Here is a 57,671-nt window from a genome sequence, read left to right as displayed (position 1 = left end):
GCGCCGATCAGCGGGCGCAGGGGCTTGCTGCCCGGCTGATTACTCGTTGCCATCGCCGCCTCCCGTCAGGGCCAGCTTGCGCAAATCGCTGGCCGCCTGCGCATACGTGTCGCGGAATGCCGGGACGTAGGCAGAGATCGTCGCGAACGCGCGCTGGTGTGCCGGCTGGTCGTCCTGCCACTGGCGCACCATCCGCCCCAGGCGCGCGCCGTCGGCCGCGTCGCGCACGGGGGCCGCCGCGCCACCGCGCGCATGGACGAACCGTTCCACGTCGCCGACCCAGGCGATTTCCGCCACGAGCACCCTGGCATCCGCATTGTGGGTGCTCAGGCGCCGCATGCGCGCCTCGGCCTGGACAGTGCGGTCGAAGCGGCGCGCCTTCAGGTCCGCCATCCACTGCGGCAGTTCCGCCTTCAGCAGGGCTTCCGTGCCCAGCGCCTTCACGTCCGCATTGTCCGGGTCGCCCGCGAGGCGGTCGTCGGCGAGGCGGGCGGCGGTTGCGAAATCGCCGCTGTCGACGAGGCCCTGCAACGCCCGCTCCGGCGCGCCGGCCAGCTGGAACAGCAGGATGAGCGCCACCACCAGCGCCCCCGCCACGGCCAGCCAGCGGCGCAGGCGCGCGGGGTCGGTGTCGCCGGCGCCGCCCAGCGCGTCCAGCAGCGCGGCCGTCATCAGCGCTGCCTTGCCGCGCGTGTCGGGGGCCGGTTCCGTGCTGGCTGCGGGGTTCACTTCGTCTTCCTGCGCGCCGGGCTGGTCGTCGGCACAAAAGATGTCGAGGAACGAGCCGGCGGACGCGACGAACGTGGTATGGTCCGCGTCCATCGCTGCCGGGGCCTGGGCCGCCGACGGCAACGATACCCGCGTGACGGTCGGCTCGGGCCCGGCCTGCTCCCATTGCAGGCGCACGCGGTAGACGAAATGGTGGCCGCCGAACGCGAGCACGTCGCCCTCCTCGAGCGCGTGCGCATGTTCGTCGAGCCGCACCGCGCCGATGAAGGTGCCGTTCGTGCTGCCCAGGTCTTCCACGTACGGCACGCCCGCCTTGAGGAAGATGTGCGCGTGACGGCGCGACAGATAGCCGACCTGGTGCGGTTCCTTCTCCTTGTAGCGCGCAAACGTGTCGTCGACCTTGCTGATCAGGAAGGGAAAGCTGGTGATGACGATGGCTTCCAGCCCGAGATCGGCACGTTCCGGTTCCAGCGTGAGGCTGGCGAGCCGCGCTACCGGCGCCGCTGCGGGTGCAGATGCCTGCAGCCGCACGCGGTACGCGAGCACGCGCGCGAGGCCGACCTCGTCGCCATCGTGCAGCCGCACGATGCCGTGGCGGAGGGCCACGCCGTTGACGGTGGTGCCGTTCTTGCTGCCCAGGTCGGCGATATACGCGTCGCCGCCCTCGACGAAGACGCGCGCATGGCGGCGTGACAGGTCGGCCACGATCTCGGGCGGATATGCGGCGAACGGCTGCTCGGTGCGGCCGATGGCGAACAGGCCGTCGTCGATGGCGACCGGCCCGAGCTCGGGATGGTTCAGCGGTTCGAGCACGATGCCGACGTGTTGCACGGGCGATGCCTGCATCTTGCTCACCAGGACTTCATAAGGCGCCATCGAAGCGTCTCTCAATGCTGCGCCGCATCGGCCACCTCCACCGGCGGCCAGCCGCCGCCCAATGCCTTGTACAGCGTCACGGTGTCGGACAGGATCTGCTGCTGGTTGGCGAGCAGCGCCAGCTGGGCACCCAGCAGGGAACGCTCGGTCTCGAACACTTCCAGCTGCGACGCCACCCCCTCCTTGCGCTGCGCATCCGTCGTGCTGGCCACGAGCCGCAACTGGTCGACCTGCTGCTGCAATTCTGTGCGCTGCTTCTTGTGCGCCTCCAGGTTGACGAGCGCGTTCTCCACGTCTTCGAACGCGGCCATGACGGTCTGGCGATACGCCTGCTCGGCCACCTTCGTCTGCGCCTCGCTCGTGCGCACGCGCGCCTTCACGCCGGGGTCGAGGATCGGGAAATTAATGCTGGGCAGCAGGCCGAAGGTGAACGATTTCAGCAGTGTCGACAGCGCGAAGCTGGACGTGCCGCCGCGCCCCGTCAGGCTGATCGACGGCAGTTGCGCCAGCTTGGCCTGCCCCGTCAGGTCGTACGCTTCCAGCACGCGGTATTCGGCCGCGACGACGTCGGGCCGGCGTTTCAGCAATTGCGACGGCAGGCCGCCCGGCACCTCGGGCACCCGCACCCGCTCCTGCAGGCGCCCGGCGGGCATCTGGAAGTCGCCGGCCGGCACCCCGATCAAGGTCGCCAGCGCATTGGCGGCCAGTGCGCGCAGGCGCTGCAATTCGATCAGCTCCGTGCTCAGGCGGTTGACCTCGGCCGATTGCTGCAGCACGCGCGTGTGCGGGATGAGGCCGTTCTGCGCCATCGCCTGGTACGTCGTCAGGATGTCGCGGTTGCGGGCCAGCGTCTGGTGCTGCTGGGCGATCTGCTCGTCGAACTGCAGGATCTGGAAATACGTCGTCGACACGTCCGACACGAGTTTCAGATAACCCGCGCGCCAGTCGGCCTCGGTGGCGGAAAACTCGGCCTTCTGCGCCTGCACGCCCTTCTCGACCTTGCCCCAGATATCGATGTCCCAGTTCGTCTGGGTGGCCAGGTTGAACTGCTTCGTGAACGGTTGACCCGTGACCTTCTGGAAGCTCGCACCCGCGCCCGCGTCGAGCGTGGGCAGCGCGCCGGCCCGCGCTTCTCCGATCTGCGCGTTGGCAACGCCGATGCGCGCGGCAAGCACGGCCAGGTCGAAGTTGCCGGCCAGCGCACGGCTGACGAGCTGGTCGAGGTAGGGATCGCGGAACTCATGCCACCAGTCCGGGGCGATCAGTTCCGTCTTGGACAGCGGCAGGCTGGCCGAGTTCGCCCATGCCGTCTTGGCCGGCACGGACGGCCGCGCGTACGGGCGCATGCTGACGTCGGCGCAGGCAGAGAGCATCAGGGCGGCAAGCAGGCACGCAAGACGGTAGATCATGGTGCCGCCCAAGATGTCGCCCAAGCATGCGAATCCACGAATACCTGGAACAGGCGCCCATCGATATGCCCCGCATCGCATTCCTCGTGCATCAGGTCCAGCGCCTGTTCCACGGGCACCGCCTTCTTGTACGGCCGGTCGCCGGCCGTGAGTGCATCGTAGATGTCGGAGATCGTCAGGATGCGCGTCTGGATGCTGATCTGCGGCCCGCGCAGGCCCGACGGATAGCCGGAACCGTCCAGCTTTTCGTGGTGGCCGTGCGCGATCGCGGGCACGCCGGCCAGGTCTTTCGTCCACGGGATCAGGACGAGGAACGAATACGAATCCACCACGTGTTCCTCGATCTGGCGCCGCTCGTCCGGCGTCAGGCAGCCTTTCGACAGGCTCAGCGCAGCCACCTCGTGATCTTCCAGCAGTGCGAACGGGTGGCCGTCCGGGTCGTGGCAGCCGTAGTGGACGATGTCGCGCAAATCGGGCAGGGTGCTGCTGCGCGAGATGGCGGGCTCGTTGGCGCTGCGGATCGTGGCGAGGAAGCCGTCGAGCCGCGCCGCTTCCTCGGCCAGGCGCGCATCGGCGGACTCTTTCTCCGCCCGGAACCTCGTCGCGCTCCAGCCCTCGTCGATATGGCGCTGCGCGAGCGTGTGATAGGCCTGGCGCTCCAGGCAGGCGCGCGCGTACAGGAAGCGCTGTTCCAGCAGGCGCATGTCGGCGTGGTGCAGCTTTTTCTCCTTGCGCAGCACGTGCTCGCGCACGCCGACCTTGCCGAAGTCGTGCAGCAGCGCGGCGTAGCGGATCTCGCGCAGCTGCTCCCGCGTAAAGGCAATCCGGCGCACGTCCGGATCCTGCGCGCGGTCGAGTGCCATGGCGAGGCGCTCGGCGTAGCCCGCCACGCGGAACGAGTGGCCGGCCGTGACGGGATCGCGCTCCTCGATCGCCTGCACGGACGCGCGCACGAAGCCGTCGAGCAGGCGTTCGATGTCGGAGTACAGCTGGAAATTCTTGAGCGCGACGGCCGTTTCCGCGCACACGCCCGTGAGCAGTTCGAGGTCGGGCTCCTGGAACGCGCGCGGGTCGGACGAGCTGTCGACCTGGATCAACCCCAGCACTTCCTCGCCCACGATCAGCGGTGCGCACATGACGCTGCGGATCGCCTGGGCGACGATCGAATCCTGCGCGGCGAAGTGACGGTCGGCCAGCGTATCGACGGACAGGATCGCGCGCTTTTTGCCCAGCACTTCGTCGACGATCGTGTGCGACAGCCGCGCCTGTCCCGGGTCCTCGACCATGCCGTTGCGCCGCCGCGCCGCCACCGGCACGGGCGGATCGCGTTCGTTCTGGCGCAGCAGGATGAACGCGCGCTCGGCCAGTGGGAACAGATCGAAGATGAAATTCATGATCTTTTCCGTCAAGGTCGCGCGGTCGGTGACGGCACCGAGCGCGATGCTGACCTGGGCCATCGCATGCAGTTTCAGCACCGACTTCTCGAGCTCGCCCCGGGGCGCGTCGCGCGGACCGGCCGCCGGCACGTACTGCGTGGCGTCGACGGACTTCCTGATCACCGTGGGCATGCTGGCCGTGCCCGGCGCGACCAGCGAGCGGAACACGAGTTGGGTAGACGCGAGCGCCAGCTCGTCGCCGTCGCCCAGCACGTGCCAGGACCCGGGCTGCAGCCGCTCGCCGTTGACGAAGGTGCCGTTCGACGAATGCAGGTCCTCGACCGACCAGGTTTCGCCGCGGCGCCGCACGCGCGCATGGCGGCGGCTGATCGTGTGCAGCGGGATGCAGATGAACTGGTCGGACGCGAGCGCGTCCTGGCGGTCGCGGCCGATCACGACCTCGTCGTGCAGCGGAAACAGACGCGGCCGGACGTCGCGTCCGCCCAGCAGCTCGAGGTACGCGCTGACGCCCCCTTCCACGGGCGGTGCTGCATAGGGTGCCGGTGCCGGTTCGATCGCCATGTCGTCCTCGCCTCAAGACCCGTAAGACAATGACCCCGCGCTACAGTTCGCGATCATTTGACTGTAATCGTGATTTTTTTGGACTGGATGGAAGGGTCGAACGTGACGTGCCGGTCGTCGCCCATGACGAGCTGCAGCGTATGCCTGCCGGGCGGCAGCTCGATCGTCGTCTCCGTTTCTCCGGCGCCGAAGTGCAGGTGGTTGCGGTCGTTCGGGATCTCGACGCCGGGCTCGGGCGCGTCCGTGTCGATCAGCAGATGGTGGTGTCCCGTATTTGGAAATTTCACGCCTTTCGGCGCCACGCCCATGTTGCGCAGGCCGAACCAGACGCGGATCGGCTTGCCTGATGACACCACCTGGCCGTCGTTGGGCCAGCCGATGTACAGGTAGGCGTTGGGCGGCGCGGGGGCCGGTTCGGCGCCATGACTTGGGAGGATGATGGCAAAGAGGAGGGCTGCCAGTCGCGTGCGCATCGAAGACTCCTGTCTCACTTGACCGTGACTGTGATCTTTTTCGAATAGATGGGCGGATCGTGCGGAATATGATCCTTGTCGGCCAGCAGCAGTTGCAGCGTATGCGAGCCCGGCGGCAGTTCTATTCTCGCCTCGGTTTCGCCGGCGCCGAAGTGCAGGTGGTTGCGGTCGCTCGGCACGGCCTGGGCCATGTTCTCGGGCAGGTCGGTGTCGATCAGCACATGGTGGTGGCCCGTCTTCGCGATGTCCGTGCCCTTGGGCGCGACGCCCATGTTGCGCAAGCCCATCCGGACCCAGAACGCGTGGTGGACGGTCATGCCGTCGCTGGGCCAGATGAAATACACCTGCGCGTTCTCGGGCGACGGCGTACGCGCGAGCACCGGCACGGCCCGCAGCACCACCGCGCCAAGCATCAAAACGATCAAAACAATTGTCTTGCGCATCCTTGTCTCCCTCCGCCGTGCGGACCGCCGTTCCGGCAGCATCCGTCAACCGGGATGCATGGCACCTGTGCCAGAACAAACGTGCGGCAGGCACAATCGCGACGGCCTGTGGTCTAAGCGATTTCCGGACACGTGTGGAGGCGGCCTGTGTGCATGAGGCTCTTGATCCTGTGCAGCCTGATGGCGCTGGCCGCCGTCACTCCAGCGCGCGCACGCGAGTTGCCCCCGACGTTCCAGGTGGCGGGCGTCCTGCCCAAGAACAGCGCCGAGCAGTTCGAGCTGGCGTTCTGGAATTCCGTCAAGGACAGCAAACAGGTCGGCGACTACGAGGCGTATTTGCAGGCCTATCCCAAGGGACGCTTCGCCAGCCTGGCGCGCACGCGCATCCAGCAGCTGAAGGCGGCCGCACCGCAGGCGCCCGCGTCCGCCCCTGCGAAGCCGGCCGAGAGCAAGCCCGCGGGCACGCAGCCGCAGACGAAAACCGCGCCGAAGCCGCAACCGGCCAAGCCGCCCGACAACAAGATCCGCCCGATACCGGCAACCGGCACACCACCCGCCGACGGCGGCCGGGAAGAAGCGCCCGTCGCGGGACCGGCCGGTTCCGTGGCCACGATGAAGGATTGCGACGTCTGCCCGGTGATGGCGGCACTGTCGCCGCGGCCGTTCACGATGGGCAACAACAGCAGCGATCCGTCCGAGCGCCCGGCACACCAGGTGGCGCTGCACACACCGTTCGCGATCGGCAAGTACGAGGTCACGGTGGGCCAGTGGAACCAGTGCGTCCGGGCCAGCGTGTGTCCGACCATGCCGTCGCTGGGCAACGTGCCCGACAACCTGCCGATGCGCGACGTCAGCTGGGACGAGGCGCAGCTGTACCTCAAATGGCTGGGCACGGTAAGCGGGAAGCCGTACCGCCTGCCGACCGAGGCCGAGTGGGAATACGCGGCGCGCGGCGGCACCGCGACGCGCTACTGGTGGGGCAACGAGATGAAGAAAGGGAATTCCAGTTGCGAAGGCTGCGGCGAGCCCTGGAGTGAGGAACGTCCACCACCGGTCGGCAGCTTCCCCGCCAACCCGTTCGGCCTGAACGACATGAACGGCAGCGTGTGGGAATGGGTGCAGGATTGCTGGCACAGCACGTACAAGGGCGCCCCCGCCGACGGCAGCCCATGGGTCGACGGGAATTGCCAGGCGCGTGTCATCCGCGGCGGCTCGTGGCGCGAAAACGGCAGCTACATGCTGTCCACCACGCGTTTCAAATACGACGCCAGCGTGCGCCAGTCGCAGAACGGGTTCCGGGTCGCGCGTTCGCTCGATTGACGCGCAGCGATCCGCTAGCGGCGCGCGTGCGTCGTGATCTGCAGGAAGTCCACGGCGATCGCACCATGCCCCCTGGCGATCGCAGCGAGGCGCTCGTCCAGGGCGCGCAGGTATGCCGGCCCCGGTTCCGCATCCGGACGCAGGCTGTCGAACAGCGGCACGGACGTGGTCACCAGCACGAGCGTCTCGGTACCGAACGGCGGACCGATCACCCAGTTGCCGAGACTGCCGATGGTGGCCGTGTAGCGCGGCGGCGCCAGGTTTTCGCGCGCGGCCGCAGTGGGCAGCAGGTGAACGACGTTGCCGTCCAGGACGAAATAATCGACCGACACGTACGACTGGTAGTCCGGCGTGAACACGTCGACCATCAGCGTATCGCCCGCCGCCAGGTTGCCGCCCCGGCCGCTGGCAGGGTTCAGGCGGAGCGACACACCGGCCGAGGGGGACGCGACCCGAGACGCGACCCAGTAGGGGCCGAGGACGCGCATCAACGGGCATGTCGCCTCGTCGACGTCATGCAAGGTCAGCTCGACCCGCGTCACGCCCGGCAGTGCCGCCAGCATCGTTTTGAGGCGCGCCGGCCCGACGCTGTGCGCGAGATAACCCTGCACATGCACGACACGTCCGTCGATGACGGGAACGAGCGCCGAGCACGGCACGCCGGCCAGCACGGTGGAGACGGCCGCCAGGGTCGGCGGCGGTGCAGGCGCGGACGGAGCGGCCTGTTTGGGCGGCGCGACGGCGGCGGGCGTGGGCGCCTGTGTACCGGGCGCGGTGCCATGACGCGGCAACAACAGGCGCAACGCAACGAACACCACCAGCGCGGCGGCCGCGGCAGCCAGTACGGTCCCGGCGCCGATCAGCAGCGGCTGCCGGCGCCGCATCTCGCGCGCGCCGATCTCCTTTAAAAAACCGTTGACGGTGGGCGTGCGGAGCTCGCGCCGCAACGCGAGCGCATTGCGCAGCGCGCGCCACTGCCGGTGGCCGAGGCCGGGCGGACGCTGCGGACGCAACCCGGCATCGCGCGCCTGCAGTGCGGACAGGCGGTTGAACGGGTGGCGGCCCGTCAGCAATTCATACGTGATGCAGCCGAGCGCGTAGATATCGTCGCGCGGATCGGGCTCGCGGTTTTCCAGCATCTCGGGGCTCGCATAGGCGGGCGTCAGGGCGCCCAGGCTGCCGGGATCGAACACGGTCACGTCCGCATCCTCTTCCGCCTTCTGGAATACGCGTGCGATGCCGAAGTCGATGACCTTGACGCCGCCGGTCTCCGTCAGGATCACGTTGGCCGGCTTGAAGTCGCAGTGGACGAAGCCGCGTTCGTGCGCATAGGCGAGCGCACGGCCCATGCCGCTCACGATCTTCATCGCTTCGTCGAACGGCAGCACGTGGAAGTCGGGCGCACGCAGCATCTGGCTCAGCGATTTGCCTTGCAGGTATTCCATCGTGATGTAGACCATCGAGCCGTCGCGGTCGAAGTCGTACACGGCCACGATGTTCGGGTGGGCCAGGGTCTGCGCCTTGCGCGCTTCCCGCTGCAGGGCGATCAGCGATTTCGGATGCCCCTGGAACTGCACGTTCAGCACCTTGATCGCGATATAGGGATGGCGATCCGACGCTTCCAGCTTGCGCAGGTCGAGCGCCTTGTAGACGGTGCCCATGCCGCCGAAGCCGACGCATTCCTCGAGCACGAAGCGGCCGTTGAGCGTGTCGCCCACGCCTTTCATGCGCTCGACGGCCGCGCCCGGCGGGCCGGCGATGCCTGCGGGCTGCGTCGGCGGTTGCAGGGGTTTCGTCTGGACATAGGTCTCTTCGTCGCCGACGCGCTGGCGCTGGCGCGACTCGATCGCCTGCGCGATGCGGCGCTCGACTTCGCCGTAGACCTCGGCCGGCAGCGGCGCGCGGCGGTGCGCGTCGTTGAGCGTCTTGAGCAGGTTCGAGACGCTCTCGGGCGTACTGGCCAGCAGGCGGTCGACGCGCGCCAGCATCTCGGCTTGCCCGAGGGTGCCGCTCTGGAACTGGCGAAGGGTATCGGCGAGGTTGTCCATTCTTCCTCTGACAGATGCGCCGTGTGCAAATTCACCGCACAGACGATGTGTTGTTCCCGGCCAAACGGCGTAACAGGCAGTGTTGGACCGAACCCACCGGATACCCGATAAAACGCCGCAAAACAGGCGCCAATCATGCACAGAGCGCGCTGGCACGGTTCTCGCAAAGAGTAGGGTGAGCACGACGAAAACGGCTCGCCAACCAACCTGACTTCATACACTCAAGGAGAAACACGATGAACACTCTGTCGATCAAAGACCTGGCACTGACCTGCGAACTGGACCGCGGCGCGATGGCATGCGTGCGTGGCGGCCACGGCAAGATGCAGCAATCGTCGCATGGGCTGTCCCCGATGCCGGTCTACTTCCCGAGCTATCACTCGACCGTCGACGTCGACCAGAACCTGCAGCAATTCCAGAACGTGACGAACGCGACCGCCAACGGCTCGGCCTTCATCGACGGCGTTACCGTACACAACAACACGAGCCAGTTCGGCCAGAACAACGCGGTGGTTTCCCACTGAGCGGAACCAAACCGTATTTGATCTGTCATTCATGCCGGCCCTGCCATCTTGCGATGGCCGGGCCGGCCTTCATCATTCAGGAGAACGACATGGCAACCATCACCATCAAGGATTTGTCCGGGAACACCGACCTGGACCGCAAGGCGATGCAGGCGATCTCGGGAGGTTCGCGCACGCGCTCCCAGGCGGGCGTGCTGCAACCGGCGCAACCGCAGCGGATCGTCGATTTCCGTACCAGGGCGAAACCAGTCCGTACGTCATCCAGACAAACCATATAAACCGTTTAGTTCCATTATATGCCGCCCGGCCCGCCAGCCGGGCGGCTTTTTTTTTGCTTGCGGGTCCGGTGTTCGGATGGATCCAACAGATGCGACACGATGTTGGTCCATGCCCGCCACATTCGCCTCCGAAACAGCAGGAACGCCTGGTTTTACGGGCTTTTTGGCCTGGCACGCATTCTGCTCATACCCTGGTGAGCGCAAATCAAACGCTCTTCCAACCAAATCACCGACTCAAGGAGAACCGACATGAAAACCCTGATCATCAAAGACCTCGCCGCCACCTGCGAACTGAGCCACAGCGACATGACCGCCATCCGCGGCGGCCATGGCACCACGTCCATGCCCTGGATGCCGGCGTACAGCCCGTCGTACGACACGTCCATCAAGGCGAACCAGAACCTGATGCAATTCCAGGACGTGAAGAACCTGACCGCCAACGGCTCGGCCTTCATTTCCGGCGTCAGCGCCACCAACAACACCGATCAATTCGGCCAGAACAACATCGCCGTCCTGTAACCCCCAATCGAAAACCGAGGAGAACATCATGAAAACCCTGATCATCAAAGACCTGGCCCAGAGCTGCGAACTGGATCACAAGCAAATGGCAAGCGTGCGCGGTGGCCACGGCGCGAGCAGCCCGTCGTACTCGCTGTACCCGATGCCGTCGTATGCGAAAACCGTCAACGCGACGCAGAACCTGGCCCAGATCCAGAACGTCCTCAACGAGACGGCCGACGGCTCGGCCTTCGTGAGCGGCGTGACGGCAAATAACAACACGTCGCAGTTCGGCCAGAACAACCTGCTGGTCATCTAAGGAGAACACCATGTCGTCGATCGTCATCCAGGATCTCACCCGTACGCGCGCACTGGACACGCATGCCATGTCCGCAATCCGCGGGGGCCAGGCCTTCGGGCCGAACGTGAACGTCAACCTGAACCTCGACCAGCGCATTGCCCAGGTCCAGGACATCAAGGTCAACGTCCTCAACAACAGTGTGATCGGCGACGGCTTTACGGCCCCCGCTGTGACCTTGAACCCGCTGCAATTTGCTACCAACAACGCCGTCATCCCGCTGTAACCTTTTAAGGAGAACATCATGAAAACCCTGATCATCAAAGACCTGTCCGTCACCGCCGAACTCGATCGCAACGCCATGGTGGCCGTGCGTGGCGGCTACAACATGACCCAGACGTCGTCCTGGTACCCGCTGCCGTCGCCTACGTACAGCTCGACGGTGGATGCGACGCAGAACCTGACCCAGTTCCAGAACGTCGTCAACGCGACCGCGAACGGATCGGCCTTCGTCAGCGGCGTGACCGCGAACAACAACACGAGCCAGTTCGGCCAGAACAACATCGCGGTCATTTGATGCCGAGATGGCGGGGATCCGGCGAGATCCCCGCCAATAAACTGAACCAAACAGACCAGCCGCTGTCTTTCAATCAGGAGGCACACATGGCACATATCAGGATCGATGACCTTCGCGTCGAGCACACCCTCGATGCACGTGCAATGAAACGTGTCCGCGGCGGCGACGGCGCGGCGTGGTGCTTCGGCTGGATCCAGGCCTATGTGCCCGAGCAATTACGTACAGCCCCTGTCATCAATTTTTACCAGGTCAACAATTTCGCGGACCAGATGATCAATCAGTTCCAGACGGTCAGCGTGAACAATACGGCGCCGAACTCGGTGGTCACCGTCGGCGTGGATGAACGGAGTATCAACAACGGACACGTCTGATGGGCGAGGCGCTGCAACTCCGCTGGACCTCGGCGGCGCGCACCGACACGGGACTGGTGCGCAGCAATAACGAGGATGCCGTGCTGGACCGGCCGGCGCGGCGAATGTGGGCCGTCGCCGACGGCATGGGCGGTCATGCGTTCGGCGAAATCGCGAGCCGGATGACGGTGGAGGCGCTGGACGCGCTGCCGCCGGAAGACGCCCTGCAGCAAGCCGTCGCCGCCGCGCGCGTATGCCTGCTCGAAGTGAACGGCCTGCTCATGGCGGAGGCTGCCGCGCGCAACGTGCCCGTCATCGGCACGACACTCGTCCTGCTGGTGGCATCCGGCCGCACCGCCGTCTGCGTCTGGGCCGGTGACAGCCGCATCTATCTATGCCGCGGCGGCAGCCTGCACCAGCTCACGCGCGATCACAACCAGTTCGAGGAACTGCAAACGCGGAACCATCTGTCGCCCGCCGACGCATCGGCTTACCCGGGCGCGACCATGATCACGCGCGCGCTCGGCGCGGCCGCGACGCTGGAACTGGACGAAGTGCAGGTGCAGGTGAGCGACGGCGACATCTTCCTGCTCTGCAGCGACGGCCTGAGCAATGCAGTCAGCCCGGAGGCCATGTTCGGCGCGCTGACCGGCGGCCACTGCGCGCAGGCGGCCGATACGCTCGTCCGGCTGGCGCTGGAAGCGGGCGGGCGCGACAACATCTCCGTCATCGTCGTGCGCGCGGACGACGTCGAGCCCGACCAGACCGTCCTCAATCCCTCCTTGTAAACCAGTTCTAATGCCGGCGAAAATCCTTCGAATGCAGGCCGTGCTTTTTCAACAGGATCTGTAAATGGGAACGGTTCATGTCCCAGCGCCGCGCCAGTTCGGCCACGGTGCCGCCGACGTCCTTCAGGCCGCGTTCCAGGCAGGCGCGCTCGGCTTCGTCGCTGGCCGCGCGCTTGGCTTCGGCCAGCGAAGCCGGCGGCTCGGATGATGCCGCCGGCACCCGCACAGGTGCCGCAGCGACAGGCCGGACGTCCTCGGGCAGGTGCGCGATGTCCGCCGTGTCTCCGGCCAGGCAGGCCAGCCGGTACATCAGGTTGCGCAATTCGCGGATGTTGCCGGGGTAGGTGTAATCGAGCAGGAAGGCGCGTAATGCCGGCGTCATCGCGACCGGCCGCCGCTTCAGCGCTTCGGCCGCCTCGTCGCCGTAATAGGCCAGCAGCAGGGGAATCTCGTCCTTTCTCTCGCGCAGGGGCGGCAAGGTCACGTGGATCACGCTGAGCCGGTAAAACAGGTCTTCGCGGAACTGGCCCAGTTCGATCAGCTTGCGCAAATTCTTGTTGGTGGCGGCGACGATGCGGGCGTCGACGGCGATCGTCTCGTCCGAGCCCACGCGCTGGATCTCGTGCGACTGCAATACGCGCAGCAATTTCACTTGCCCCTGCAGCGGCAGCTCTCCGATCTCATCCAGGAAGATCGTGCCCTTGTGCGCGCTTTCGAACTTGCCCTTGCGGTCCGTCGCCGCGCCGGTGAATGCGCCGCGCTTGTGGCCGAACAGCTCCGATTCGATCAGGCTCTCGGGAATCGCGCCGCAGTTGACGGAGATATACGCCTTGTCGGCACGCGCGCCGTTCGCGTGGATCACCTTGGCCATCAATTCCTTGCCCGTGCCGCTTTCGCCATCGACGAGGACGGGCAGGTCGGTCGGCGCCGCCTTTTCCGCGATCTCGAGCGCGTCCAGCAGGCGCGGGTTGTCGCCGAACGTGCCTTCGAACACGAAGCTGCGCGCGAGCAGGGCCTGGCGGCGCTCAGTTGGCGTCTGCTCAGGCGCCTGCTCCGGCGCCGCCTGGCTTCCGACCGCCTGCACGAAACGCTCCCTGTGCGACAGCTGCATCACTTCGTCGCGTACGGCGTTCGCCTGGCGCAGCAGCTTTTCGATGTCGGGGCGCTCCAGGCGGCTGGCCCAGCGCAAGGTCGAGCGCAGGATTTCCAGACGCTCCAGCAAACCCGCGTACGACATCGACGATGCGCCGCGCGGCAAGTCTTGATTGAACAGTTTCATGCTGCCGCTAACTGCTTCTGCACGAGCTCGTAATACATGCCGCGCCCGGCCAGCAGCTCGTCGTGCCGGCCCTGTTCGACGATGCCGCCCTCGTACAGCACGACGATTTTATCCGCCCGCATGATCGTGCTGAGCCGGTGCGCGATGATCACGGCCGTGCGTCCCGCAAGGATCTCGTGCATGTTCGCGATGATGTTGCTTTCGGACTGCGTATCGAGTGCCGACGTCGCTTCGTCGAACACGAGCAGGCGCGGGTCCTGGTACAGCGCGCGGGCGATACATAAACGCTGCACCTGGCCGCCGGACAGCCCGACGCCGCGCTCGCCCACCACCTGCTCGTACCCGAGCGGCATCTTGCTGATGAAGGCGTGTGCATCGGCCATCTTTGCGACCTGCTCGATGCGGCGCCGGTCCGGGCTCTCGTCACCGCTCGCAATGTTTTCCGCGATGGTGCCGGAGAACAGTAGATTGCTCTGCATGACGTAGCCGACCTGGGCGCGGTAATAATCCTTGTCGATCGCGCTCATGTCGTAGCCGTCGACAAGGATCTTGCCGTCCGTGGGCGCATAAAAGCCGACCAGCAGTTTCGCCAGCGTCGTCTTGCCCGAGCCGCTGCGGCCGACGATGGCGACGAGCTCGCCACGCCGGATATCGATGCTGATGTTTTCCAGCACGTACGCAGTGTCGTTGCCGCCATAGCGGAAGTACACGTTCTCGAGTTTCAGGTCGCCGCGCAAATCGGGCAGCACGACGCGGCTGGCCGCCTCGCTGGGTTTTTGTTCCGGCTCGATGTCGAGCACGTCGCCGAGGCGTTCCATCGCGACGCCGGCGTCCGCCAGCCGGCTCCATAGCGCCACCAGCCCCATCAACGGTGCCAGCACACTGCCCATCAGGGCATTGAAGGCGATCAGCTGGCCAATCGTCAATTCATGGTCGAGGACGAGGCTCGCGCCGGCCCACAGGATCGCGATCGTCGTGCCCGCATTCAGTAGCTGGCTCGCGAGGCCGACGAGAATGTTGAATTGCTGCGCGCGGTATTGCGTGTCGAGCGCCTTGACGTATTTCTTTTCCCATTTCAGGCGCACGGGACGCTCGCTGCCCATGCCCTTGATCGTCTCCACGCCGCCCAGCGCTTCCATCAGGAAGGCGTGCGCGTCGGTGGAGGCATTGAAGACGTCGCGCGCGTACTGCTTGATGTGCGGTGTCGTCAGGATCGTCAGCGCCATGATCGGGATGACGAACGCGATCAACAATAAGGTCAGCTTGACGTTGTAGACGAACAGGATGGAAAAATAGATGAACACCATCAAGAGGTTCAGCATCGTCGTGACGGTGGACTCGGTCAAAAAGGCGCGGATCGTCTGGTTTTCCTGGAAGCGCGCGACGATGTCGCCCGTCTTGCGCTTGGCAAAGAACGAGAACGGCAGCGACATCGTGTGCTTGAAGAACCCCGCCATCATCGAGAAGTCGAGGTTGCGCACCATGTAGTTGGCGAGGTAGGCGCGCACGGTCGCCATCAGCTGCGAGAACACGTTCGAAATGACGAGCCCGGCGATCAGCAAATGCAGCAGGCTGACGTTCTGGTGCACGATCACGCCGTCCAGGATGTTCTGGATGATCAGGGGCGGCACGATGCCCAGCATCTGGATCACGAACGTGGCCAGGAACAGGTGCAGCAAGATCTTGCGATACGGCCGCAGGTAGCCCACGAAGCGCAGCCACGGCGAGCGTTCGACGGCCTGCGCCGCCATGTCCTGGCCGGGCGTGAAGACGAGGCAGGTGCCGCTCCAGCCCCGCTCGAATTCCTCGACGGACATCTTGCGGAAGCCCACCGCCGGATCGGCCACCCAGATGGTGCGCGGCGAGATGCCATACACGATCACGTAGTGGTAGCCCTCCCAGTGCACGATGAAGGGCAGCTCGAACCCCTGCAGCGCGTCGAACGTGCACTGTACGCCGCGCGCGGAGAAGCCGAGGGTCTCGCCCGCGCGCGCGAGGCTGTCCAGGGTGGCGCCCTGCGTGGTGACGTTGGCCAGTTCGCGCAGCTTGCCGAGCGTGATCTGCACGCCGTATTGGCGGCACAGCATGGCCAGGCAGGCCGCGCCGCAATCCATCTCCTCGGCCTGCTCCACCAGGGCGAAGCGGCGGATCACGCGCTCGCCGGACCCGGGCTCGGCGAGGTCCAGCCGCAGCGGCCGCTTGCGGCGTTCGGCCAGCTTCTTTTGCCGCTCCAGCTCCCGTTCGACGAAGCGGATGCGGTCTTCCAGCACCTCGCGCAGGCCCGCGTTGCGCTCGAGGATCATGTGTGCCGTCTTTTCGGGGATGACGAGCAGGGTGGCGGGAGATACCGCCACGGCCGATGCCATCTGCTCCTGCCGCATCAGGCACGCCTTCTCGCCGAACATGTCGCCCGCCTGCAGCGTGGCCAACGTCAATTCGTCGGCGCCGTCGTGGTAGACCAGTTTGACTTGTCCCTGGCGCAGCACGTACAGGCGGCGGTCGTCGCGCCCATCCTGCCTGAGGATTTCCTTGCCGGCCGGGACGCGCTTGACGCCCACGCTGCGCACCATCTCTTCCAGTTCCTCCTTGCCGACCTTGCCGCGCAAATCGAACAGGCGCGCCACGAGGCCGCCGGCGGAACCGATCGCGACATAGCTCGTGACGAAATCGAGGGCTTGCGGATTGCGCGCCAGCACGGGCTCGATCGCCGCGCGCGGGATCAGCCACAGCTCCGTCTTGAGCGATGCACGCGCCGACAACTCGTGGTGGGCGTCGCGCAGCATGGCGATGTCGCCGAACGTTTCGCCGGTTTTACGTACGCCGATGCTGAGCTCCTTGCCGTGCTCTTCGGAGAACACGCGCACGGAACCGGATTTCACCACATACAGTCCCTCGGCCGGGTCGCCCGCCTTGCAGATCGTCTCGCCGAACGCGTAATGGCGCACCTGCACCGCTTCCGCCAGCTGCTCCAGTGCCTCGCGCCCGAGCGGCGACAGGATCTCCACGGATGCCAGAAAATCCGTGGACGGCGGGGCTCTGGACGGTGTTTCCATGATGAAGCAGGGCTCAGCGCGTCGGGCACGCTTCGATCACGTGTTCCTGCGCGCGTGCCATCAGCCATTCTTCGCGCAGCAGGCGCCGCACTTCGGCGGCCGTGTCGGCATCGAGCGTGGCCGGGTGTTTCGCGTTGACGCAAAAGATTTCATGGCACGCGCCGTCGGGCGATGGAAACGGCCCGAGCAGTTCACCCTCGCGCGCATTGAACACGCGCGCCTCGATGTCGCCCTTGAGCGAGCCGCGCAACACCTTGCCGATGACGCCGCCCTGCTGGCGGGTGCCCTCGTCGATGGAGTGTTCGCGCGCCATCTCGGCGAACGCCTCCGGTTCCTCCTGCAGCACGGACAGCATCTCCCTGGCCGCGCCCTCGGAATCGAGCACGACGTGGCTGACCTCCACGCTGTCGAAGCGCGGCGAATTGAGCTTGAAATACTGCGCGACGGCCGCCTCGCTGCACACCTGCTCCAGCATCTTTTCCTGGTACAGGCCGTCGGTGATGTACGCCTCGAACTCGTCCAGCGAGACGCCGAGCGCGTCGAGATAGTGGTTGGTGTCGGCCGCGCGGTGCAGGCCGAGCGCGCGGCGGAAGGCGTCGGCGCGCTCCTGGATCTGTTCGGGCGCGAGCACCAGGCCGGCCTGCCGCGCGGCGCGCGCCGCAAGACGGTCGCGCACCATCTGCTCGACCAATCCTTCGAACTGTCCGTTCAGCTTCAGCGTACGGATGAAGTCATCCGTCGTGATCACTTCGTCGTCGATGCGCACGATGCCTGCCATGGTCACGCTCCTGCGGCCGGTTGATGTCCGGGGCAGGTGTTAGAGCGCGCGGCAAAGCTTAGGTTCGCATTCGTTCTGCGTTGCAAATCAACAACATACCTGGTGCGTGTCCCCCCGTGCATAACCGGCGGAAAAGCGACGTCTGGTGAATTTCATGTCCTAACTTAAAGGTTATTGTAATTGTGGCCATGCCGCCGCCAATGGCATCATAAATCATGAGAATGTCTGTTATATATAAAGAACAATATCTACGGGCATCACGGACATCCCGTCCCATCACTCGCCCAGTGCATCCCTTCGGAAGCATCCACCCGACGCGTGGCACGGTGCCATGGGCCCATGAATAACGCATTAACACAACAAAGGAGAGGAACACCATGAGGAGAGAAGCGATGACGTTCAAGGTTTCTGCGATTGCGCTTGGCTGCGTCGCACTGCTGAGCGGTTGCGGCGGCGGCGGTGGCGGCAGCGGCGATGGCACGCTGGAACAAACGATTTCGTTCAACTTCCCGGGCGGACAGGCCGTGGCCATTCCGCCCAACACCGCGACCGTCAAGCTGGTGGCGACGGCGTCGTCCGGCGGCCCCCTCACCTACGCGTCGAATACCCCGGATACCTGCACCCTCAGCGGCGAGACCCTGACATTGGTGAAAGCCGGCGAGTGCTCGGTGACCGCCACCCAGGCGGGCGGCAACGGCTACGCACCGGCCTCGAACCGCCAGCTGTTCGTGATTCCCAAACAGCCGCAGATGGTCATCTTCCGCAATCCCGGCGCGCAGCCGCTGGATGCGAAGCCGGTCACGCTGGCGGCAACCAGCACCGTCGCGGGCCGGACCATCGCCTATTCGACCACCACGCCCTCGGTGTGCTCGGTCAGCGGCACCTCGCTGCAGAAACTCGCCGACGGCATCTGCACCGTCACCGCCACGCAGGAGGGAGACGACATCTTTGCGAAGGCATCGACGGTCAAGAACATCCCGATCGGTAACGCCCAGGGGCCCACCTTGACGTTCCTGAGCGGCTTCAAGGACACCTCGAACACCAAGGAATCCGGCCCCATCGGCACCTTCTCCGGCAGCAGCGCCGACGGCTGGTGGTGCGGCACGAACTGGTGCGGCAGTTCCGTGTCCAGCGACGGCAACAGCTTCACGTATCACTACGACATCCAGCCGCCGTCCGCCGACGGGCTCGGTGCGTATTGGGGCTTCAACTTCCTCGCCCCCAACCTGGCGAAGGTTCCCGACAACGGCAACTCGCCCGGCATGCAGATCGATTCCCAGTCGACGGTGAAATTTACTGCCTCGCCGAACGCCGAGTGGTTCAGCACGAGCAACAACGCGATCGCGATCGAGCTGAAGCTCGGCCACTTCGCCGTCAAGGACGGCAAGGCCTGCAACGTGACGCTGCGTGCGGAAGTGAAGCCGACCGCCACGGCCGCCACGACGTACACCGTCAGTCTCAAGGACCAGTTCAAGGTTTCCGAGTCCTGCGGCCTCGCCGGACTCGACGTGTGGAACGAGTTGCAGGACTACCCGATCTCCCAGATCCAGTTCGGTGCAGCGAGCGTGAACACCTCGGTGGCGACCCCGGGCGCAGCCAAGCTGACCTTCTCGACCAGGCTCACGGTGACCGGCCCCATCACCTTCCAGTGATCCGGACAGCAACCAAGGCATTTACAAAAGGACATAGAGAATGACAAGAATTGAGACGAAGATCGCACGGAAAACGATCAAGATGACCGCGCTGGCGTTTGCTGCCGCGCAGGTCGCGATGTTGTGCGGCAACGCTTACGCGCAGACGGAAGCGTCGGCATCGGAGCAGGGTGCCAAGGACGGCACGACCACGACCGTCGTGGTGACCGGCCAGCGCAAGCAGTTGGAGACCGCGGCGGCGATCAAGCGGAATTCCGACCTGATCGTGGATTCGGTGGTGGCCGACGAGGCCGGCAAGTTGCCCGACAAGTCGATCACCGAAGTGCTGCAGCGGGTGGTCGGGGTCACCATGGACCGTAACCGCTCGCGCCAGGGCGCCAGCCTGGCCGCGACCGGCCTGGAATTCAACGTCGAAGGTTCGGGCATCCAGGTGCGCGGCCTGTCCTGGGGTTCGTCCACGCTGAACGGACGTGAAACCTTCTCGGCCGGCTGGCCCGGACGTGAATTGAGCTGGGGTGACGTGCCGCCGGAACTGATGGCGGGCGTGGACGTGTACAAGAACCCCTCCGCCGAACTGATCGAAGGCGGCGTCAGCGGCCAGGTCGACCTGCGCACGCGGCTGCCGTTCGACGCCAAGGGCCAGTATGGCGCGCTGAGCGCCTCGGGCAGTTATGCCGAGCTGGGCAAGACCAAATCGCCGGGCTTCTCCGGCCTGTATTCCAACCGCTGGAAAACGTCCATGGGCGAATTCGGCGTGCTGGTGGATTTGTCTGTTAACAAAAACAGGACCCGCTTCGATTCGATCGGCCAATCCGTCTATTACCCGAGGAGCGATCTCATCGCGGGCAAGACGGCGTGGGTGCCGGTCGGCGTCAACTACGGTACCAACACCGGTGACAACCAGCGTACGGGCTTCTATGGGGCGTTGCAGTGGAAGAACAACGGGATGGAATCAGCGCTGACGTACTTCGATTCCGCTTTCCATCAAACGGACTCTCAAAGCAGTATCGGCATCACTGCCGGCTCGAATTACGGCGACTCCGAAGATCCCTATACGCTCAAGTTTAGCAACGCCAAGTTCGACAACAACGGCGTCTTCCAGTCGAGCACACTCAGCCACCCGATCGGCGGCCAGGGCGCGAACCAGTTCCTGGATGGCGGCATCGGCACGAACATCACGCGGAATTACAGCGAAGTGCGTGGACGCACGCGCGAGCTGGCCTGGAACTTCAAGTGGCGGGTCAACGAAAGCTGGTCGTTCCAGAACGATCTGCAATGGGTTCATGCCACCAACTCCGGCAATTACGGCATGATCAACCTCGGCACCTTCGTGCCGAGCATGGGCGTCGACGAGACCGGCTCGCGGCCCTCGTTCTTCTTCGACGACAAGGCCCGCGCTTTCCTGGCCGATCCTCGCAACTACTACTGGGGTATTTCTCAGCCTGATGTCAACAAGGCAAAGGCAGACCTGTATGCCTGGAAAGTGGACGGCAAATACACCTTCGATCATCCGGTACTGCGCGATTTCCGCTTTGGCGTGCGCATCACGGAACGCTCGTCGCGCAAGGACAAGAATGCCGGGACGGGCTGGAAATCCTATTCCGAGAGCTGGGGCGTGCGTCCGACCGACGTGGCGGGGCAGTTGCCGAAGGTCTCCGATCTGGGCTGGCAGCGCAGTAACTTCGGCTATTTGAGCGATCCACGGTATGCGGCCCTGGGCAACGTCGAACAGTACACGTTCCCCAACTTCTTCAACGGCAGGATGTCTGCGCCGCCGACGATCATCGCGCCCACCGAGGCGTTGATCCATGATCATCCGGACGCGTACCGGAAGCTGTTGACCGCGCTGCAATATAACTGCCAGGACAACAACAAGATCAAGGGAGAAAATACCGACTGTTCGACGATGGGCAATGACTGGAAGCCGGCCGGCTACGATAACGATCCGGCCCACGTCAGCAAGCACAGCGAAGGGAGCCAGGCCCTGCACGGCACCTTGCGCTTCGGCTTCGACGACTGGAAGTATCCGGTGGACGGCAATGTGGGCGTACGCGTGGTCAGGACCAGCACGACGGCCAATGGCTACACGGTGTTCAAGCCAAATTACAGCGCGACCACCAACCCGGCTGTTCCCCGGTTTGGCGAGGTCAACGACCCGCTCGATCTGAAGGCCAGTCATGTCGACGTGATCCCCAGCCTGAACCTGAAGATGAGCCTGACGGACAAGCTGCAGTCGCGGTTGGCGCTGTCCAAAGGCATTTCCCGTCCCGGCTTCGATCAGATGCAGGAGTACATCACCCTGCATCAGAACGTGACGAACGACCCCAAGGATCCGAAGCAGATCAGCATGATCACCTACACCGGCGATAACGACGGCAACGTGAATCTGAAGCCGCTCAAGTCGAACAACTTCGACGTGTCGCTGGAATGGTATCCGCATCCTGGACAATCGCTGACCGCCACGGTGTTCTACAAGCAGGTCAAGGACATCATCCTGAAGGAAACCTATACGAGGACGTATAAGGATCTGGCCGGCAACGACATGGAGTTCACGATCACCGGGCCGGCCAACGCAGCCAAGGCCCGGGTGCGCGGCGTCGAACTGGCTGGTATGACCTACCTCGACAACCTTCCTGGCTTGAATGGCCTGCCCGACTGGGCAAAGGGTTTCGGCGTGTCCTCGAACTTCACCTATATCGACAGCAAGCAGCAACTGTATCACCCGTTCAAGGGGGATTATTGCCCGGCCGGCAAGCTGTCGGGTACCGTATTGCTGTTCGGTTGCGACACCAACGGTTTGCCGTACAAGGATTTGCCGTTACCGTACATGTCGAAGCGCGCGTTAAACCTGGCATTCATGTATGACCACGGTCCGGTGTCGGCGCGCCTGGCTTACAGCTGGCGTGACCGCACGCTGCTGGCGACGGGTATCTATGCCGCCAACAGCACCAACGGCACCAGCGCCGATCCGGCGCGTAAGGACGCCAATGGCGTCGAGCCGCGTGACGTGGGTTTTGCGACGCCGATCTGGCAAGAGGCGGTGGGCCAGTGGGATGCGGGTATCAGCTACCGCTTCACCGACCACTTCTCGGCCAGCTTCAATGCCAGCAACCTGACCCGTACCGTGACGAGGCAGACGACCCAGCAGACGCCTGGCAACATGGGCAGCGCCTGGTTCGATCCGGGCCGCAGCTTCCGCATGCTGGCGACCTACATGTTCTAACCTGACGTGCCGCGCCGGTTTAAGCCGGCGCGGCATTACTTGAAGAAGGCATGCAATGAAATCGATGCTCATCATCACGGCCGCCGCATTGACGGCCGTTTTCGTCGTACCCGCCAAGGCCGCCGACCAATCCTACTGTTTTTACCAGGACCAGAAATTTTCCGAAGGCGCCGCCTTGAATGGTCGCGTGTGCACGCGCGGCAACGCAAACGGCAAGACCGGAGAATGGACCTGGGTACCGCAAGAGAAAGTCGAATTCTCCGGCATGCAGCAAGAGGTGGAGCGCATCCGCATGCAGACCCAGCTCATCCAAGTCCGCATAGGCCTGGCCGAGATGGAAGCCCGGTATCGCGAAGTGGCGGCCAAATCGTCCGGCAAGAACTGACCTGCCGTCACGAATCCAACAGTCGTGACAATTTGTTGGCCCTGAACCAACACAAATCGCCGCACATGCCGGCCTGCCCGCGATGGTGCAGGTGGCATGCTCCCTGCATAGCCTGAAATGGGCGCGTGACATGCGCGCCGTCCACTTTCAACCATGCGAGGAGAACCATCATGAACACATTGATTATCGAAGACCTGGCCTTCGGCGACACGACGTCGGCCGGCTTGCGAGTGCGCTCGCTGTCGAGCGAAGAGATGAAGCGGGTGTGTGGGGGCCGGGCGATCAGCGTGCTGGTCGACGGCCGGACCGCCGGCACCGTGGACGATTTCTCGCTGAACATGGAAATATTCAAAGGGAACATCGGGGGGCCGATGGTGTTGTGACCACGGCACCCGATGCGGCCGTGCGGCCTGGGCCGTACGGCTCACCTCGGAACAAACATTGTGAACCGCCCGGCTTTCGTAGAGGCCGGTTTATGTGAATTAGGCCGGGATGGCTTGGCCGCTCAACTGGTCGTAATAATTTGCCTCAACCTCAACCTCAACCTCAACCTCAACCTCAACCTCAACCTCAACCTCAGCCGGCAGTATATAGCCGAGCGGTTTCAGCAAACGATGATGGTTGAATCAGGACACCCATTCGAGCGTGGCTAGCTCAATGGCCTCACGCGTTTTCTAGGAGCGCGGCGGTGGATCAACTCGGTCCCCCTCACGCCGCAGCTGGCGCTAGACTTTGTCGGCCTCGTAGACCTGCATGTTCGCCTGCCAGACCCGTTCGATCTCAACGCTAAGCACGTCTTCGCGCTGGACTCGTGCACAACGCAAGGCCGGGTTACGCTGCTGCACCGCACAACGTAAGTAGCCCGACGGCGCGACCTGCACCACCCTGCAGATCGGTTCGACACCGTAGGCATGACGGTACTAGTCAATGAACGCCCTCACGGCTTGAAGCAGCGGTCGGGCTCCACCTGGGCGAAGAATTCACTCACCAGACGCAGGATCTCGTTTGCCTTGCGCAACTCACGCACTTCTCGCTTAAACACCTTGCTACGTTCGTCTTCGGCGGTGGTGGGACCTGGGGCTGGCCGGTATCGCGCTCCTGCTGACGTACCCAGCGTCTTAGTGTTTTAGGTGTACAGTCGATCTTGGCGGCGATCGATTCGATGGCTGCCCATTGAGAGCTGTACTCGCTGGCAGCCTCGCTGACTATGCGCACGGCGTGCTCAATGACCTCAGGAAAATACTTGGGTTGCTTCTTCATAACTCCATTCTTTCAAACAGTGGAGCCTCTACAAAACTCGGGGCGGTTCACCGAGTAGTGATGACACGCGCTAGTACTACAGTTGCAATTCATGATTTTGCTCTTTGATGCTGCCGGTAATGACAAGTACGGACGACGGATTGAGGATGGCGTCACCATCCCTTACGTCAGATCTGCGATAACTTCATCCAATATATCGTCGCGCATACATTTCAGTACAGCAATCTCACGTATGCAGCGCTCCTCCTTGCCCAATCTTCCCCGCTTCCAAGCAATGTCATCTTCGATCAGCTCTCGAACAGATTCAGGAGTCGGCTGCTGCCCGAGCCCCCGGTCTCTAATGGATTTTGAGACAAATACGGAAACTGATGGATCCAATTTCTTGTTTACCCAGTTCGTCCACCTACTTTCCAAATCCAGAGTGGCCACAAGGGTTTCGGCTCGCCGGGGAAGGGAAGGGTCGGTGATTTTAATTTCTACCTGCCTCGCACTCGCGGCTGATACGGTTGCTTTGACCACAACCACTGACGCTCCTGGCCTTAACATGGGGTGATAGGTGTTGTTCAAGCCTTGAGCGTCTGCATCACCCATGGGTACTTTGTCGAGTTTCCACCTCGAATTGCAACCTTGGCAAGCGGAGAATAAATTTGCCGGGTGGATGGCGAGATGAGGCCATTGAGACTTTGGAAAAAAGTGGTCGCAATCATTAGCTTCAGATGCGCTACCTAATTCACCCAAGGGCCCATCGCAGTAGCCGCACACATCATGAGAATGACGGCGAAATGCTTTCATCACGGTCGCTCGGTCAATCCTGTCGCCCGTAAGGGAAAACGGTCCGGGTTCGAATCCCATACCACCCAACCAGTCATAAAACGGCACCGCGACGTCCTTGACGGACTCCAACCAATTCGGATGCAAGCGAGGGAACAGAAGTTCATTTCCTGCAATATTCCAGCGTTGGTGAAATTGTGCATCTTGAGTAATCGCGTCAGCGACCAAAACGGCTTGCGCTGGATCTCCTCGCGCCTTAGTAGCAAGTGCCATAACAGCCGTGCCAAAGGCAGTGCGGGTTTTGGGCTTACGAATCCTCGCCCAGAGCCACTTGCCGAGCGCCTTCCCGAACTGCTGGACCAGTTGAGTATTGTCGTCTAATGCCTGCGGAGGGCTGCGTAGCAGCCAATTCAGTAGGCGCATTTTGGCGGAATACACTCTGCCCAAGTCTTGCGCCAAGTCTTCAGGTAAGCGTCGCTCATGGAGCATGGACAGTTCCTTCCATCAAGCGACGCCATGCCCGCTTCAATTCGACCTGAAAGTAACCTGGGCCGGTCTGACGAATAAACGTTTCCAGAATGCTCTTTACGGTCAGCGGTTGTTCGGCGCCAAAGTGAACAGCGAAATGCTCAAAGCTAACAAGGCATTCTTGCACTTGGCTGCGGGTCAGGTCTTTTTCCGTCAACAGCGCTACATCAAGGACGCAGTCGATCAACTGATCACTCAGGGGTGATCGGTCACGCCAGTGAGCGTCCATCTCCGACGGAAATTGTGACATTGCAATTAGTACTTCAAGCAATCGACTAGCCCGTTTGCCGACGGTGTCTGGGGCGCCAAAAACATCTCGCAAAGGATGATCTCCGGTTGCGCCAAAAGTATATGTTTGAGCATCTAATGTACGAATACCGGATTCTTCAGGACCAGCATCGCCTTTAGGTGATTTACGTTCCAGTACAACCAATTCGTCCTTCAATGCATCGGTCAGCATCAAGGCCGCATGCGTGGCAATCAGTACGTCTGCCGTTGTATGCGCCAATGCATCATCAACCACTGAAACCACATCTCGCTTCCAAAGGTCATTGAAATGAGTCTCTGGCTCATCCAACAGCAACAAAGAGTCCTGACGTCCACTAAGCAAATGTAATAAGGCCATTCGCCCCATAAACATCTGTTCTCCATCCGATAGCTCTTCGTAGCGCAGCACGCCGATATCGCGCTGAGCGGCACCGGTTGAGGCCTCAGGTTTGGCATGCCGACGTAAGCGCAGCAGCACGTCGTCGAACAATCCCATTTGATGCAGTTCCAACAGGCGGATAAATAGGTCAAATGCACTGGCATCCTTCGCGCCGCCCAGCAAGGCCCATAAAGCTTCGCCATGGCTGCCGCAGGTTTGCAGTTCATCACGGACGGACGATACAAAAGATATATTTTGCGCGTCGAAAGTACCGTTCAGGTCAAACAGCAAGGTGCGACGCCGTTCTACTGGGTGGGGTTCTGTAATCACCTCGCTGGCGCACAGCCACCAGTCGTGCGCGGTTTCACAGAGCTTTTGGTCCCACTGCGCCGTTTGCAAGCGCGATCGGAAGGCTATCGACACCAGGTGATGCCAACCGCCACGCTCTAGCAGTTCTTGTAGGGTATTCTTGTTGTTGTCGCGGCAGCGTAAATTCGTCATCGTGGAATCGACTTCGGTGCGTTCTCGATAATCGGTTGCTTCAACAAAGGACTGCGGTAGGGTTACGACTAGCAGCGCACACTTGAGCAGCGTGGCGTCCAGCAGCAAGGGGCGTCGGAAAGTATTGATCTCAAGGCTTGTGCCGTTCTTGGTGGGGCGGGCCAATTCAAGACCTGCCTGCCGGGCCGCTTGCAACGCATATTCCTGGGCTACTGTCCAACCGGCAGGACGTTCATCTCCTTGAGTGTCGTCGCCGGCTTCCAACAAGCCATCGGCCTGCTGATTTCGGCTCCATACCGAGCGCCAGGGGCGTGGATCGCCTGTGGTGTATGCCAGTACGGCAGAGGGTAGCGCAATGACCTGAGGTGTTACAGAAGCGGACGGCCACTGCCCTTTACGAATCAACGGACGAAACTCTGTGGGAATCTCGCTGGAATCAGTTGAAATGCAGAACAATGCCTGCTCAAAATGCTCTGCCGTCGCGTCGTCCGGAAATACATACCTTTCTGCGATCCACAGGCTCGCAGATTGACGGCCTTCCAAACCATCCAGCACCAACGTTCGAGAACTGGGTGAGTCTCGATGACCAAGCTCGTAGACAAGCTGAACAGGAAAAGGGATAGGGCGCCCATCGGCCAGAGCCAGAAACACCTCGGACAAAGCACGTAGCAGATTGGACTTGCCACTGCCGTTCACGCCCACCACAAAACGAATGGCGCATTCACGCGCCAGCGGCGAGCCGCTGGCGAAGCACAGCTTGATGTCCGAAATCGGCGGGTAATTTCGCAGGTGCAGATAGCGAAGGCGCATTATCCGGCCTCCCCATCAGCGCCAAAGGACAAAGCCTTGCGCAGGGCCCGCACATCGGTGAGGCGCGTGAACTCGTCGGGCCGCAGCGGCCGGAAGGCCTTGAGATAGTCACGTTTGCCACTTTCAGGATCTTGCTTGGGCAAGGTTACCTTGGTGATCAAGCCAAGCGCCGCCAACTGACTGAGCGAGCGGCGGATGCGGTTGCCATGCGACGAGCCGAAAGTTTGCAGGCGCTCAGTCACGGCCGGATCGTCGCAGAAGCTGGCGAAAACTTCCGGGACTTCGACCAGTAATGGCTGGCCGCTTTGCTGGCAATACTCGGTGAAGGCTACCAACACTTGGCGCTGGAATTCACTAAGCTCGTTCAGCAACCAGTGCCGAGCAGGGAGATCGGCTTGTGTCGTGGCAGTCGCTGCCGGATTTGTGCCTAGCGCTATCTTTGCGCCCCGTTCGCGCAGCAGTGCATCTCGGGTATGAACTGCTTTGGCGATCTCGGCGGAATGCATTTCGCGCCAAGAGGCAGTGACATAGCCCGTCAGCGCTTCTATTTGCAGCACCTCCTGGAGTGCGGAAAATCTTTCAGCAGCTTTTCGAGATAGTTTGAATAACTCCTGCAGACTGTCGAGACGTCTAGCGAACTCTTGCTGGAGTGGAATTGGCGGCTTCGGAAGCGCTATGCTGCGAATGATGTCTAGATTAAGGTTCTCTTGCTGGCCGCCGCGCCCAAGTGCCCTTACAGCATCGTATGAGAGCTGCAGCCAAATCCAAAGATAGTCCGGAAGCAGTTCATCACTTGGTAGAAGTGCGGCACACGCCTGATTACATGCGGCATCGACCAACAGCTTCCCTGTGCGCCCCCGCGTTTGTCCCTGCCCATACATTGCCAACATGACTGTCTGCTTCGGGTAGAGCTTGGCGTTGCTGCGCTGAATGCCAAGGTCTGAAACCCGTTCTTCGGTAGCGGCGATCAAGTTATCTTTAAGGTCCGTGGATTTTACCCAAGCATGGGCAGGCCCGTAATTATCTGCTTGCTCGCGGGATGGTGTTCCACCCGTCGCGATAGTAACAAACTTTCCAAGCTTTGCTATTGGCCAGCGCGTATTGATTTTAGGGCTTGGATCGCCAAACATTTCAACGAACAATTGTTGTTTCGTTCTGATGAGAAGTTCGTCGAAGGTGCTCCGTAGTTTCGCTATTGCCTCCGTCTGCTGTAGCACATCGACGATGCGCTGCTGCTCGGGAAGTGTGGGAAGTGGAATCGGAAACCTATCAAACGCCTCGGCTGAAAGGCGAGGCAGATTGGCGCCAGCGGCCAGTTGGGTCGCTCGCACATAGATTACGGGCGACCGCAGGTAGCGCAGAGCAAAATCTGGCAAGACCGCTTCTGAAGTTCTCAGCGCCCAGATATCAGTACTGCAGATGCCATCCTGAGTTGCCATGTGTACCTTGTTCAGATTCGGACGCAATTTTCCATACAAGATGTCGCCAGCCTCGAAAGCTGTTTTTATGCTGAGAATGCTGCTGCCTTCTGTGACCTCTTCTACTTCACGAAGAAGTCTTCCGGTATGAGATTCAATATGCTCGAGCCCTACATAGAAGTGACTTTCAAGTTGAGAGGTCTGTGGATCAACTTTCGTATCGAGGCGCGTGAGTATGTCACCGAGCCGAGCTTCAACCCAGGTTTCAGGCAATCTCATTCCCGCCCCTCCACCATCGCCAGAAGTTTGTCCAACCCCTTGATGATGTCCTGCTCGGTGGACTTGAGCACGCCAATCAGTTCGGCCACGTTTTTGTCACTCTTGAGCGGAGAGAAGTCGAAGGGTTTGTACTGACCGGCGGACAGGTTCCACTCGCGAGCCTCGATACAATCGGGATCGAGCAGCCCGTCTTTGAGCGTGCCTTTGTTATCGTAGAGGCCAGCGTTCAGCACGGCTTGCACGTAGGCAGGGCGCACCAAGCCATCGGCATCGTGCGAGCCGGCAAGTTGACCATCCTCGCTTTGCCACTCGTCGTTGCGCGCCCAGGCACGAACAGGAACTACCCAGTGCTTTGCCGCTTTGAGTTCAGTCGGCTGGTCAACGGCAAGGCTGCGCAGCGTGACATCGAAGCCATCAAGCTTAGCGACTTTGCGGGCAATTTCGGTCAGCCTCTGTCCGATGTCGTGGGCCGTCATGGCTTTGGGCGGCTGGCTGTCTCGAAGGGCACCTAGCACATAAGCATCGGCTTGTGCTTCGGCGAGCGCCGTTTTTAACAGATCCTTCCACACCGGTAGGGCCGGGGAATCCTCTTTTTCGAAAAAAGATTCCCTTTCGCGGGCCAACTTTCTAAACTCCGATTCTGCGGGTTTCGCAGCCTTTTTCCAGGCTTCTAACAGTTCAGTATCCGTGATCTTGCCAGCGATCCGCGCGTTGAGCGTTGCATCCCACGCCTTTTGTATGGCAGGAGTCAATGCCTGTATCGATATTTCAAGCAAACCGACCGCTGCGTCTGCACGTACCTTTTCCTCGGCTGCCTCCGGGTCGGAGGGTAAATCCGGGAACAGTTCATGGATACTCCAGATTTGTCCATCCCACATGCTTGTGTCGGGTAACCCAGCAAAGGCTTGGCCTGCTGGCGTGAGCTTGTCAGCGGTATCGCGCAGCAATGCTTGCCGCCAGCGCTCAGGCCAATAGGTCGGTTGCAACAAGGTCTTTTCGTTAAGTTGTGCTCCCTCTCGACCATGCTTGTACCAAGCTTTGAATTTCTCCAACGCATCCCAAAGATCGTTTTGCTGGCCGGGGAGTGAATTGCGTTTGGCATTGTCCGAGTAGCCATCTTTTTCTATCTCATAGAACCAGATATATTCAGTACACGGGGCGACGGTACTGGTAAAGGTTTGCCGCTCGTCGCGCCGGGTTTCCTTGCGGAAGACGAGGATGGAGGTTTTGACGCCGGTGTAAGGTTGAAACACGCCGCCGGGCAAGGAAATGACGCCTTCCACCACATGCTCGGTGAGAAGTTCACGGCGCAGGCGAATATGCGCTTCGGTATTGCCGAACAGTACCCCTTCGGGAATGATTACAGCGCAGCGTCCGCCAACGCGCAGCAAATCGAGCATCAGCCATAGAAATAACAGCTCACTCTTGTTAGTAATAGCTTCGTTTTTCTTTTTTCCGCTACCGCCCACGCGTGGGAATAGCAATGAATCGGGTTCGAGGTCGTCGCTATCAACGGTGCCGGTAAAGGGCGGATTAGCTAGCACGAAATCGTAGGTTTCCGATGCGAGCACTTGCTCGAGTTGCTCTTTGTCTTTTCGCTTACTAAGGGAGTCGCCCTGCAATAGGTGCGGATTGGACATGTCGTGCAGCACCAAGTTCATCCAGCCAATTCGCGCCATGGTGCGGTCATTGTCGAGTCCGACGAAGTTAGCACCGTTATGAATGGCGGCGTATTGCTCGGACGTGGTGTTGACGCCATCTGTTTTGTGCGGGGTGCCATCCCATTCTAGCTTTAGATTGGCTTGCGTGGAGTACTTGCGCATCAAGTATTGCTGGGTGCTGAACAGGAAGCCACCAGTGCCGGCAGCCGGGTCGATGACGCGCTGGCCTGGCTCAGGATCGAGCAGTTCGACCATGAAGCGAATCAGGTGGCGAGGAGTGCGAAACTGCCCATTTTTACCGGCCGTGGCCACTTCGCTGAGTAGGTATTCGAAGGTGTCGCCCATAACGTCCTGGGCAGCGGAGCCTTCACCTGCTCGCGCGAATAGTGCCTCGATGTCATCAATAGTCTGCTGAAGAATCTGCCCTTTGTTCAGATCAAGTTGAAAGTAGGCGTCGGTCATCCGGTTGTTAAGGCTCGCTAGCTCGGATCCATCCTCTTTCGTACTCAAGCGTGAATCGATCGTTCTAAGCCAAGGGAAAACAACCTCGGCAAGATGCTTGGGGTTCGTGCTTTCAAGATGCCGAATATGACTCCATCGGCATGTCTCGGGATCGAATTCAGGAGCATCTCCATCACGTCGTACATAAATTGAGGTTAGACCTCGTGCAACGCGCCTTTGGTCGATTTCTTCAAGACGTTTTAGAAATAGAAGATAGGTAATCTGTTCGACGGCCACCAAGGGGTTGGTGAGCCCGGCCGCCCAAAAGCGGTTCCAGAGTTTGTCGACTTTTTTCTTGATATGTGGTGCAAGCATTCAGTAGTCCTAAATGGGTCAGGCAGCCTCGTCCAACAACTGGTTGGCGAGGTCAATCAGTTCGTCGATATCCGATGAAGGAAAAAGCGCTTCTACTCGCCCGACTCGCGACAGCGGCAGTTCGCTAAGTGCTGCGCGGCTGATGCGGCCATGGCGCAGCACGGCGGCTTTTACCGCGCGCAAGAAGTTGAGTTGATTGGCGCGTAAATTGCCGTGTGTGGTAATGAATGCGTCGAATGCAGCGTTGATGCGCTCTTCACGGTTGGGCAGGTGCGCTTCCTCGCAAAGAATGTGACGTAGCAGGTCGGCAAGCGATGCAGCTGGCGCTTCGAAGGCCTTACGCAACGTGTCTTCGGTGACGAATAAATCAGCCTGGTTTAGCGTGGCGCTAATGCGCTCGAGTGCGTCGTCAGCGAGGTTTTCACCATTCTTGAGCCTTACCAATTCCGGGAGTTGGTCTGCTAATCGGCGCACCAAGGCTTCAACTTGTTCGCGATAGCTTTGGGCAAAGGCACCTTCGCCCGTGGGTCCGTAGATGATCCAGCTGCGCTGCGTAATGCTATCGGGCAGGTTGATTTTTACTGTGTGTCCAAGCGTACTGGTGCGGTAGCGCATCAGGGGAGCGAATACGCTTTGCAGGGTGCCCAGTCGGGTCATGTCAAGGTGTTGCCAGAAGCCATCAGACTGCACCCAGGCGCGATGTTCTGCCACGCGCTGCACTTCGGGAATTTTGTTGGCCAGGCTGCCTACTGCCTTCTCGATAAGCTCGCGCGCCGTTCTCTGTTCGGCTGAATCACTTTTGAGCCAAGCCACGGCGAACCGCTCACACCAGATGCAGAATTGGAGTTCGTCAAGACCCGCCAATGGAGTCAGGCGAATCAGCGGCGCAATGGTTTGGGATAGACGTTCAAGTGTGCTTTGATGCGGCTGTGGCCATTGCTGCGTCAGCGTATCGAGTTCATCCCAATGCTTGCGCACATTGATGTTGTGACGAGGCAGGGCTTGCAGCATGGCGCGCAGATTGGCAATGGTGGTTTGTGTGTCCTGTTGCTGGGCGTGCAGGAGCTGCCATTTTTCCAGCCGCAGGCGAAATAATCGCACCGGCAGCGGTTCGCTGGGGTGGTCGCTCTCGCCCTCGGGCTTGAGCTTGAAGTAAGCAAAATTTTTCCAGTGATCGATGATCAAAAAATCTTTTTTGATCTCACCGGAGGCTTTGTCAATATGCAGGCGTGTGCCGCGCCCGATCATCTGCCAGAACTTTACCTTGCTGAAGATGGGTTTGGCGAATACCAGATTCTGGATGGCAGGAACGTCGACGCCAGTGTCTAGCATGTCAACGGAGATGGCCACACGCGGCATGGTGCGGAATTTGAAGTCATCCAGCGTGGCGTCGGCGCGCTCCATGTGGCTGTCGATGATTTCAGCCATGCCTTGACGTTGTAGCTCAGGGTACAGACGGTTGAAGCTTTCGTACAGCCGCTTTGCGTGAGCATGGCTAACGGCAAAAATTATGGATTTGTGTGGCAGGCCGCGCGCATCTTTGCGGCTTTTGTCCATGAATTCGCGCACCATAGCATCGTTTGTTCCCCGGATGATGATCCCTTTTTCGATATCGCTACCATCGAAGTTGAGCTCATCCGGCTCAACCCCTTGATCACGAGCCATCTGCTTAAGCGGTTCGGGTAGTGCATCACCCTGAATGCCTTGGAGCTGAAAGTTAGTTTGCGCGTCCAACACGCGGTAGCTCACCAAATTCCGATCTGCAATTGCCTGTTCGTAGCTGTAGTAGTAGCTGGGCACGCCGTCACCGCAATCGAACAGTTCAAATGTATTGTGATCAATGTAATCGGTCGGGGTTGCAGTCAACCCGAGCTGGATGGCATCGAAGTGATCAAAGATGGCCTTGTAACGCTGGTAAATGGATCGGTGGCTTTCGTCAGCAACGATCAGGTCGTAGTAGCCCACTGACAGACCGAGATACACCTGCATCATGCTGGGGTAGGTAGAGAACTGGATACGTGCCCCGGTGGTTTCGCCAGATTCAATTCGTGACAGACTTTCATTGGGCAGATGCGTTTTGAATTCCGACATGGCCTGTCGCACCAACTCCCGGCGGTCTGCAAGGAACAGTACGCGTTGCACCCGCTTTGAGCGCAACAGATTATCAACGAGCGCAATGGCCGTTCGCGTCTTGCCTGTGCCGGTGGCCATCACTAGCAGGAACTTGCGGTTGGCAGCGGCTAGGCCTTCTGTAATACGGCGGATAGCTTCGTTTTGATAGTCGCGGCCGGCGATGTCCGAGTTGATCGCGACTCCATCGAGCGGCTGGGCGAATTGCCGTTGGTAGCGCAAACGCTCCAGATCATCCCGCGTGTAGAAGCCTGATATCTTGCGGGGCGCATAGCGTTCTCGATCCCAGAACTGGATCTCTTTGCCGTTGGTAAGGAAGATGAATGGATCGCTGCCGAACTTGGCTTTTATTGCATCCGCGTAATCGGCAGCTTGGCGTTTCCCGGCGAGTTCATCGCGAGATGATCGCTTGGCCTCGACGACGGCAATCGGTTTAGCATCCGAACCAAGCAGGACATAGTCAGCAAACTGCTCGTCGCCATAGGTGCTCTCAGATTCGGTAATTTGAAGCAAGAACTCTTCGACAAGGGTTCGCCGATTTCGGGACCAACCTGCGTAGGCAAGTTGCAAATCGATGATCTCGGTTCTTGTCTGTGCTTCACTGCGGTTTGAGTAGGTCATCGCTTGCTCCGAGCAATTAACCATGTCTTTGACGTCATGCAGCATTCCCACCGTCTTCTTGCTCGTCAGCTTCACCCGCACGTACCTATTCGTCGACTTCAGACAACTGAAATTTCTACAGTCGTCCGATTTTGTGCGCAGGTAGCCCCTTGCGCTTTCGTCAGCGGTAGAGAGTGTCTTTTACGACGCCCAAATGCTGGGCAACTTGCTCAGCCGTAACCCACGGTTCTGCACGCATGGTATGGTATGGTTAAGCTAGTGGCTAAAAATCGTCTTAAATTGTCGCCAGTCTAACAGAGACGGCTTTAAAGGTCGTTGAGAAAGACGCCAAGACTCTCGAAAAGCGCTTCGGACTAAGAAGGGACGGGTTCGACTTGTTTGCAAACGTCCAGAATGGCACGGTGATCAACCGCTAAACGAGCGCGGAAGCGTTGAAAAAACGGTGAACAACAAGCTATTTAGCTCATACGGAGCTAAATAGCTTGTGGCCGACAGTTTTATTTTGAGGTCGGCTTTATCATTCTGTGGCTAACATTATTATTCGGCCACAACTTACTCTCCACAGCCGTAAGTCTTACTCGACCGTCACCGACTTCGCCAGATTCCGCGGCTTGTCGACGTCGGTACCACGCGCCAGCGCCGTGTGATACGCCAGCAGCTGCAACGCCGCCACGTGCAGGATCGGCGACAGCAGGCCGTAGTGCTCCGGCAGACGGATCACGTGCAGGCCTTCGCCCGACGTGATGTGCGTGTCGACGTCGGCGAACACGTACAGCTGGCCGCCGCGGGCGCGGACTTCCTGCATGTTCGACTTCAGCTTTTCCAGCAGGGCGTCGTTCGGGGCGATCGTCACCACCGGCATCTCTTCCGTCACCAGCGCCAGCGGACCGTGCTTCAGTTCACCGGCCGGGTAGGCTTCGGCGTGGATGTACGAGATTTCCTTCAGCTTCAGCGCGCCTTCCAGGGCGATCGGGTAGTGGATACCGCGGCCCAGGAACAGGGCGTTTTCCTTGCGGGCGAATTCTTCGGCCCACGCGATCACCTGCGGCTCCAGCGCCAGCACGGACGACAGCGCGACCGGCAGGTGGCGCATCTGCTTCAGGTAGTTCGCTTCCTGCTCGTCGGTCAGGCGGCCGTTCACCTGGGCCAGGGTCAGCGTCAGCAGGAACAGCGCGGCCAGCTGGGTGGTAAAGGCCTTCGTCGAGGCCACGCCCACTTCGACGCCGGCGCGGGTGATGTACGCCAGCTTGCATTCGCGCACCATCGCGCTCGTGGAGACGTTGCAGATCGTCAGCGTGTTCGTCATGCCGAGGCTGCGCGCATGCTTCAGCGCGGCCAGCGTGTCGGCCGTTTCGCCGGACTGCGAGATCGTCACGACGAGGGTATTCGGGTGCGGGACGCTGTCGCGGTAGCGGTATTCGCTGGCGATCTCGACGTTCACCGGGAGCTTGGCCACCGACTCGATCCAGTACTTGGCCGTCAGGCCGGCGTAGTAGCTGGTGCCGCAGGCCAGGATCAGCACGCGGTCGATTTCCTTGAACACGCGGAAGGCCTGGTCGCCGAACAGTTCCGGCATGATGCCCGTCACGCCTTCCAGCGTGTCGCCGACGACGCGCGGCTGTTCGAAGATTTCCTTCTGCATGTAGTGGCGGTACGGGCCCAGCTCGGCAGCGCCGGTGTGGGCGTGCACGGTCTTGACTTCGCGCTCGGCCGGACGGCCTTCGACGTCGACAATCCAGTAGCGGGCCAGTTGCAGGTCGACCACGTCGCCTTCTTCCAGGTAGATGATCTGGTCGGTGGTGCCGGCCAGCGCCATCGCATCGGAGGCGACGAAGTTTTCGCCTTTGCCCAGGCCGACGATCAGCGGCGAGCCCTGGCGGGCGGCCACGACGCGGTGCGGCTCTTCGCGGCAGAACACGGCGATCGCGTACGCGCCGTGCAGGCGTTTGACGGCCTGCTGCACGGTGTCGAACAGGTCGCCGTTGTACATGTGGTCGACCAGGTGGGCGATTACCTCGGTGTCGGTCTGGCTCTGGAACACGTAGCCCAGGCCGGTCAGCTCGGCGCGCAGCTCGTCGTGGTTCTCGATGATGCCGTTGTGGACGAGGGCGATGCGCGCGTCGTCGCTGCTCGGCGAAAAGTGCGGGTGCGCGTTCTTGGTGGCCGGTGCGCCGTGCGTCGCCCAGCGGGTGTGGGCGATGCCCGTAAAACCTTGCAGGTGGGTTTCCTGGATTTGCGTTTCCAGATCGGCCACACGCGACGTGCTGCGCGAGCGCGCCAGGCGGCCGTCCACGTGCAGCGCCACGCCGCAGGAATCATAGCCGCGGTATTCGAGACGCTTCAGGCCTTCGATGAGCACTGGGGTGATGTTGCGCTGGGCGACTGCGCCGACGATGCCACACATGGGAAACCTCCGAAATCGATTGATGCATGCACTGTAGAGTAGAGGAAACGAAATATGCTTTCTAAGTGCGCCTGATTTTGATAGATAATTTCACGACACATTCGACATGAAATATCCTTTCATTTTTATCGAAAGATTTTACTTATATGCCGCAAGAGGACCCAATCCTGGACGATCTGGATCGTCGCATCCTGAACATCCTGCAGATTGATGCTTCGCAGACCAATGCGGAATTGGCGGAATTGGTACACATCTCGCCGCCCACTTGCCTGCGTCGTGTCAAACAGCTCAGGGCAAACGGTGTTATCGAGCGGCAAGTTGCGATCGTCGCGCCGGACAAGGTCGGCGCACGGTTATCCGCCATCGTCGAGATCACGCTGGACGTGCAGGCCGCCGACCGCATGGCGGAGTTCGAACGGGTCGTGGCCGACGAGGCGGCCGTGCTGCAGTGCTACCGCGTGTCGCCCGGGCCGGATTTCGTGCTCGTCGTGCAGGTGGCCGACATGCCGGCGTATCATGCCTTGGCGCACCGCCTGTTCACGACGCACAGCAATGTGCGCAACGTCAAAGCATACTTTTCCACGTTCCGCAGCAAGTTCGAAACACGTATCGCCATCTGACAAGCTGTGGATAACTCTGTGCGCTTATCCGCGGCGCATCGGCACGCCAGAGGCGCCATCTCCCGCCACATGCGCATTTCACCGGGTTTCTGAAACGATCAGGCCCGCCGGGAGAACGCGGCGGGCCTGTGGATGACTCTGTGGATGATGTTGTGGACGGTCAGTTGACATCCCTGTGCACAGGCAGTGGACCAGGCTGTGATTACCTTGTGATCAGCCTGTGTTTTTACTGTGGATTGCCTGTGCACATGCGGTGGACAGATTACTTCTTGACCTTGACCGGACGCTTCCAGTTCTCGATCGTCAGCTGCTTCGGACGCGAGATCGTCAGCTTGCCGGCCGGCGCATCCTTGGTCAGCGTGGTGCCGGCACCGATCGTCGCGCCCTTGCCGACCGTGACCGGGGCCACCAGCTGGCTGTCGCTGCCGATGAAGGCGTCGTCTTCGATGATCGTGCGGAATTTGTTGGCGCCATCGTAATTGCACGTGATCGCGCCCGCGCCGATGTTGACGCGCGAACCGACGTCGGCATCGCCCACGTAGGCCAGGTGATTCGCCTTGCTGTGGGCGGCGACCTTGCTGTTCTTGATCTCGACGAAATTGCCCACGTGGACGTCTTCGCCCAGCTCGGTGCCCGGACGCAGGCGTGCAAACGGGCCGATGACCGATTTCTCGCCCACGACGGCGCCTTCCAGGTGGCAGAACGGCTTGATCTGGGCGCCGGCGGCGACCGTCGCGTTCACGAACACGCTGTTGGCGCCGATCGTCACGCTGTCGCCGATGACCACGCGGCCTTCGAACACGCAGCCGACGTCGATCGTGACGTCGCGTCCGCAGACGAGTTCGCCGCGGACGTCGATGCGCGCCGGATCCAGCAACGTCACACCCTTTTCGAGGAGGGCGATGGCGATGTTGAGCTGGTGACGGCGCTCGAGCTCGGCCAGTTGCACCTTGCTGTTCACGCCGGCCACTTCCCATTCGGCCGACGGCTGGGCCGACACGACCGGCACGCCGGCCGCCACGGCCTGGGCGACGATGTCGGTCAGGTAGTATTCGCCCTGGGCGTTGTTGTTCTTCAGCGAGCCGAGCCAGGTCGTCAGGTGACGGGTCGGAATCACCATGATGCCGCTGTTGATTTCCTTGATGGCACGCTCGGCTTCATTCGCATCCTTCTCTTCGACGATGCGCACGATGTTGCCGTTCTCGCGGACAATGCGGCCGAGGCCGAACGGGTTCGCCTGTTCGACCGTGAGGATCGCCAGCTTGTCGTCGCCGGCGGCTTCGACCAGGCGGTGCAGCGAGGCGGCCGTCGTCAGCGGCACGTCGCCGTACAGGACGAGCGTCGGCGCGTTCTCGTCGATTTGCGGCAGAGCCTGCATCACGGCGTGGCCGGTGCCCAGCTGCGGTTCCTGCAGGGCCGTGTCGATCGCGACGCCGCCCTGGGCGGACCAGGCTTCAACCGCACTCGGCACCGCTGCGCCGCCGTGCCCGTAAATCACGCATAATTTACTCGGGTTCAGGCTGCGCGCCGTATCGATAACATGCTGCAACAGCGGCTTGCCGGCCAGTGGATGCAAGACTTTCGGCAGTGCGGATTGCATGCGCTTTCCCATGCCGGCGGCGAGGATGACTACGTTCATAGGCCGTTCTCAAAACGAGTTAAAAAAGATGAAAAAGTTTAACACGCCCCCTACCGTGTTCCTGCGGGCACGCATGCTGTTCCTGATCGCCTTCGTGGCGCTGCTGAGTGCGTGCAGCACGATCCGTTTTACGTACAACCACGGTGACACACTGCTGTACTGGTGGTTGAACGCTTATCTCGACCTCGACAGCGACCAGTCCGACTGGGTCAAGAAAGATATCGACAAGCTGTTCCAGTGGCACCGCACGACGCAGCTGCGCGATTACGCCGGCCTGCTGACCAAGATGCAGCGCCAGCTCGGCGACGGCAATGTCACGCAGGACGAACTGCTGTCCGACTACCGCGACGTCAAGGCGAGAACGGAATTGCTGGCCTTTAAAGCGCTGCCGGACCTGGCCGACCTGGCGATGTCGATCAAGCCGGACCAGATCGCGCAAATGGAAAAGAAATTCGCGAAGAATAACGAAGACTTCCGCAAGAAATTCATGAGCGGCAGCGTCGAGGACCAGCACAAGGCCCGTTATAAAAAGGCGATGGAACAGCTCGAACTGTGGTTCGGCAGTTTCAGCCGCGATCAGGAAGCGGCGCTGCGCAAAGCGTCCGACGCACGCCCGCTCGACAACGAGATCTGGCTGCAGGAACGCGTATTGCGCCAGAAAAAAATCATCGCGCTGCTGCAGCGTATTCAGCGGGACAAGCTGAACAAGGAACAGACGATGTCGGCGATCCACGACCTGCTGAACGACTTCTTCAACCGCATGGACGCGCCGGAACGCAAGGCCTTCTTCGACGCCTATGTCGACAACACGTCGAAATTCATCCTGACGGCGATCCGCCTGACGACGCCGGACCAGAAAGCCCATGCGCAGAAACGCATGCAGGGATGGATCAACGATTTCAACGCGCTGGCATCGGGGAAATAAGGTGATATATTCCGCGCCATGCAAAAAAAGAAGTCCGCCCCTACCTACGCCCGCCGCCCGGGCCCGCCGCAGCAAGTCCGCATCATCGGCGGTGCCTGGAAGCGCACCCCGCTACCCGTCCTCGACGCGCTAGGCCTGCGTCCCACGCCCGACCGCGTCCGCGAAACCGTCTTCAACTGGATCAACCACCAGATGACGGGCGACTGGGACCGCGCCGACTGCCTCGACCTGTTCGCCGGCAGCGGCGCCCTCGGCTTCGAGGCGGCCAGCCGCGGCGCGCGGTCCGTCACGATGATCGATACCGTCGGCCCCGTCGTGCGCCAGCTCGAACTGATCAAGGACAAGCTCAAGGCGGACAATGTGCGCGTGCTGCGCGCCGATGCCCTGGCCGTGGCGCGCGACTGCATCCAGCGCGGCCAGCGCTTCGACGTCATCTTCCTCGACCCGCCGTACCAGCAGGATTTCCTGGTCCAGGCCCTGCCGCTATGCGCGCAACTGCTGAACGAAGGCGGTCTCGTGTATGCCGAATCGGGCGAGCGCCTGCCGTTCGCGGAGGCGGATGAGGCCACCGACGACGTCCCCGACTGGCTGCAGCCCTGGCAGCTGGTCCGCGCCGACAAGGCCGGCATGGTGCACTACCACCTGTTAAAGTTGCGTTAAAACACCGCTTTTCTGGGTAAAACTGCCTAATCAATAAGCAAAGGGTGCCCCACCCTGGGGCGGCTGCCGAAATTTCAGGCATAATGCGCGTCTATTCAGGTGCATTCTCCAGGGAGCCGCAATGGTTGTAGCCGTTTATCCAGGAACTTTCGATCCGCTCACCCGCGGCCACGAGGATTTGGTGCGTCGTGCATCGGGTCTGTTCGACACCCTGGTGGTCGGGGTCGCCGACAGCAAGAACAAGCGCCCCTTCTTTTCGCTCGCCGAGCGCCTGGAAATCGCCAACGAAGTACTGGGCCATTATCCGAACGTGAAGGTCGAAAGTTTTTCCGGCCTGCTCAAGGATTTCGTCCGCCAGCACGATGCACGGGTGATCGTGCGCGGCCTGCGCGCCGTGTCCGATTTCGAATACGAGTTCCAGATGGCGGGCATGAACCGCTACCTGCTGCCCGACGTCGAAACCCTGTTCCTGACGCCGTCCGACCAGTACCAGTTCATCTCCGGCACCATCGTGCGCGAGATCGCGATGCTGGGCGGCGACGTATCCAAATTCGTGTTCCCCTCGGTCGACCGCTGGCTGCAAAAGAAAATCGCCGACATGGCGGCCGCACCGAAAGCCTGAGGTCATATTTAGTCATGGCATTACTGATTACCGACGACTGCATCAATTGCGACGTGTGCGAGCCCGAGTGCCCGAACGACGCGATCTCGATGGGCGCGGAGTTCTACCAGATCGATCCGCACAAATGCACGGAATGCGTCGGCCATTTCGATGAGCCGCAATGCCAGCAGGTGTGTCCGGTCGCCTGCATTCCGTTCAATCCCGAATGGCGCGAAACGCGCGAACAGCTCCAGGCGAAATATGAACGCCTGACCGCGGACAAGGCCGCAGCGGCCTGAATCGCAAAGCCGGCTTCGAGCCGGCTTTTTTTTCGCGTCCGCGGCGATCCGGATGCCCGTGCTATGCTCGATTCATGAGCGACGATTCGGATCCCCGTGACCGCTTGCCCTCCTCGGTGAGCGACAACATCGACACCGTCGCCGAGTTCTATGCACGGCACGAGCAGCAGGCATCGACCACCCAGCGCTTTGTGGAAAAGGTGGCACTGTTCCTCGGCAGCCCCGGTTATGTGGCGGCGAACATCCTGTTCATCGTCGGCTGGATCGCGGCTAACCTGCTGGCGGAAGATATCGGCTGGACCCAGGTCGACGAACCGCCGTTCTTCTGGCTGCAGGGCATCATCGGCCTGAACGCCTTCGTCATCTCGACCACCGTGCTGATCCGCCAGAACCGCATGTCGAAACTGGCCGACCACCACGCCCACCTCGACCTCCAGGTCAATCTGCTGACGGAAGAAAAATCCAGCAAGATCATCCAGATGCTGGAAGAGTTGAGACGCGACATGCCGAACGTGCGCAAGACGGACGATCATGAAGCGGCCGAGCTGGCCAAGCCGGCGGATCCCAGGGCCGTGCTGACGGAGATCGAACGCACCCACGACGAACCGTACGGCGAAGCGGGCGTCCGCAAGCCGTGAGAATGCGCCGGGATTGTTCCAAAACACAACACTCGCAATGCCCCGCTTTGGTGCGCAGCAAATCGCTCTTGTCATTCGCGGGTCTGCAATATGCAGGCCGGGATTGTGCAATTGCAGCATTGAAATAGTTTTGAGTCTCTAATTCTGCCAACACACATCGGTGCTATATTTATCTTGCAAAATTAGCACGCCCATTCTTTTTTCGGACGGGGAGACTCACAATAATGATTAGAAATATGAGTATCGGCCAGCGCCTGGCCGTCGGGTTCGGGGTCGTGATTGTCTTGCTGGTGCTGCTGGCGGGGCTGTCGTATGTCAGGATTGCCAGCCTGAACAAGGAAATGGAGACCCTGGTGAAAGTGCGCTACGCGAATACCGTCGCAGCGAACCACATCAAGGAAGACGTGAGCGAAGCCACGCGCAGCATGCTCAACGTCCTCATCATGACCGATCCGGAGCAGATCAAGAAGGAACTGGCGAACACGGAAGCGAGAAGCGCCAGCGCCACCGCTCAGGTCGCCGAACTGGCCAAAAGCGCGGGCAATGCCGAGGCCGCCGACATCCTGAAGGCGCTGGCCGCCATCCAGAACAAATTCCTGCCGGCGCAAACGGCGTTCATCAAACTCGTCAACGAAGACCGGAAGGACGAGGCGATGATGAAATTCATGTTCTCGCTGCGTCCCCAGCAGACGCGCTACTTCGAACAACTGGACAAATTCGTCGCCTGGCAGAACGCCGCGATGCGCCAGGCCGGCGACGACACGGCTGCCGTCACCCAGCGCACGCAGATGCTGATCCTGGCGCTGACGACGATCGCGGCCGCGCTGTCGCTCGGTGTCGCCTGGCTCGCCACGCGCAGCATCACGCGTCCGCTGGGCCAGGTGGTGGAGATCGCACGCCGCGTCGCCGACGGCGATCTCACGAGCGACATCGCCGTCGACAGCCGCGACGAGGCCGGCCAGATGATGGAAGCGCTGCGCCACATGAACGCCAGCCTGATCCGCATCGTCGGCGAAGTGCGCACGAGTACCGAATCGATGTCCTGCGCCTCCGGTGAAATTGCCACCGGCAACCAGGACCTGTCGACGCGCACGGAGTCCCAGGCCCTGTCGCTGGCGCAAACGTCGAGCTCGATGCGGGCCCTGACCGGTACGGTGCAACAGAACGCAGACAATGCGCGCCAGGCAAATCAACTGGCGGCCCAGGCGTCGGAAGTGGCGGCGCGCGGCGGTTCCGTCGTCGCGCATGTCATCGAGACGATGGGATCGATCACGGCGTCCTCGAAAAAGATCGTCGACATCATCGGCGTGATCGACGGCATCGCCTTCCAGACGAACATCCTCGCATTGAACGCAGCGGTCGAGGCCGCGCGCGCGGGCGAGCAGGGGCGCGGCTTTGCCGTCGTGGCGTCCGAAGTGCGCAGCCTGGCGCAGCGCTCGGCCGCGGCAGCCAAGGAAATCAAGCTGCTGATCGGCGATTCCGTGGACAAGGTCCAGGAAGGCAGCACGCTCGTCGAGCAGGCCGGCGTGACAATGGAAGAGGTCGTCGAAAGCGTGCGCCGCGTCACCGACATCATGGGTGAAATTACGGCTGCCAGCCTCGAGCAGAGCGCCGGCATCGCCCAGGTCAGCCAGACGATCGTCGCGATGGACGAGACGACCCAGCAGAATGCCGCCCTCGTCGAGCAGGCTGCCGCCGCGGCCGCATCGATGCAGGAACAGGCGCAGCGCCTGGCGCGTGCGGTCAGCGTGTTCAAGCTGCAGCATGCGCATGCCACCCTGGCGCTGGCCGCCGCCTGAACCGCGGCGAACGATTTTCACAACGATAGCCTTCCCACCAAGGAGACAACCATGACTACCCCGAAATTTGCCATCAAGGGCCTGCTTGCAGGCGCCATCCTGACCCTGGCCTCCAGCCTGCCGGCCGCCGCCGCGGTCGACGTCAGCGGCTACAAGTTCGACGACACGGCCAAGGTCGCCGGCAAGGACCTGAAACTGAACGGTGCCGGCATGCGCACCAAGTTCGTCGTCAAGGTCTACGCGGCCGGCCTGTATCTGCCGGAGAAGAAGAACAACACGGCCGAGATCCTGAAGGAAGAGGGCCCGCGCCGCGTGACCCTGCAGATGGCGCGCGACATCTCGTCCGAGGATTTCGGCAAGGCCTTCATGGATGGCCTGAACGAGAACATCGACAAGGCGGAAAAACAGCGCATCGTGGCCCAGATCAGCAAGATCGGAGAGATTTTCGCCTCCGTCGACGGCCTCAAGAAGGGCGATGTGTTGCACCTGGACTGGATCCCGGGTACCGGCACCCAGGCCGAGCTGAATGGCCAGAAGCTGGGCGGAGCTATCCCGGACATCAACTTCTACAACGCGATCCTGCGCATCTGGCTGGGCGACAAGCCTGTCGACCGCTCGCTCAAGCCGGCGCTGCTGGGCGACACCAAGTAATCCTTCGTTTTTCTCCGAAACGCGGCCCCGGGCAACCGGCGGCCGCGTTTTTTTTCGCCCCTCGTTTTTTGACTGCGCACCACCCGGATTTTTGGATGAGGTGGGGTCCCGGCCGGCCCGTCGACGCCTCTGGCGGCCCATCCATTCGATCAAGTCGATGATTACCTTAACTCATCCATATCATACGACCAATCATGAACTTCTCACAGTTTGCACCGATATTGTCACGAATAGCGACGATATTATAGCTATCTCATCGTTATGATGCTTCTTTATATCGTCGTACGGCCAACTTTCTGAATTTCTCCATATCCCGTCAATATTACATCATCATCGCTCAAACTATCACCAACTCATCAATTCATGCATCATCGATTTTTTGATACACCATCTGAACATCGACTAATTGTTAAATGAAATCGGCGAAAAATGGCCTGACAACTCGAGCGACCACGAGTTACCTGCGACGGGTAAGAGTAGGGGCGAAAAAAAAGCGGCGCCCGGTCATCCGGGCGCCGCTTTCGGGAAAGAAGCTTTTTAGACTAGACTGTAAGGATCAGTGCGATCCCACCGCTGCGGCCTGCGCACGCTGCCTGCGTGCCGCCAGTTCATCCTTCGTCGGACGCGGGCGTACCACCAGTACCAGCGCGCGTACGATGCCGACCAGCAGCGGGCGGAAGAACATCAACACGCCGCCCAGCAGGGTCAACTGGACCATGCACAAGAGCAGTTGGGTGAGGGGCAGAGCCAGCACCGGTGTCTGGAAAAGGGCGTCAGAGAAGGACATGGGAAGACTAAGTAGCAAGCTGATCTATTGGTTCGCTGTAACTATAGTGCAACGCAACATATAAATCTAATTACACTTAGTAATAGCTATTATATTGATCGTGAATGGAAATCGGGTACACTTACCGTACCGATAAACCATTTACTGCCAGTCCTGAACGGAGTCCCATGAGCTTCCTCACGCTTGATCTGAACCTGCTCCGCGTCTTCGACGCCGTCATGACCGAGCAAAACCTCACACGCGCCGCCGGTCACCTCGCGATGACGCAGCCGGCTGTCTCGAATGCCATCAAACGCCTGCGCGAAAGCCTCGGCGACGAGCTGCTGATCCGCACCGCGTACGGTGTGAAACCGACGCCGCGCGCGGAAGCGCTGTGGCCCGCCGTGCGCCAGGCGCTGGCCGCGCTGGAAGCGGCCGTGATGCCGGAAACCTTCGACGTGTCCAAGGCCCAGGCGACGTTCCGCATGGCCATGGCCGACGCCACCGCCGCCCTGTGGCTGCCGTCCCTCGTGCGATCGATCGAAAAAGAGGCGCCGGGCGTCAACATCCGCATGGTGCCGCTGACGACGCGCGAACCGCGGCCGATGCTGCTGCGCGGCGACATCGACCTGGCCGTCGGCTTCTTTCCCGGCGTCGCGGCCCAGCTGTCGTACGAAACGGGCTCGCCGATCCGCCACGAGCGCCTGTATTCGGGAGAATACGTGGTCGTGATGCGCAAGAATCACCCGCTGGCGCAGGCCACCCTCGACCTCGACGATTATTGCAAGGCGAACCACCTGCTCGTGAGCTTTTCCGGCCGCGCGCACGGGCTCGTCGACGAAGCGCTGGCGCAGATCGGCCGCGAGCGGCGCATCCTGCTGACCGTGAACCAGTTCTTCACGGCCGGCCGCGTCGTCGCGAACTCCGACCTGGTGACGGTGTTGCCGAAGCACTTGATCGCATCGACCGGTGCGGCCGAACAATTGATCTGGCGCGAGCTGCCGTTCCAGCTGCCGGCGGTGCACCTGGACATGCTGTGGCACGAACGCGACGGCCGCAGCCCGGCCCACCGCTGGCTGCGCAAGAACCTGGAAGGCCTGTCCGCCACGGCGCAAAAGATGCTTCCGCAGAAGTCGGAAGCGTCGGAAAAGATGGAAAAAATCGCTTGAAAACAATCGCCCCGCCTGCCGGGGCGATGTTCATTTGATGGGGAGTTTCGTCGTATTCTTGACTTCTTCCATCACCGCATACGTGTGCGTCTCGCGCACGCCTTTCTGCAGCAATGTCTTGCCGAGGAATTCACGGTAAGCTGCCATATCTTTCACGCGCGCCTTGACGAGGTAATCGAAGCCACCGGCCACCATGTGGCATTCGAGCACTTCGGGAATCAGCTGCACGCTCTGCTTGAACGCGTCGAAGACTTCCGGCGTGGTGCGGTCCAGCACCACTTCGATGAACACCAGCAGCGACACGTCCAGCAGCTGCGGGTTCAGCTGGGCCGTGTAGCCCATGATGTAGCCGGACTCGTGCAGCTTGCGCACCCGCTCGAGGCAGGCGGCGGGCGACAGGTTGACCCGTGCGGCAAGCTCGACGTTGCTGATACGCCCGTCGCTCTGTAATTCGGCCAGGATTTTCTTGCTGATCTTGTCCAGCATCTGATCTCTCTCCACGATAAATATTATTTGGTGAAATTCTCTCACCAAAAACTATCTATTGCTAGTCTTCTCTAAAAACAGAATTAATCCAGAAGATTTCCTTCTACAATCGAATCATTGATCCGCACTTCAGTACGGCGTTCCGCCGGTGCTCGTCCTCACCCATTTTTTCCTGACCGTTTATGAACATTGCCGCCTTTCCGGCTTCCACCTACGTCCCTTTCGACGCCCTGCAGGCCGAAACCCGCCGCGAACAGACGCCGCTGCGTGCCGCGATCACCGCCGCCTACCGCCGTGAAGAGACCGCCGCCGTGGAATGGCTGCTGGCCCAGGGTGCCTGCGCCAACGCCGACGCGTACATGCTGGCACACCGTCTCGTGTCGGCCGTGCGCGAAAAACGTACGCGCTCGTCGGGCGTGGATGCGCTGATGCACGAATTCTCGCTGTCGTCCGAAGAAGGTGTCGCACTGATGTGCCTGGCCGAAGCGCTGCTGCGTATTCCGGACACGGAAACGGCCGACCGCCTCATCGCCGACAAGATCAGCAAGGGCGACTGGAAAAAGCACCTGGGCGAATCGCCGTCGCTGTTCGTGAACGCGGCGACCTGGGGCCTGCTCGTCACCGGCAAGCTCGTGTCGTCCAGCAGCGAGAAGGGCCTGGGCGCCGCACTGACCCGCATGATCGCCAAGGGCGGCGAGCCGCTGATCCGCAAGGGCGTCGACCTCGCGATGCGCATGCTGGGCAACCAGTTCGTCACCGGCCAGACCATCGACGAAGCGCTGAAGAACAGCCGAGAAAACGAAACCCGCGGCTACCGCTATTCCTACGACATGCTGGGCGAAGCGGCGCTGACCGAATCCGACGCCGACAATTACTATGCCTCGTACGAAGCGGCCATCCACGCGATCGGCAAAGCCTCCAATGGCCGCGGCATCAAGGACGGTCCGGGCATCTCGATCAAGCTGTCGGCCCTGCATCCGCGCTACAGCCGCGCGCAATACGCCCGCGTGATGGGAGAGTTGCTGCCCCGCGTGCGCAACCTCGTGCTGCTCGCCAAGGAATACAACATCGGCATCAACATCGACGCCGAGGAAGCGGACCGCCTGGAAATCTCGCTGGACATGCTGGAAGCGCTTGCTTTCGATCCATCTTTGGCCGGTTTCGAAGGCATCGGCCTCGTCGTGCAGGCGTACCAGAAGCGCTGCCCGTTCGTGATCGATTTCGTCGTGGACCTGGCACGCCGCAGCGGCCGCAAGTTCATGGTGCGCCTGGTCAAGGGCGCGTACTGGGATGCGGAAATCAAGCACGCCCAGGTCGACGGCCTGCCGGGCTATCCAGTCTATACGCGCAAGATCTACACGGACGTGTCGTACCTGACGTGCGCGCGCAAGCTGCTCGCCGCCACGGACGTCATCTACGCCCAGTTCGCCACGCACAATGCACATTCTCTGTCCGTCATTTACACGTGGGCGAAGGCCGACAACGTCACCAATTACGAATTCCAGTGCCTGCACGGCATGGGGGAAACCTTGTACGACCAGGTCGTCGGCAAGGAAAACCTCGGTAAAGCCTGCCGGATTTATGCACCGGTCGGTTCGCACGAGACGCTGCTCGCCTACCTCGTGCGCCGCCTGCTGGAAAACGGCGCGAATTCGTCGTTCGTGAACCAGATCGTCGACGAGAGCGTGCCCATCGACACCCTGCTGACCGATCCGTTCGAGGCCGCGCGCGCCGCGCACTGCCTGCCGCATCCGCGCATTCCGCTGCCTTTGGCTCTATTCCCGGACGGCCGCCGCAACTCCGCCGGCCTTGATCTCGCCAATGAACACGTGCTGGCCGAACTGGCCGCCGACCTCGGCACGCCGCGCCATTATGTCGCCGCACCGCTCGTCGACGGTCCCGTTGCAGCCAGCGGCGCGCTGAACATCGTGAATCCCGCGCAGTCGGCGGACATCGTCGGACAGGTCACGGAAGCGACCACCGCCGACGTCGACACCGCGCTGCAGGCCGCCGTGAACGCGGCACCGGGCTGGGAAGGCGTGGGCAATGCCGGCCGCGCCGACATCATCGCCCGCGTCGGCGATTTGTTCGAACAATACCGCGGTGAACTGATGGCCCTGGCCGTGCGCGAAGCGGGCAAGTCTCTGCCGAACGCGATCGCGGAAGTGCGCGAAGCCGTCGATTTCCTGCGCTACTACGCGGCCGAGATCCGCAATGCGCCGGAAGCACGCGCGCTGGGTCCGGTGTCCTGCATCAGCCCGTGGAACTTCCCGCTTGCGATCTTTACGGGCCAGGTCGCCGCCGCGCTGGCCGCCGGCAACGTCGTGCTGGCAAAACCGGCCGAGCAGACGCCGTTGATCGCCCACCGCGCCGTGCAATTGTTCCACGAAGCCGGTGTGCCGGCAGGCGCGCTGCAACTGTTGCCGGGCCGCGGCGAGACCGTCGGTGCAACACTGACCGGCGATGCGCGCGTAAAAGCTGTCATCTTTACGGGCTCGACGGAAGTCGCGCAATTGATCAACCGCACGCTGGCCGCACGCGCCGCCCAGGAAGGCGCCGACATTCCGCTGATCGCCGAGACGGGCGGCCAGAACGCGCTGATCGTCGATTCGTCCGCGCTGCCGGAACAGGTCGTGCAGGATGTACTCAGCTCCGCATTCGACAGCGCCGGCCAGCGCTGCTCCGCGCTGCGCGTGCTGTTCCTGCAGGAAGATATCGCGGATAAAACGATCAAGATGCTCAAGGGCGCCATGCAGGAACTGCGCGTCGGTGTGCCGGACCGCCTGTCCACCGACATCGGCCCCGTTATCGACAAGGAAGCCCAGCAGAACCTGCTCGGCCACATCGAGCGCACGAAGGCGACGGCGAAACAGCATTTCTCGCTGGTCTTGCCGGACGTCCTGCTGTCGCAGGGGACGTTCGTGCCGCCGACCGTGCTCGAGATCGGCTCGCTGAGCGAACTGAAGCGCGAAGTCTTCGGCCCCGTGCTGCACATCGTGCGCTGGCGCCGTGCCGAGCTGGACAAGGTTGTCGACACGATCAACGCCACCGGCTACGGCCTGACCCTGGGCGTGCATTCGCGCATCGACGAGACCATCGAATTCATCACGACGCGTGCGCACGTCGGCAACATCTACGTGAACCGCAACATCGTCGGCGCCGTCGTCGGCGTGCAGCCGTTCGGTGGCGAAGGCAAATCCGGCACCGGGCCGAAGGCCGGCGGTCCGCTGTACCTGAAGCGCCTGCAAAAGGATGCGGCGCCCCTGCTGAAACATGCGCGGCGCGGCAACAACGCGCTGGACGGCCTGCTCGCCTGGGCATGCGCGAACGGCCACGGCGACATCGCCAACCTGGCGAACGGTTACATGGAAACGACCCTGGACGGCGTGCGCATCGACTTGCCTGGCCCGACGGGCGAGCGCAACGAGCTCGATTTCGTCCCGCGCGGCACCGTCCTGTGCGCGCCGAACGGCACCGCGAGCCTGCTGAACCAGCTGGCGGCCGTGTTCGCGACGGGCAACCGCGCACTCGTGCTGGCGGAGACACTCCCCGCATTGCCGATCGCCGTGAAGGAACGCGTGCGTTTCATCAATGCGCAGGAACTGGAGGGCAGCGAGTTCGCCATGGCCCTCGTCGAGCACGGTCTTGCCGGGAATCTGCAAGCGACGCTGGCGGCCCGTCCGGGTGCGATCGTCGGCATCGTCGATACCCGTGCGGGCGAGCCGGTGGCGTTGTGGCGCCTGGTGGCGGAACGCGCCTTGTGCGTCAACACGACCGCGGCAGGAGGTAACGCAAGCCTGATGACACTCGGTCTGTAATCCGGGTCCAGATGGCTGCGACGCCGCGGTTGTAGGTTGTTAACCTGCACCGCGGCGTTTTGTTTTTGGAGTTGTTTTTCGTAGGTTTAACCTGGAGGCAGACATGTTGATAGGCGTACCAAAAGAAATCAAAAACAATGAATTCCGTGTGGGCTTGACGCCCCCCAGCGTGCACGAACTGGTCGCGCGCGGCCATAAGGTCATCGTGCAGACCGGCGCCGGTGCCGGCATCGGGTTGACGGACGAGCAGTACACGGCCGCCGGCGCGACGATCGTCCCGTCGGCGCAAGAGATTTTCGCGCAGGCCGAGATGGTCGTGAAAGTGAAGGAACCGCAGCCGCAGGAATGCGCGATGCTGCGTCCGGGACAGATCCTGTACACGTATCTGCACCTGGCGCCGGATCCGGAGCAGACGGCGGCGCTCGTGAAATCCGGCGCCGTCTGCATCGCCTATGAAACCATCACGGGCCCGGGCGGCGGCCTGCCGCTGCTGGCGCCGATGAGCGAGGTGGCAGGGCGGATGTCGATCCAGGCCGGCGCCAGCCACCTGGAAAAATCGAAGGGCGGCGCCGGCATCCTGCTGGGCGGCGTACCGGGCGTCGCGGCGGGCCACATCGTCATCATCGGCGCCGGCGTCGTCGGTACGAATGCGCTGCAGATGGCGGTCGGCATCGGCGCGCGCGTCACCGTGCTCGATAAAAATGTCGACCGTCTGCGCCAGCTCGACCTCGTCTACGGCAACCGGATCTCGACCCTGTATTCGAACACCCACGCGATCGAGGAAGCAGTGCTGTCGGCCGATCTCGTCATCGGCGGCGTGCTCGTGCCCGGTGCCGCGGCGCCAAAGCTCGTCACGCGCGACATGGTGTCAAAAATGAAAAAAGGCGCCGTCGTCGTCGACGTGGCGATCGACCAGGGTGGCTGCTTCGAGACGTCGCATCCGACGACGCACGCCGATCCGACGTTCGTCGTGGACGGCGTTATTCACTACTGCGTGGCGAACATGCCGGGTGCGGTGGCGCGCACGTCGACGTTCGCGCTGAACAACGCGACAATCGGCCACGCCGTGGCGCTGGCGAACAAGGGGTGGCGGCAGGCGCTGCGCGATGACGTCCACCTCAAGAACGGCCTGAACGTCTGCGAAGGCAAAGTCACCTACGCGGCTGTCGCGAAGGATCTCGGCTATGACTATGTGCCGGCGGACACCCTGCTGGCCTGAGTTACGCCGGCTTTTTGCCAGCCCAGGCAGAACTGCCTGACGATGTGAAAAGCATAACGCGCGGCCACGGATTTCACGAAACGCATGAAATCCGTGGCCGCGTGTTCATTGGCGTTGTCGGAAATCGTCCGGACGACGCCGAACGGGATGCCCAGCTCGAAACAGGCTTGCGCGACCGCGGCGCCTTCCATCTCCACCGCCAGCAGACCCGGCAATGCCCCATTCAACGCGTCCAGACGGCCCTTGTCGCTCACGAACTGGTCGGCGCTGGCGATCAGGCCTCGATGCAGCCGCGGCCCGCTGAGCGCGAATACGGCCCTTTCCCCGGGGTCGATGGCCAGGGCGAAGTCGTCTTCCAGGAATCGATGTGCCGCATCGGCCAGCTGCAGCGCCATGTGGTGGTCGGACAAAAAGTGCGTCAAACCCGTCAACGGTACTTCATAACGGGGGAACAAAGGGCTCGCATCCATGTCGTGCTGGACGAGCGATTCGGCCACGACGATGTCCCCGACACGGATCGAAGCGTCGCCAGCACCAGCCACACCCGTAAAGAGGATGTGGGTAACACCGAACTTCTCCACAAGCGTTGTGGTCGTCAGTGCCGCTGCAACCTTGCCTATACGCGATAAAACGCACACAGCGTCGATTTCCCACAGTTGTCCGAGGAAGTAGTCACGCATGCCGTGCGTGAGCTTGTAGGCCCCTTCCATGGCCTCCACGAGCCCCTGCTGTTCTTCGTGCAATGCGCTAATGATCCCTAATCGCATGTTTCGGCCTTGTCCTGGATGGGTTGACGGACGGGTTTCGGCGGCTTGTTCACGCTGTTCCCGCTGTTTTTGTCTTAATAAAACAAAGATGTATATAAAAAATGGTAGTGATAGTAAACGCGCTTCTGTCTGTGGATAAGACCGAATTTGTCTACAGCGTCAACGGTTTACGCGCTCACGGATCGGTTGGACAAGCATTGTATCGATGCTGAACCGATGTTGGACAAAAACCGGGCGAGCAGAAAAAGTGGCCGTTCTGCACATCCGCTCCTGTGGATATGCAGGACCTTTTCCACAGTCGAGCCGGTTTTGTCTGCCTACAGGACGCTTGCAGGCTGCGAACGCTGTTCCAGGTGCGACGTCGGCATCACGTTCTTCCTGTAGACAAACGGCAGTCGGGCAGTGGTTGCGTCAGCTTTCCATGCGCCGGTGCCCAGTTTCATTTTTTTTTGTGCAGTCGAGCTGGTTTTGCATGCTCACCAGGGCTTGCAGGATGCGAACGCTGGTTCTGCTGCGACGTTGGCATCACGTCCTTCCTGTAGACAGACGACAGTCGAGCAGTGGTTACGTCAGCTTTGGATACGACGGTGCCCGTTTTCTTTTTTTTTTGCAGACAAAAGAGCGTTCGCGTCGTGTCGGCTTCGCCGTCGATCTCTGCTGTGCGAGTTGTCCTTCTTTAGTTAACTTGGATAGAAAGAAAGGATAGTGATGATAGTAAACGCCGGCTGAACTGTGGATAAGCTGGATTTTTTCCACAAGCTCAAGGGTTTACGCGCGTCGAAAGCGGTCGGACAAACGTTGTTTTTGCCGAGGACCAAAACTGGAAAAAAAATTCGCGGTCGAGTTTCATGGCAGTTCCGCACATTCGATCCTGTGGATATTCAGCAGCTTATCCACAAAAGGATCGGGAACAGGGAATTTGGGGCTGCCGGCAGCCGGCTTGGTCGACGTCGCGCGGGTGTTGTGGTTGTGAACGCATCCGGAGTCGGTCTTTTTTGTCACGCAGGACGATGCCGGGGATGCGTCGCGACCGAAAGCGAATAATTTTTTCGGGATGGCCGCAGCGTTTGGCGCGAGTCGTCACCTTTGAGATCAAAAACAGGGTGTCCTGGGGTGCTGAAGCGGCTTGGTCGACGTCGACCAGGTGTTGTGGTCACGAACGCATCCGGAGTCCGCCGATTTTTTTGTCGCGCGGAGCGACGTCGAGATGCGTCGAGGTCGAAGACGAAAATTTTTTTTGGTAGGACCGTGGCCTTCGAGGCGAGTCGTCAGGTTTACAACCAAATGCTTGTATACAGAATAATGGTAATAGTTAACGGTGGCACTCTTCTGTGGATAAGCCGGGTTTTTTCCACAACATCAAACGTTTACGTTTCGCATAAGGCGGTGGGCTGGTCTTGTATGTGCCTTGTGGCAAAACTGGATAAAAATCCGGGTTGTGCGAAAAATCGATCTTCCTCACATTTCGTACCTGTGGATATTCATACGCTTATCCACAGTCCGGGGACCCCTTGTTGAGCTTGATCATCTGGTAAGCTTGCTCAACCGAATCACGATGCGAGGGTCCATGGAGTCCGCAGGGGAATTCGATGTCATCATTGTCGGGGCCGGTACCGCCGGCTGCGTGCTGGCCAACCGCCTCACCCGCAGGTCCGACGTGCAGGTGCTGCTGATCGAGGCCGGCGGCAAGGACGATTACCTGTGGATCCACATCCCCGTCGGTTACCTGTACTGCATCGGCAACCCGCGCACGGACTGGTTGTTCAAAACGGAGGCGGATCCAGGTCTGGCGCGGCGATCGCTCATCTACCCACGTGGAAAAGTCCTGGGCGGCAGTTCATCGATCAACGGCATGATCTACATGCGCGGCCAGGCCGAGGACTATGACCGCTGGGCTGCCATCACGGGCGATCCATCCTGGCGCTGGGACAATGTCCTGCCCATTTTCAAGGCAAGCGAAGACCATCACGGCGGCGCCAGCACCATCCACGGCAGCGGCGGCGAGTGGAGAGTGGAGCGCCAGCGGCTGTCCTGGGAAATCCTCGACGCGTTCCGTGAAGCGGCCCACCAGACGGGCATCCCGAAAGTCGACGATTTCAACGGCGGCGACAACGCAGGCTGTGCCTATTTCGAAGTCAACCAGCGGCGCGGCATCCGGCTGAATACGGCCAAAGCCTTTCTCAGGCCGGCCGCCACGCGTCCGAACCTGACGATCATGACGGGCTGCCATGTTGAAAAGCTGTGGATCGAGCAGACGGAGCAGGGCGCTGTCTGCCGCGGGGTGAAATTCACGGGTGGCGGCCGTGCGTTCACCGCCACGGCGCGGCGCGAAACCCTGCTGGCCGCTGGCGCCATCGGTTCGCCGCATATCCTGCAATTGTCCGGCATCGGGCCGGCAGCCCTGTTGCACCAGCATGGGATCGCACCCGTCCTCGATGCGCCCGGCGTGGGCGAAAACCTGCAGGATCATTTGCAACTGCGTATGGTCTACCGCATCACGGGCGCCCGCTCGCTCAACACGAGTGCCGCGTCCTGGTACGGCAAGATGAAAATCGGCGTGCAATATCTGCTATTCCAAAGCGGGCCCATGTCGATGGCGCCGTCGCAGCTGGGCGCGTTTGCCCGCTCCGACCCTGGCCAGGCGACGCCAAACCTCGAATACCACGTGCAGCCGCTCTCCCTGGAAAAATTCGGCGATCCGCTGCACGGTTTCCCCGCTTTTACGGCGAGCGTGTGCAATTTGCGGCCGACGGCGCGGGGCCATGTCCGGCTGGCGGCGAACGACAGTTACGCGCCCCCGAAAATATCTCCGAACTATCTCAGCACGCCGGAAGACCGCAAGGTGGCGGCCGAGGCGCTGGCGCTGACGCGGCGCATCGTCGCGGCGCCCGCGCTGGCGAAGTACCGCCCGGAAGAATTCAAGCCGGGCCCGCACTACCGCACGGAGGAAGAATTGGCGGAAGCAGCCAGCCTCATCGGCACGACGATTTTTCATCCGGTCGGCACCTGCCGCATGGGGAGAACGGACGATCCGCTGGCCGTCGTCGACAGCGAGCTGCGCGTCAAAGGTGTCCAGGGGCTGCGCGTCGTCGACGCGTCCATCATGCCGACGATCACGTCCGGCAACACGAATTCTCCGACGTTGATGATTGCCGAAAAGACGGCGCAGTTGATCCAGAGCGCGTGGTCGTAGTGCATTTTTGCACAACGGGTTTGCGCGCCGTCATGACGTAGCGCAGGGCGATACGCGTGGCGTGTGCTGTATCTTGACGAGTTCCAAAAGTGTGTATGATTTGTAAAGCTTGAATGGACGAAAGCGGGGAGACGCAATGCCGGACGTCATTCTGGAAACACGTGATCTGACGAAGGAATTCAAGGGTTTTACGGCGGTCAACCAGGTGAGTCTGCAGGTGCAGCGCGGCCATATCCACGCGCTCATCGGACCCAATGGCGCCGGCAAGACGACGTGCTTCAACCTGCTGACCAAATTCCTGGCGCCCTCCGCCGGCCGCATTCTGTTCAACGGCACCGACATCACCGCCCTGAAACCGGCGCAGATCGCGCGGATGGGAATCATCCGCTCGTTCCAGATCTCGGCCGTGTTCCCGCATCTCACCGTGCTGGAAAACGTGCGTATCGGCCTGCAGCGTGCCCTCGGCACCAGCTTTTATTTCTGGCGCAGCGAAAAGACCTTGAACCGGCTCAACGACCGCGCCATGGCGTTGCTGGCCGAAGTGGACCTGGAACAGTTTGCCGACACCATCACGGCCGACCTGCCATACGGCCGCAAGCGCGCGCTCGAGATCGCCACGACGCTCGGCATGGAGCCGGAACTCATGTTGCTGGACGAACCGACGCAGGGCATGGGCCACGAAGATGTGCACCGCGTGACGGCACTGATCAAAAAAGTGGCAAGCGGACGCACGATCCTGATGGTGGAACACAACATGAACGTCGTTTCGGGTATTTGCGACCGCATCTCCGTGCTGCAGCGCGGCGCCGTGCTGGCGGAAGGCAGTTACGCGGACGTGTCGCGCAATCCGCAGGTCATCGAAGCGTACATGGGCAGCGCCGACAACAACCTGGCGGGAGCGCACGGATGACGCCGGCACTGGAGATCGAGAACCTGCAAGCCTGGTATGGCGAATCGCACATCCTGCACGGCGTCAGCTTTGCCGTGCAGCCGGGCGAAGTCGTCACCCTGCTGGGCCGCAACGGCGCGGGCCGCACGACTACGTTGCGCGCGATCATGGGCCTGACGGGCGCGCGCACCGGGTCGATCAAGGTCAACGGCGTCGAGGCGATCCGCCTGCCCACGCACCGCATCGCCCACCTCGGCATCGGTTACTGCCCGGAAGAGCGGGGCATTTTCGCGTCGCTGTCGACCGAGGAAAACCTCATGCTGCCGCCGAAGCTGGCTGGCGGCGACGCCGGCATGAGCGTCGCGGAGATCTACGAGATGTTCCCGAACTTGTACGAACGGCGCCACAGCCAGGGGACGCGGCTGTCCGGCGGCGAACAGCAGATGCTGGCCGTCGCGCGCATCCTGCGCACGGGTGCGCGCCTGTTGCTGCTGGACGAGATTTCGGAAGGGCTGGCGCCCGTGATCGTGCAGGCGCTCGCGAAGATGATCACGACCCTCAAGGCGAAGGGCTACACGATCGTCATGGTGGAACAGAATTTCCGGTTCGCGGCGCCGCTGGCGGACCGGTTTTACGTCATGGAACACGGCCGCATCATCACGACGATCGCGGCCGCGGAGCTGCAGGCCAGCATGCCGGCATTGACCGAGCTGCTGGGCGTTTGATCATCGACAACGGAGACCATATG

The 57,671-nt window shown here is 61.5% G+C and carries 48 protein-coding genes, 1 pseudogene and 1 other annotated feature (2 of these 50 only partly in view); of the genes and pseudogenes, 28 read left to right on the top strand and 21 right to left on the bottom strand.

The annotated features are described in order from the left end of the window. The 6 genes in view from P0M04_RS09160 to P0M04_RS09135 are tightly spaced (at most 53 nt apart) and all read right to left on the bottom strand, a layout consistent with a single transcriptional unit that may run on beyond the window. Nucleotides 1–53: the start of a beta-barrel domain-containing protein gene (locus P0M04_RS09160; protein ID WP_259451805.1), read on the bottom strand. It extends 1,336 nt beyond the left edge of the window; the window shows 53 of its 1,389 coding nt (coding positions 1–53); the start codon lies at nt 51–53; its stop codon lies beyond the left edge, outside the window. Next, nucleotides 40–1,575 (bottom strand): FHA domain-containing protein, encoded by a 1,536-nt coding sequence (locus tag P0M04_RS09155; RefSeq protein WP_259451963.1) that lies wholly within the window; start codon nt 1,573–1,575, stop codon nt 40–42. The genes P0M04_RS09160 and P0M04_RS09155 overlap by 14 nt, the downstream gene beginning before the upstream one ends. A 41-nt stretch (nt 1,576–1,616) precedes the next feature. Next, nucleotides 1,617–3,014: an efflux transporter outer membrane subunit gene (locus P0M04_RS09150; protein ID WP_259451804.1), complete on the bottom strand. Its 1,398-nt coding sequence runs from the start codon at nt 3,012–3,014 to the stop codon at nt 1,617–1,619. Further along, a complete protein-coding gene (locus tag P0M04_RS09145) occupies nt 3,011–4,972 on the bottom strand; it encodes an HD domain-containing phosphohydrolase (protein ID WP_259451803.1) in 1,962 nt (653 codons plus the stop codon). The genes P0M04_RS09150 and P0M04_RS09145 overlap by 4 nt, the downstream gene beginning before the upstream one ends. A gap of 53 nt (nt 4,973–5,025) precedes the next feature. After that, the gene (locus P0M04_RS09140) at nt 5,026–5,445 is read right to left on the bottom strand and encodes a DUF4399 domain-containing protein (RefSeq protein ID WP_259451802.1); all 420 of its coding nucleotides are present in this window, start codon (nt 5,443–5,445) and stop codon (nt 5,026–5,028) included. 14 nt (nt 5,446–5,459) lie between these two features. Beyond that, on the bottom strand, nt 5,460–5,888 hold the full coding sequence (locus tag P0M04_RS09135; RefSeq protein WP_259451801.1) for a DUF4399 domain-containing protein: 429 nt from the start codon (nt 5,886–5,888) through the stop codon (nt 5,460–5,462). 153 nt (nt 5,889–6,041) lie between these two features. On the opposite strand from P0M04_RS09135, the gene P0M04_RS09130 reads away from it, so the two are divergent. Then, a complete protein-coding gene (locus tag P0M04_RS09130; protein ID WP_259451800.1) occupies nt 6,042–7,208 on the top strand; it encodes a formylglycine-generating enzyme family protein in 1,167 nt (388 codons plus the stop codon). 14 nt (nt 7,209–7,222) lie between these two features. Here the strand turns inward: P0M04_RS09130 and P0M04_RS09125 are convergent, their stop codons facing one another. Continuing rightward, nucleotides 7,223–9,256, bottom strand: a complete 2,034-nt coding sequence (locus P0M04_RS09125; RefSeq protein ID WP_259451799.1) for a serine/threonine protein kinase — start codon at nt 9,254–9,256, stop codon at nt 7,223–7,225. Between the two features lie 236 nt (nt 9,257–9,492). Between P0M04_RS09125 and P0M04_RS09120 the strand changes: the two genes are divergently transcribed. The 8 genes from P0M04_RS09120 (at nt 9,493) to P0M04_RS09085 (ending at nt 12,569) form a co-directional block, all read left to right on the top strand. Then, nucleotides 9,493–9,780, top strand: a complete 288-nt coding sequence (locus P0M04_RS09120) for a hypothetical protein (protein WP_259451798.1) — start codon at nt 9,493–9,495, stop codon at nt 9,778–9,780. An 89-nt stretch (nt 9,781–9,869) separates the two neighbouring features. After that, entirely contained in the window at nt 9,870–10,058 is a 189-nt protein-coding gene (locus P0M04_RS09115; protein WP_259451797.1) for a hypothetical protein, read from the top strand. Nucleotides 10,059–10,307: 249 nt separating this feature from the next. After that, nucleotides 10,308–10,577 (top strand): hypothetical protein, encoded by a 270-nt coding sequence (locus P0M04_RS09110; protein ID WP_259451796.1) that lies wholly within the window; start codon nt 10,308–10,310, stop codon nt 10,575–10,577. A 28-nt stretch (nt 10,578–10,605) separates the two neighbouring features. Beyond that, nucleotides 10,606–10,875, top strand: a complete 270-nt coding sequence (locus P0M04_RS09105; protein ID WP_259451795.1) for a hypothetical protein — start codon at nt 10,606–10,608, stop codon at nt 10,873–10,875. A gap of 10 nt (nt 10,876–10,885) precedes the next feature. Then, the gene (locus tag P0M04_RS09100; protein ID WP_259451794.1) at nt 10,886–11,140 is read left to right on the top strand and encodes a hypothetical protein; all 255 of its coding nucleotides are present in this window, start codon (nt 10,886–10,888) and stop codon (nt 11,138–11,140) included. An 18-nt stretch (nt 11,141–11,158) separates the two neighbouring features. Beyond that, nucleotides 11,159–11,431, top strand: coding sequence for a hypothetical protein (locus P0M04_RS09095; protein ID WP_259451793.1), 273 nt, complete (start codon nt 11,159–11,161; stop codon nt 11,429–11,431). A gap of 86 nt (nt 11,432–11,517) precedes the next feature. Next, nucleotides 11,518–11,802 carry a hypothetical protein gene (locus P0M04_RS09090; RefSeq protein WP_259451792.1) on the top strand — a complete coding sequence of 95 codons (285 nt, stop codon included), beginning with the start codon at nt 11,518–11,520 and terminating at the stop codon, nt 11,800–11,802. Then, nucleotides 11,802–12,569 carry a PP2C family protein-serine/threonine phosphatase gene (locus tag P0M04_RS09085; RefSeq protein WP_259451791.1) on the top strand — a complete coding sequence of 256 codons (768 nt, stop codon included), beginning with the start codon at nt 11,802–11,804 and terminating at the stop codon, nt 12,567–12,569. Before P0M04_RS09090 ends, P0M04_RS09085 begins: the two co-directional genes overlap by 1 nt. Nucleotides 12,570–12,576: 7 nt before the next feature. Here the strand turns inward: P0M04_RS09085 and P0M04_RS09080 are convergent, their stop codons facing one another. Genes P0M04_RS09080 through P0M04_RS09070 form a run of 3 tightly spaced genes read right to left on the bottom strand, consistent with a single transcriptional unit; the run spans nt 12,577 to nt 17,679 of the window. Next, nucleotides 12,577–13,848 (bottom strand): sigma-54 interaction domain-containing protein, encoded by a 1,272-nt coding sequence (locus P0M04_RS09080; protein ID WP_259451790.1) that lies wholly within the window; start codon nt 13,846–13,848, stop codon nt 12,577–12,579. After that, nucleotides 13,845–16,901, bottom strand: a complete 3,057-nt coding sequence (locus tag P0M04_RS09075; RefSeq protein ID WP_259451789.1) for a peptidase domain-containing ABC transporter — start codon at nt 16,899–16,901, stop codon at nt 13,845–13,847. The genes P0M04_RS09080 and P0M04_RS09075 overlap by 4 nt, the downstream gene beginning before the upstream one ends. Nucleotides 16,902–16,914: 13 nt before the next feature. Next, nucleotides 16,915–17,679 (bottom strand): peptidylprolyl isomerase, encoded by a 765-nt coding sequence (locus P0M04_RS09070; RefSeq protein WP_259451788.1) that lies wholly within the window; start codon nt 17,677–17,679, stop codon nt 16,915–16,917. A gap of 392 nt (nt 17,680–18,071) precedes the next feature. Here P0M04_RS09070 and P0M04_RS09065 point away from each other — a divergent pair, with 392 nt between their 5' ends. The 4 genes from P0M04_RS09065 (at nt 18,072) to P0M04_RS09050 (ending at nt 23,322) form a co-directional block, all read left to right on the top strand. Beyond that, the gene (locus tag P0M04_RS09065) at nt 18,072–19,331 is read left to right on the top strand and encodes a hypothetical protein (protein ID WP_259451787.1); all 1,260 of its coding nucleotides are present in this window, start codon (nt 18,072–18,074) and stop codon (nt 19,329–19,331) included. Nucleotides 19,332–19,413: 82 nt separating this feature from the next. Further along, the gene (locus tag P0M04_RS09060; RefSeq protein ID WP_259451786.1) at nt 19,414–22,554 is read left to right on the top strand and encodes a TonB-dependent receptor; all 3,141 of its coding nucleotides are present in this window, start codon (nt 19,414–19,416) and stop codon (nt 22,552–22,554) included. Nucleotides 22,555–22,609: 55 nt separating this feature from the next. Beyond that, nucleotides 22,610–22,939, top strand: a complete 330-nt coding sequence (locus P0M04_RS09055; RefSeq protein WP_259451785.1) for a hypothetical protein — start codon at nt 22,610–22,612, stop codon at nt 22,937–22,939. 170 nt (nt 22,940–23,109) lie between these two features. Then, the gene (locus P0M04_RS09050; RefSeq protein WP_259451784.1) at nt 23,110–23,322 is read left to right on the top strand and encodes a hypothetical protein; all 213 of its coding nucleotides are present in this window, start codon (nt 23,110–23,112) and stop codon (nt 23,320–23,322) included. Nucleotides 23,323–23,667: 345 nt separating this feature from the next. On the opposite strand, the pseudogene P0M04_RS09045 reads toward P0M04_RS09050, so the two are convergent. The 7 genes and pseudogenes from P0M04_RS09045 to glmS form a co-directional block, all read right to left on the bottom strand. Continuing rightward, a pseudogene (locus P0M04_RS09045) lies at nt 23,668–24,199 on the bottom strand (transposase); the annotation flags it as partial. Then, nucleotides 23,806–23,922 (bottom strand) — a sequence feature (AL1L pseudoknot). (Overlaps the previous pseudogene by 117 nt.) A 162-nt stretch (nt 24,200–24,361) precedes the next feature. Then, complete coding sequence (locus tag P0M04_RS09040; RefSeq protein ID WP_259451783.1) at nt 24,362–25,459, bottom strand: HNH endonuclease family protein; 1,098 nt, start codon at nt 25,457–25,459, stop codon at nt 24,362–24,364. Then, entirely contained in the window at nt 25,449–27,455 is a 2,007-nt protein-coding gene (locus tag P0M04_RS09035; RefSeq protein ID WP_259451782.1) for an AAA family ATPase, read from the bottom strand. Before P0M04_RS09035 ends, P0M04_RS09040 begins: the two co-directional genes overlap by 11 nt. Next, nucleotides 27,455–29,152: a restriction endonuclease subunit S gene (locus tag P0M04_RS09030; RefSeq protein WP_259451781.1), complete on the bottom strand. Its 1,698-nt coding sequence runs from the start codon at nt 29,150–29,152 to the stop codon at nt 27,455–27,457. Before P0M04_RS09030 ends, P0M04_RS09035 begins: the two co-directional genes overlap by 1 nt. Continuing rightward, nucleotides 29,149–31,629 (bottom strand): type I restriction-modification system subunit M, encoded by a 2,481-nt coding sequence (locus P0M04_RS09025; RefSeq protein ID WP_259451780.1) that lies wholly within the window; start codon nt 31,627–31,629, stop codon nt 29,149–29,151. The genes P0M04_RS09030 and P0M04_RS09025 overlap by 4 nt, the downstream gene beginning before the upstream one ends. Before the next feature lie 18 nt (nt 31,630–31,647). After that, nucleotides 31,648–34,455, bottom strand: coding sequence for a type I restriction endonuclease subunit R (locus P0M04_RS09020; protein ID WP_259451779.1), 2,808 nt, complete (start codon nt 34,453–34,455; stop codon nt 31,648–31,650). A 499-nt stretch (nt 34,456–34,954) separates the two neighbouring features. Beyond that, the gene (glmS, locus tag P0M04_RS09010; RefSeq protein ID WP_259451778.1) at nt 34,955–36,784 is read right to left on the bottom strand and encodes a glutamine--fructose-6-phosphate transaminase (isomerizing); all 1,830 of its coding nucleotides are present in this window, start codon (nt 36,782–36,784) and stop codon (nt 34,955–34,957) included. A 146-nt stretch (nt 36,785–36,930) separates the two neighbouring features. Between glmS and P0M04_RS09005 the strand changes: the two genes are divergently transcribed. Further along, nucleotides 36,931–37,404, top strand: coding sequence for an Lrp/AsnC family transcriptional regulator (locus P0M04_RS09005; RefSeq protein ID WP_259451777.1), 474 nt, complete (start codon nt 36,931–36,933; stop codon nt 37,402–37,404). A gap of 262 nt (nt 37,405–37,666) precedes the next feature. Here the strand turns inward: P0M04_RS09005 and glmU are convergent, their stop codons facing one another. After that, nucleotides 37,667–39,043, bottom strand: a complete 1,377-nt coding sequence (gene glmU / locus P0M04_RS09000) for a bifunctional UDP-N-acetylglucosamine diphosphorylase/glucosamine-1-phosphate N-acetyltransferase GlmU (RefSeq protein WP_259451776.1) — start codon at nt 39,041–39,043, stop codon at nt 37,667–37,669. 28 nt (nt 39,044–39,071) lie between these two features. Here glmU and P0M04_RS08995 point away from each other — a divergent pair, with 28 nt between their 5' ends. The 7 genes from P0M04_RS08995 to P0M04_RS08965 all read left to right on the top strand — a co-directional run bounded on the left by P0M04_RS08995 (nt 39,072) and on the right by P0M04_RS08965 (nt 44,616). Further along, nucleotides 39,072–39,968, top strand: a complete 897-nt coding sequence (locus tag P0M04_RS08995; protein WP_259451775.1) for a DUF6279 family lipoprotein — start codon at nt 39,072–39,074, stop codon at nt 39,966–39,968. 18 nt (nt 39,969–39,986) lie between these two features. Further along, entirely contained in the window at nt 39,987–40,628 is a 642-nt protein-coding gene (rsmD, locus tag P0M04_RS08990; RefSeq protein ID WP_259451774.1) for a 16S rRNA (guanine(966)-N(2))-methyltransferase RsmD, read from the top strand. 121 nt (nt 40,629–40,749) lie between these two features. Beyond that, complete coding sequence (gene coaD, locus P0M04_RS08985; RefSeq protein ID WP_036237176.1) at nt 40,750–41,250, top strand: pantetheine-phosphate adenylyltransferase; 501 nt, start codon at nt 40,750–40,752, stop codon at nt 41,248–41,250. A gap of 14 nt (nt 41,251–41,264) precedes the next feature. Continuing rightward, nucleotides 41,265–41,528, top strand: a complete 264-nt coding sequence (locus P0M04_RS08980) for a YfhL family 4Fe-4S dicluster ferredoxin (RefSeq protein WP_259451773.1) — start codon at nt 41,265–41,267, stop codon at nt 41,526–41,528. A 74-nt stretch (nt 41,529–41,602) separates the two neighbouring features. Next, complete coding sequence (locus P0M04_RS08975) at nt 41,603–42,166, top strand: DUF1003 domain-containing protein (RefSeq protein ID WP_259451772.1); 564 nt, start codon at nt 41,603–41,605, stop codon at nt 42,164–42,166. 236 nt (nt 42,167–42,402) lie between these two features. After that, complete coding sequence (locus P0M04_RS08970) at nt 42,403–43,965, top strand: methyl-accepting chemotaxis protein (RefSeq protein WP_281042396.1); 1,563 nt, start codon at nt 42,403–42,405, stop codon at nt 43,963–43,965. Between the two features lie 51 nt (nt 43,966–44,016). Then, on the top strand, nt 44,017–44,616 hold the full coding sequence (locus P0M04_RS08965; protein WP_259451771.1) for a chalcone isomerase family protein: 600 nt from the start codon (nt 44,017–44,019) through the stop codon (nt 44,614–44,616). A gap of 556 nt (nt 44,617–45,172) precedes the next feature. On the opposite strand, the gene P0M04_RS08960 is transcribed toward P0M04_RS08965, so the two are convergent. Beyond that, entirely contained in the window at nt 45,173–45,370 is a 198-nt protein-coding gene (locus P0M04_RS08960; protein WP_259451770.1) for a hypothetical protein, read from the bottom strand. Between the two features lie 200 nt (nt 45,371–45,570). Between P0M04_RS08960 and P0M04_RS08955 the strand changes: the two genes are divergently transcribed. Beyond that, nucleotides 45,571–46,551, top strand: a complete 981-nt coding sequence (locus P0M04_RS08955) for a LysR family transcriptional regulator (protein ID WP_259451769.1) — start codon at nt 45,571–45,573, stop codon at nt 46,549–46,551. 30 nt (nt 46,552–46,581) lie between these two features. On the opposite strand, the gene P0M04_RS08950 is transcribed toward P0M04_RS08955, so the two are convergent. Beyond that, nucleotides 46,582–47,037 carry an Lrp/AsnC ligand binding domain-containing protein gene (locus P0M04_RS08950; RefSeq protein WP_036171419.1) on the bottom strand — a complete coding sequence of 152 codons (456 nt, stop codon included), beginning with the start codon at nt 47,035–47,037 and terminating at the stop codon, nt 46,582–46,584. A gap of 182 nt (nt 47,038–47,219) precedes the next feature. Here P0M04_RS08950 and putA point away from each other — a divergent pair, with 182 nt between their 5' ends. Continuing rightward, complete coding sequence (putA, locus tag P0M04_RS08945; protein WP_259451768.1) at nt 47,220–50,855, top strand: trifunctional transcriptional regulator/proline dehydrogenase/L-glutamate gamma-semialdehyde dehydrogenase; 3,636 nt, start codon at nt 47,220–47,222, stop codon at nt 50,853–50,855. Nucleotides 50,856–50,958: 103 nt separating this feature from the next. Next, nucleotides 50,959–52,074 (top strand): alanine dehydrogenase, encoded by a 1,116-nt coding sequence (gene ald / locus P0M04_RS08940; protein ID WP_259451767.1) that lies wholly within the window; start codon nt 50,959–50,961, stop codon nt 52,072–52,074. Here the strand turns inward: ald and P0M04_RS08935 are convergent. After that, the gene (locus tag P0M04_RS08935) at nt 52,044–52,841 is read right to left on the bottom strand and encodes a 5'-methylthioadenosine/adenosylhomocysteine nucleosidase (RefSeq protein ID WP_259451766.1); all 798 of its coding nucleotides are present in this window, start codon (nt 52,839–52,841) and stop codon (nt 52,044–52,046) included. The genes ald and P0M04_RS08935 overlap by 31 nt on opposite strands. A gap of 1,567 nt (nt 52,842–54,408) precedes the next feature. Here P0M04_RS08935 and P0M04_RS08930 point away from each other — a divergent pair. From P0M04_RS08930 to P0M04_RS08915, 4 genes are all read left to right on the top strand, one after another. After that, entirely contained in the window at nt 54,409–56,034 is a 1,626-nt protein-coding gene (locus P0M04_RS08930) for a GMC family oxidoreductase (RefSeq protein ID WP_259451765.1), read from the top strand. A 136-nt stretch (nt 56,035–56,170) separates the two neighbouring features. Next, entirely contained in the window at nt 56,171–56,944 is a 774-nt protein-coding gene (locus tag P0M04_RS08925; RefSeq protein WP_259451764.1) for an ABC transporter ATP-binding protein, read from the top strand. Continuing rightward, on the top strand, nt 56,941–57,648 hold the full coding sequence (locus P0M04_RS08920) for an ABC transporter ATP-binding protein (RefSeq protein WP_259451763.1): 708 nt from the start codon (nt 56,941–56,943) through the stop codon (nt 57,646–57,648). The genes P0M04_RS08925 and P0M04_RS08920 overlap by 4 nt, the downstream gene beginning before the upstream one ends. Before the next feature lie 20 nt (nt 57,649–57,668). Further along, a protein-coding gene (locus tag P0M04_RS08915) for an ABC transporter substrate-binding protein (RefSeq protein ID WP_259451762.1) crosses the window boundary here: on the top strand, nt 57,669–57,671 show its 5' portion. 1,200 nt of this gene lie beyond the right edge of the window; 3 of the gene's 1,203 nt are visible here — the first part of the coding sequence; its start codon is at nt 57,669–57,671; its stop codon lies off the right edge, out of view.

The sequence above is a fragment of the Telluria mixta genome, from assembly GCF_029223865.1.
Classification (GTDB): domain Bacteria; phylum Pseudomonadota; class Gammaproteobacteria; order Burkholderiales; family Burkholderiaceae_D; genus Telluria; species Telluria mixta.
This window is presented reverse-complemented; position numbering and strand designations above follow the sequence as displayed.

What these genes read in the sequence shown, in the direction of transcription:
- P0M04_RS09075 (WP_259451789.1), bottom strand. Translation starts at nt 16,901, where the DNA reads ATGGAAACACCGTCCAGAGCCCCGCCGTCCACGGATTTTCTGGCATCC.
- P0M04_RS09130 (WP_259451800.1), top strand. Translation starts at nt 6,042, where the DNA reads ATGAGGCTCTTGATCCTGTGCAGCCTGATGGCGCTGGCCGCCGTCACT.
- rsmD (WP_259451774.1), top strand. Translation starts at nt 39,987, where the DNA reads ATGCAAAAAAAGAAGTCCGCCCCTACCTACGCCCGCCGCCCGGGCCCG.
- P0M04_RS09065 (WP_259451787.1), top strand. Translation starts at nt 18,072, where the DNA reads ATGACGTTCAAGGTTTCTGCGATTGCGCTTGGCTGCGTCGCACTGCTG.
- P0M04_RS08925 (WP_259451764.1), top strand. Translation starts at nt 56,171, where the DNA reads ATGCCGGACGTCATTCTGGAAACACGTGATCTGACGAAGGAATTCAAG.
- P0M04_RS09145 (WP_259451803.1), bottom strand. Translation starts at nt 4,972, where the DNA reads ATGGCGATCGAACCGGCACCGGCACCCTATGCAGCACCGCCCGTGGAA.
- P0M04_RS09080 (WP_259451790.1), bottom strand. Translation starts at nt 13,848, where the DNA reads ATGAAACTGTTCAATCAAGACTTGCCGCGCGGCGCATCGTCGATGTCG.
- P0M04_RS09005 (WP_259451777.1), top strand. Translation starts at nt 36,931, where the DNA reads ATGCCGCAAGAGGACCCAATCCTGGACGATCTGGATCGTCGCATCCTG.
- P0M04_RS08965 (WP_259451771.1), top strand. Translation starts at nt 44,017, where the DNA reads ATGACTACCCCGAAATTTGCCATCAAGGGCCTGCTTGCAGGCGCCATC.
- glmS (WP_259451778.1), bottom strand. Translation starts at nt 36,784, where the DNA reads ATGTGTGGCATCGTCGGCGCAGTCGCCCAGCGCAACATCACCCCAGTG.
- coaD (WP_036237176.1), top strand. Translation starts at nt 40,750, where the DNA reads ATGGTTGTAGCCGTTTATCCAGGAACTTTCGATCCGCTCACCCGCGGC.
- P0M04_RS09025 (WP_259451780.1), bottom strand. Translation starts at nt 31,629, where the DNA reads ATGCTTGCACCACATATCAAGAAAAAAGTCGACAAACTCTGGAACCGC.
- P0M04_RS08935 (WP_259451766.1), bottom strand. Translation starts at nt 52,841, where the DNA reads ATGCGATTAGGGATCATTAGCGCATTGCACGAAGAACAGCAGGGGCTC.
- P0M04_RS09135 (WP_259451801.1), bottom strand. Translation starts at nt 5,888, where the DNA reads ATGCGCAAGACAATTGTTTTGATCGTTTTGATGCTTGGCGCGGTGGTG.
- P0M04_RS08970 (WP_281042396.1), top strand. Translation starts at nt 42,403, where the DNA reads ATGAGTATCGGCCAGCGCCTGGCCGTCGGGTTCGGGGTCGTGATTGTC.
- P0M04_RS09040 (WP_259451783.1), bottom strand. Translation starts at nt 25,459, where the DNA reads ATGCTCCATGAGCGACGCTTACCTGAAGACTTGGCGCAAGACTTGGGC.
- P0M04_RS09155 (WP_259451963.1), bottom strand. Translation starts at nt 1,575, where the DNA reads ATGCAGGCATCGCCCGTGCAACACGTCGGCATCGTGCTCGAACCGCTG.
- P0M04_RS09070 (WP_259451788.1), bottom strand. Translation starts at nt 17,679, where the DNA reads ATGGCAGGCATCGTGCGCATCGACGACGAAGTGATCACGACGGATGAC.
- putA (WP_259451768.1), top strand. Translation starts at nt 47,220, where the DNA reads ATGAACATTGCCGCCTTTCCGGCTTCCACCTACGTCCCTTTCGACGCC.
- P0M04_RS09115 (WP_259451797.1), top strand. Translation starts at nt 9,870, where the DNA reads ATGGCAACCATCACCATCAAGGATTTGTCCGGGAACACCGACCTGGAC.
- P0M04_RS09035 (WP_259451782.1), bottom strand. Translation starts at nt 27,455, where the DNA reads ATGCGCCTTCGCTATCTGCACCTGCGAAATTACCCGCCGATTTCGGAC.
- P0M04_RS09085 (WP_259451791.1), top strand. Translation starts at nt 11,802, where the DNA reads ATGGGCGAGGCGCTGCAACTCCGCTGGACCTCGGCGGCGCGCACCGAC.
- P0M04_RS08995 (WP_259451775.1), top strand. Translation starts at nt 39,072, where the DNA reads ATGAAAAAGTTTAACACGCCCCCTACCGTGTTCCTGCGGGCACGCATG.
- P0M04_RS08955 (WP_259451769.1), top strand. Translation starts at nt 45,571, where the DNA reads ATGAGCTTCCTCACGCTTGATCTGAACCTGCTCCGCGTCTTCGACGCC.
- P0M04_RS08980 (WP_259451773.1), top strand. Translation starts at nt 41,265, where the DNA reads ATGGCATTACTGATTACCGACGACTGCATCAATTGCGACGTGTGCGAG.
- P0M04_RS08975 (WP_259451772.1), top strand. Translation starts at nt 41,603, where the DNA reads ATGAGCGACGATTCGGATCCCCGTGACCGCTTGCCCTCCTCGGTGAGC.
- P0M04_RS09060 (WP_259451786.1), top strand. Translation starts at nt 19,414, where the DNA reads ATGACCGCGCTGGCGTTTGCTGCCGCGCAGGTCGCGATGTTGTGCGGC.
- P0M04_RS09120 (WP_259451798.1), top strand. Translation starts at nt 9,493, where the DNA reads ATGAACACTCTGTCGATCAAAGACCTGGCACTGACCTGCGAACTGGAC.
- glmU (WP_259451776.1), bottom strand. Translation starts at nt 39,043, where the DNA reads ATGAACGTAGTCATCCTCGCCGCCGGCATGGGAAAGCGCATGCAATCC.
- P0M04_RS09090 (WP_259451792.1), top strand. Translation starts at nt 11,518, where the DNA reads ATGGCACATATCAGGATCGATGACCTTCGCGTCGAGCACACCCTCGAT.
- P0M04_RS09095 (WP_259451793.1), top strand. Translation starts at nt 11,159, where the DNA reads ATGAAAACCCTGATCATCAAAGACCTGTCCGTCACCGCCGAACTCGAT.
- P0M04_RS09125 (WP_259451799.1), bottom strand. Translation starts at nt 9,256, where the DNA reads ATGGACAACCTCGCCGATACCCTTCGCCAGTTCCAGAGCGGCACCCTC.
- ald (WP_259451767.1), top strand. Translation starts at nt 50,959, where the DNA reads ATGTTGATAGGCGTACCAAAAGAAATCAAAAACAATGAATTCCGTGTG.
- P0M04_RS09105 (WP_259451795.1), top strand. Translation starts at nt 10,606, where the DNA reads ATGAAAACCCTGATCATCAAAGACCTGGCCCAGAGCTGCGAACTGGAT.
- P0M04_RS09150 (WP_259451804.1), bottom strand. Translation starts at nt 3,014, where the DNA reads ATGATCTACCGTCTTGCGTGCCTGCTTGCCGCCCTGATGCTCTCTGCC.
- P0M04_RS09110 (WP_259451796.1), top strand. Translation starts at nt 10,308, where the DNA reads ATGAAAACCCTGATCATCAAAGACCTCGCCGCCACCTGCGAACTGAGC.
- P0M04_RS09050 (WP_259451784.1), top strand. Translation starts at nt 23,110, where the DNA reads ATGAACACATTGATTATCGAAGACCTGGCCTTCGGCGACACGACGTCG.
- P0M04_RS08930 (WP_259451765.1), top strand. Translation starts at nt 54,409, where the DNA reads ATGGAGTCCGCAGGGGAATTCGATGTCATCATTGTCGGGGCCGGTACC.
- P0M04_RS08920 (WP_259451763.1), top strand. Translation starts at nt 56,941, where the DNA reads ATGACGCCGGCACTGGAGATCGAGAACCTGCAAGCCTGGTATGGCGAA.
- P0M04_RS08950 (WP_036171419.1), bottom strand. Translation starts at nt 47,037, where the DNA reads ATGCTGGACAAGATCAGCAAGAAAATCCTGGCCGAATTACAGAGCGAC.
- P0M04_RS09055 (WP_259451785.1), top strand. Translation starts at nt 22,610, where the DNA reads ATGAAATCGATGCTCATCATCACGGCCGCCGCATTGACGGCCGTTTTC.
- P0M04_RS09140 (WP_259451802.1), bottom strand. Translation starts at nt 5,445, where the DNA reads ATGCGCACGCGACTGGCAGCCCTCCTCTTTGCCATCATCCTCCCAAGT.
- P0M04_RS09030 (WP_259451781.1), bottom strand. Translation starts at nt 29,152, where the DNA reads ATGAGATTGCCTGAAACCTGGGTTGAAGCTCGGCTCGGTGACATACTC.
- P0M04_RS09100 (WP_259451794.1), top strand. Translation starts at nt 10,886, where the DNA reads ATGTCGTCGATCGTCATCCAGGATCTCACCCGTACGCGCGCACTGGAC.